Source organism: Methylophilus flavus (assembly GCF_042678905.1).
In the GTDB taxonomy this organism is placed as follows: Bacteria; Pseudomonadota; Gammaproteobacteria; order Burkholderiales; family Methylophilaceae; genus Methylophilus; species Methylophilus flavus.
In genome coordinates this window covers 345,703-403,373 of the sequence record NZ_JBHTLN010000001.1, presented here as the reverse complement: position 1 = coordinate 403,373, position 57,671 = coordinate 345,703, and the positions used below count along the sequence as shown (strand labels likewise).

Annotated in this window: 53 protein-coding genes and 5 tRNA genes (2 of these 58 only partly in view); 31 read left to right on the top strand and 27 right to left on the bottom strand. The window is 49.8% G+C overall.

The features are described from left to right. The 4 genes in view from ACFQ2T_RS01910 to smc are tightly spaced (at most 51 nt apart) and all read right to left on the bottom strand, a layout consistent with a single transcriptional unit that may run on beyond the window. Nucleotides 1-478, bottom strand: the 5' portion of a protein-coding gene (locus tag ACFQ2T_RS01910) for a hypothetical protein (protein ID WP_379029728.1). The gene continues 371 nt to the left of window position 1, outside the view; only the first 478 of its 849 coding nucleotides appear in the window; its start codon is at nucleotides 476-478; its stop codon lies off the left edge, out of view. A 40-nt stretch (nucleotides 479-518) separates the two neighbouring features. Next, nucleotides 519-2,606 (bottom strand): NAD-dependent DNA ligase LigA, encoded by a 2,088-nt coding sequence (ligA, locus tag ACFQ2T_RS01905; protein WP_379029726.1) that lies wholly within the window; start codon nucleotides 2,604-2,606, stop codon nucleotides 519-521. Between the two features lie 2 nt (nucleotides 2,607-2,608). Further along, nucleotides 2,609-4,060 (bottom strand): cell division protein ZipA C-terminal FtsZ-binding domain-containing protein, encoded by a 1,452-nt coding sequence (locus tag ACFQ2T_RS01900; protein WP_379029723.1) that lies wholly within the window; start codon nucleotides 4,058-4,060, stop codon nucleotides 2,609-2,611. A 51-nt stretch (nucleotides 4,061-4,111) separates the two neighbouring features. Next, entirely contained in the window at nucleotides 4,112-7,621 is a 3,510-nt protein-coding gene (gene smc, locus ACFQ2T_RS01895; RefSeq protein WP_379029720.1) for a chromosome segregation protein SMC, read from the bottom strand. Between the two features lie 81 nt (nucleotides 7,622-7,702). Between smc and queF the strand changes: the two genes are divergently transcribed. The 3 genes from queF to ACFQ2T_RS01880 all read left to right on the top strand — a co-directional run bounded on the left by queF (nucleotide 7,703) and on the right by ACFQ2T_RS01880 (nucleotide 8,546). Further along, entirely contained in the window at nucleotides 7,703-8,149 is a 447-nt protein-coding gene (gene queF, locus ACFQ2T_RS01890) for a preQ(1) synthase (protein ID WP_379029717.1), read from the top strand. A 157-nt stretch (nucleotides 8,150-8,306) separates the two neighbouring features. Next, nucleotides 8,307-8,382: transfer RNA gene (locus ACFQ2T_RS01885), tRNA-Ala, on the top strand. Nucleotides 8,383-8,470: 88 nt separating this feature from the next. Next, nucleotides 8,471-8,546 (top strand) — tRNA-Glu (locus tag ACFQ2T_RS01880). Between the two features lie 222 nt (nucleotides 8,547-8,768). Here the strand turns inward: ACFQ2T_RS01880 and ACFQ2T_RS01875 are convergent. Then, the gene (locus ACFQ2T_RS01875; protein ID WP_379029714.1) at nucleotides 8,769-9,023 is read right to left on the bottom strand and encodes a hypothetical protein; all 255 of its coding nucleotides are present in this window, start codon (nucleotides 9,021-9,023) and stop codon (nucleotides 8,769-8,771) included. A gap of 336 nt (nucleotides 9,024-9,359) precedes the next feature. On the opposite strand from ACFQ2T_RS01875, the gene ACFQ2T_RS01870 reads away from it, so the two are divergent. The 13 genes from ACFQ2T_RS01870 (at nucleotide 9,360) to fabG (ending at nucleotide 20,914) form a co-directional block, all read left to right on the top strand. Then, nucleotides 9,360-9,626 carry a phosphopantetheine-binding protein gene (locus tag ACFQ2T_RS01870; protein WP_379029711.1) on the top strand — a complete coding sequence of 89 codons (267 nt, stop codon included), beginning with the start codon at nucleotides 9,360-9,362 and terminating at the stop codon, nucleotides 9,624-9,626. 32 nt (nucleotides 9,627-9,658) lie between these two features. Beyond that, nucleotides 9,659-10,300 carry a COG4648 family protein gene (locus ACFQ2T_RS01865; RefSeq protein WP_379029708.1) on the top strand — a complete coding sequence of 214 codons (642 nt, stop codon included), beginning with the start codon at nucleotides 9,659-9,661 and terminating at the stop codon, nucleotides 10,298-10,300. An 18-nt stretch (nucleotides 10,301-10,318) separates the two neighbouring features. Continuing rightward, nucleotides 10,319-11,674: an AMP-binding protein gene (locus ACFQ2T_RS01860; RefSeq protein WP_379029705.1), complete on the top strand. Its 1,356-nt coding sequence runs from the start codon at nucleotides 10,319-10,321 to the stop codon at nucleotides 11,672-11,674. Next, nucleotides 11,640-11,996: a hypothetical protein gene (locus tag ACFQ2T_RS01855; RefSeq protein ID WP_379029702.1), complete on the top strand. Its 357-nt coding sequence runs from the start codon at nucleotides 11,640-11,642 to the stop codon at nucleotides 11,994-11,996. The genes ACFQ2T_RS01860 and ACFQ2T_RS01855 overlap by 35 nt, the downstream gene beginning before the upstream one ends. A 4-nt stretch (nucleotides 11,997-12,000) precedes the next feature. Beyond that, on the top strand, nucleotides 12,001-12,951 hold the full coding sequence (locus tag ACFQ2T_RS01850) for an LpxL/LpxP family acyltransferase (protein ID WP_379029699.1): 951 nt from the start codon (nucleotides 12,001-12,003) through the stop codon (nucleotides 12,949-12,951). Further along, a complete protein-coding gene (locus ACFQ2T_RS01845; RefSeq protein ID WP_379029697.1) occupies nucleotides 12,948-13,571 on the top strand; it encodes a LolA-related protein in 624 nt (207 codons plus the stop codon). Before ACFQ2T_RS01850 ends, ACFQ2T_RS01845 begins: the two co-directional genes overlap by 4 nt. Nucleotides 13,572-13,592: 21 nt before the next feature. Further along, nucleotides 13,593-15,971, top strand: coding sequence for an MMPL family transporter (locus ACFQ2T_RS01840; RefSeq protein WP_379029694.1), 2,379 nt, complete (start codon nucleotides 13,593-13,595; stop codon nucleotides 15,969-15,971). Further along, on the top strand, nucleotides 15,971-16,648 hold the full coding sequence (locus ACFQ2T_RS01835) for an alpha/beta fold hydrolase (RefSeq protein WP_379029691.1): 678 nt from the start codon (nucleotides 15,971-15,973) through the stop codon (nucleotides 16,646-16,648). Before ACFQ2T_RS01840 ends, ACFQ2T_RS01835 begins: the two co-directional genes overlap by 1 nt. Further along, a complete protein-coding gene (locus ACFQ2T_RS01830) occupies nucleotides 16,645-17,475 on the top strand; it encodes a polysaccharide deacetylase family protein (RefSeq protein ID WP_379029688.1) in 831 nt (276 codons plus the stop codon). The genes ACFQ2T_RS01835 and ACFQ2T_RS01830 overlap by 4 nt, the downstream gene beginning before the upstream one ends. Nucleotides 17,476-17,603: 128 nt before the next feature. Continuing rightward, a complete protein-coding gene (locus ACFQ2T_RS01825) occupies nucleotides 17,604-18,860 on the top strand; it encodes a beta-ketoacyl-[acyl-carrier-protein] synthase family protein (protein WP_379029686.1) in 1,257 nt (418 codons plus the stop codon). Further along, a complete protein-coding gene (locus ACFQ2T_RS01820) occupies nucleotides 18,857-19,657 on the top strand; it encodes a beta-ketoacyl synthase chain length factor (protein WP_379029683.1) in 801 nt (266 codons plus the stop codon). The genes ACFQ2T_RS01825 and ACFQ2T_RS01820 overlap by 4 nt, the downstream gene beginning before the upstream one ends. 2 nt (nucleotides 19,658-19,659) lie before the next feature. Then, the gene (locus tag ACFQ2T_RS01815; protein ID WP_379029680.1) at nucleotides 19,660-20,130 is read left to right on the top strand and encodes a 3-hydroxylacyl-ACP dehydratase; all 471 of its coding nucleotides are present in this window, start codon (nucleotides 19,660-19,662) and stop codon (nucleotides 20,128-20,130) included. A gap of 64 nt (nucleotides 20,131-20,194) precedes the next feature. Then, nucleotides 20,195-20,914 carry a 3-oxoacyl-ACP reductase FabG gene (gene fabG, locus ACFQ2T_RS01810; RefSeq protein ID WP_379029677.1) on the top strand — a complete coding sequence of 240 codons (720 nt, stop codon included), beginning with the start codon at nucleotides 20,195-20,197 and terminating at the stop codon, nucleotides 20,912-20,914. 168 nt (nucleotides 20,915-21,082) lie between these two features. Here the strand turns inward: fabG and ACFQ2T_RS01805 are convergent, their stop codons facing one another. The 4 genes from ACFQ2T_RS01805 to ACFQ2T_RS01790 all read right to left on the bottom strand — a co-directional run bounded on the left by ACFQ2T_RS01805 (nucleotide 21,083) and on the right by ACFQ2T_RS01790 (nucleotide 24,618). Beyond that, nucleotides 21,083-21,844, bottom strand: coding sequence for a glycosyltransferase family 2 protein (locus tag ACFQ2T_RS01805; protein ID WP_379029674.1), 762 nt, complete (start codon nucleotides 21,842-21,844; stop codon nucleotides 21,083-21,085). A 29-nt stretch (nucleotides 21,845-21,873) separates the two neighbouring features. After that, nucleotides 21,874-22,716 carry a lysophospholipid acyltransferase family protein gene (locus ACFQ2T_RS01800; protein WP_379029672.1) on the bottom strand — a complete coding sequence of 281 codons (843 nt, stop codon included), beginning with the start codon at nucleotides 22,714-22,716 and terminating at the stop codon, nucleotides 21,874-21,876. Then, nucleotides 22,713-23,798, bottom strand: a complete 1,086-nt coding sequence (locus ACFQ2T_RS01795) for a chorismate transformation enzyme, FkbO/Hyg5 family (RefSeq protein ID WP_379029669.1) — start codon at nucleotides 23,796-23,798, stop codon at nucleotides 22,713-22,715. Before ACFQ2T_RS01795 ends, ACFQ2T_RS01800 begins: the two co-directional genes overlap by 4 nt. 286 nt (nucleotides 23,799-24,084) lie before the next feature. Next, the gene (locus ACFQ2T_RS01790) at nucleotides 24,085-24,618 is read right to left on the bottom strand and encodes a glutathione peroxidase (RefSeq protein ID WP_379029666.1); all 534 of its coding nucleotides are present in this window, start codon (nucleotides 24,616-24,618) and stop codon (nucleotides 24,085-24,087) included. Between the two features lie 227 nt (nucleotides 24,619-24,845). On the opposite strand from ACFQ2T_RS01790, the gene ACFQ2T_RS01785 reads away from it, so the two are divergent. Both ACFQ2T_RS01785 and queD read left to right on the top strand, forming a co-directional pair. Then, nucleotides 24,846-25,019 (top strand): hypothetical protein, encoded by a 174-nt coding sequence (locus tag ACFQ2T_RS01785; protein ID WP_200934417.1) that lies wholly within the window; start codon nucleotides 24,846-24,848, stop codon nucleotides 25,017-25,019. A gap of 56 nt (nucleotides 25,020-25,075) precedes the next feature. Then, nucleotides 25,076-25,516 (top strand): 6-carboxytetrahydropterin synthase QueD, encoded by a 441-nt coding sequence (gene queD, locus ACFQ2T_RS01780; RefSeq protein WP_379029663.1) that lies wholly within the window; start codon nucleotides 25,076-25,078, stop codon nucleotides 25,514-25,516. A 45-nt stretch (nucleotides 25,517-25,561) separates the two neighbouring features. On the opposite strand, the gene dnaQ is transcribed toward queD, so the two are convergent. Genes dnaQ through ACFQ2T_RS01765 form a run of 3 tightly spaced genes read right to left on the bottom strand, consistent with a single transcriptional unit; the run spans nucleotide 25,562 to nucleotide 27,468 of the window. Next, a complete protein-coding gene (gene dnaQ, locus ACFQ2T_RS01775) occupies nucleotides 25,562-26,242 on the bottom strand; it encodes a DNA polymerase III subunit epsilon (protein ID WP_379029660.1) in 681 nt (226 codons plus the stop codon). A gap of 31 nt (nucleotides 26,243-26,273) precedes the next feature. Beyond that, nucleotides 26,274-26,699: a ribonuclease HI gene (gene rnhA / locus ACFQ2T_RS01770; protein ID WP_379029657.1), complete on the bottom strand. Its 426-nt coding sequence runs from the start codon at nucleotides 26,697-26,699 to the stop codon at nucleotides 26,274-26,276. A 1-nt stretch (nucleotide 26,700) separates the two neighbouring features. Further along, the gene (locus tag ACFQ2T_RS01765; protein ID WP_379029654.1) at nucleotides 26,701-27,468 is read right to left on the bottom strand and encodes a class I SAM-dependent methyltransferase; all 768 of its coding nucleotides are present in this window, start codon (nucleotides 27,466-27,468) and stop codon (nucleotides 26,701-26,703) included. Between the two features lie 92 nt (nucleotides 27,469-27,560). Here ACFQ2T_RS01765 and gloB point away from each other — a divergent pair, with 92 nt between their 5' ends. From gloB to ACFQ2T_RS01725, 8 genes are all read left to right on the top strand, one after another. Next, nucleotides 27,561-28,340, top strand: a complete 780-nt coding sequence (gloB, locus tag ACFQ2T_RS01760) for a hydroxyacylglutathione hydrolase (protein ID WP_379029651.1) — start codon at nucleotides 27,561-27,563, stop codon at nucleotides 28,338-28,340. Between the two features lie 247 nt (nucleotides 28,341-28,587). Beyond that, a complete protein-coding gene (locus tag ACFQ2T_RS01755; RefSeq protein WP_379029648.1) occupies nucleotides 28,588-30,141 on the top strand; it encodes a transglycosylase SLT domain-containing protein in 1,554 nt (517 codons plus the stop codon). 103 nt (nucleotides 30,142-30,244) lie between these two features. Next, nucleotides 30,245-31,891 (top strand): peptide-binding protein, encoded by a 1,647-nt coding sequence (locus tag ACFQ2T_RS01750; protein WP_379029645.1) that lies wholly within the window; start codon nucleotides 30,245-30,247, stop codon nucleotides 31,889-31,891. Between the two features lies 1 nt (nucleotide 31,892). Next, a complete protein-coding gene (locus ACFQ2T_RS01745; RefSeq protein WP_379029642.1) occupies nucleotides 31,893-32,918 on the top strand; it encodes an ABC transporter permease in 1,026 nt (341 codons plus the stop codon). A 15-nt stretch (nucleotides 32,919-32,933) separates the two neighbouring features. Beyond that, entirely contained in the window at nucleotides 32,934-33,758 is an 825-nt protein-coding gene (locus ACFQ2T_RS01740; protein WP_379029639.1) for an ABC transporter permease, read from the top strand. A 31-nt stretch (nucleotides 33,759-33,789) separates the two neighbouring features. Beyond that, a complete protein-coding gene (locus ACFQ2T_RS01735; protein WP_379029637.1) occupies nucleotides 33,790-34,575 on the top strand; it encodes an enoyl-ACP reductase FabI in 786 nt (261 codons plus the stop codon). Nucleotides 34,576-34,899: 324 nt separating this feature from the next. Beyond that, nucleotides 34,900-35,913 (top strand): acyltransferase family protein, encoded by a 1,014-nt coding sequence (locus ACFQ2T_RS01730; RefSeq protein WP_379029634.1) that lies wholly within the window; start codon nucleotides 34,900-34,902, stop codon nucleotides 35,911-35,913. A gap of 107 nt (nucleotides 35,914-36,020) precedes the next feature. Next, complete coding sequence (locus tag ACFQ2T_RS01725) at nucleotides 36,021-36,371, top strand: YciI family protein (RefSeq protein ID WP_379029631.1); 351 nt, start codon at nucleotides 36,021-36,023, stop codon at nucleotides 36,369-36,371. Between the two features lie 79 nt (nucleotides 36,372-36,450). Here the strand turns inward: ACFQ2T_RS01725 and ACFQ2T_RS01720 are convergent, their stop codons facing one another. From ACFQ2T_RS01720 to ACFQ2T_RS01675, 10 genes are all read right to left on the bottom strand, one after another. Next, the gene (locus tag ACFQ2T_RS01720; protein ID WP_379029628.1) at nucleotides 36,451-38,349 is read right to left on the bottom strand and encodes a SurA N-terminal domain-containing protein; all 1,899 of its coding nucleotides are present in this window, start codon (nucleotides 38,347-38,349) and stop codon (nucleotides 36,451-36,453) included. Nucleotides 38,350-38,698: 349 nt separating this feature from the next. Further along, nucleotides 38,699-38,775: transfer RNA gene (locus ACFQ2T_RS01715), tRNA-Asp, on the bottom strand. A 167-nt stretch (nucleotides 38,776-38,942) separates the two neighbouring features. Next, nucleotides 38,943-39,018, bottom strand: a tRNA-Val gene (locus ACFQ2T_RS01710). Between the two features lie 58 nt (nucleotides 39,019-39,076). Further along, nucleotides 39,077-39,349: an HU family DNA-binding protein gene (locus ACFQ2T_RS01705; protein WP_055825077.1), complete on the bottom strand. Its 273-nt coding sequence runs from the start codon at nucleotides 39,347-39,349 to the stop codon at nucleotides 39,077-39,079. A 117-nt stretch (nucleotides 39,350-39,466) separates the two neighbouring features. Next, nucleotides 39,467-41,902: an endopeptidase La gene (gene lon / locus ACFQ2T_RS01700; RefSeq protein ID WP_379029624.1), complete on the bottom strand. Its 2,436-nt coding sequence runs from the start codon at nucleotides 41,900-41,902 to the stop codon at nucleotides 39,467-39,469. A 135-nt stretch (nucleotides 41,903-42,037) separates the two neighbouring features. Continuing rightward, the gene (gene clpX / locus ACFQ2T_RS01695; protein ID WP_379029622.1) at nucleotides 42,038-43,327 is read right to left on the bottom strand and encodes an ATP-dependent Clp protease ATP-binding subunit ClpX; all 1,290 of its coding nucleotides are present in this window, start codon (nucleotides 43,325-43,327) and stop codon (nucleotides 42,038-42,040) included. Nucleotides 43,328-43,359: 32 nt separating this feature from the next. Beyond that, nucleotides 43,360-44,004 carry an ATP-dependent Clp endopeptidase proteolytic subunit ClpP gene (gene clpP, locus ACFQ2T_RS01690; protein WP_379029619.1) on the bottom strand — a complete coding sequence of 215 codons (645 nt, stop codon included), beginning with the start codon at nucleotides 44,002-44,004 and terminating at the stop codon, nucleotides 43,360-43,362. 3 nt (nucleotides 44,005-44,007) lie between these two features. Further along, nucleotides 44,008-45,315 (bottom strand): trigger factor, encoded by a 1,308-nt coding sequence (tig, locus tag ACFQ2T_RS01685; RefSeq protein WP_379029616.1) that lies wholly within the window; start codon nucleotides 45,313-45,315, stop codon nucleotides 44,008-44,010. A gap of 275 nt (nucleotides 45,316-45,590) precedes the next feature. Then, nucleotides 45,591-45,971, bottom strand: a complete 381-nt coding sequence (locus ACFQ2T_RS01680) for a RidA family protein (protein WP_379029613.1) — start codon at nucleotides 45,969-45,971, stop codon at nucleotides 45,591-45,593. Nucleotides 45,972-46,123: 152 nt separating this feature from the next. Beyond that, nucleotides 46,124-46,208 (bottom strand) — tRNA-Leu (locus ACFQ2T_RS01675). A gap of 154 nt (nucleotides 46,209-46,362) precedes the next feature. On the opposite strand from ACFQ2T_RS01675, the gene ACFQ2T_RS01670 reads away from it, so the two are divergent. The 4 genes from ACFQ2T_RS01670 to ACFQ2T_RS01655 all read left to right on the top strand — a co-directional run bounded on the left by ACFQ2T_RS01670 (nucleotide 46,363) and on the right by ACFQ2T_RS01655 (nucleotide 52,332). Next, on the top strand, nucleotides 46,363-46,599 hold the full coding sequence (locus ACFQ2T_RS01670; protein ID WP_055825094.1) for a hypothetical protein: 237 nt from the start codon (nucleotides 46,363-46,365) through the stop codon (nucleotides 46,597-46,599). A gap of 61 nt (nucleotides 46,600-46,660) precedes the next feature. Continuing rightward, nucleotides 46,661-48,079, top strand: a complete 1,419-nt coding sequence (locus ACFQ2T_RS01665) for a TolC family protein (protein ID WP_379029610.1) — start codon at nucleotides 46,661-46,663, stop codon at nucleotides 48,077-48,079. Then, nucleotides 48,076-49,140 carry a hypothetical protein gene (locus ACFQ2T_RS01660; RefSeq protein ID WP_379029607.1) on the top strand — a complete coding sequence of 355 codons (1,065 nt, stop codon included), beginning with the start codon at nucleotides 48,076-48,078 and terminating at the stop codon, nucleotides 49,138-49,140. Before ACFQ2T_RS01665 ends, ACFQ2T_RS01660 begins: the two co-directional genes overlap by 4 nt. Before the next feature lie 36 nt (nucleotides 49,141-49,176). Further along, on the top strand, nucleotides 49,177-52,332 hold the full coding sequence (locus ACFQ2T_RS01655; RefSeq protein ID WP_379029604.1) for an efflux RND transporter permease subunit: 3,156 nt from the start codon (nucleotides 49,177-49,179) through the stop codon (nucleotides 52,330-52,332). Here ACFQ2T_RS01655 and ACFQ2T_RS01650 read toward each other — a convergent pair. The 4 genes from ACFQ2T_RS01650 to ACFQ2T_RS01635 are packed head-to-tail and all read right to left on the bottom strand — an operon-like array spanning nucleotide 52,298 to nucleotide 56,518. Beyond that, entirely contained in the window at nucleotides 52,298-52,978 is a 681-nt protein-coding gene (locus tag ACFQ2T_RS01650; protein WP_379029601.1) for an amino acid kinase family protein, read from the bottom strand. The genes ACFQ2T_RS01655 and ACFQ2T_RS01650 overlap by 35 nt on opposite strands. After that, entirely contained in the window at nucleotides 52,978-54,402 is a 1,425-nt protein-coding gene (pabB, locus tag ACFQ2T_RS01645) for an aminodeoxychorismate synthase component I (RefSeq protein WP_379029599.1), read from the bottom strand. Before pabB ends, ACFQ2T_RS01650 begins: the two co-directional genes overlap by 1 nt. Then, a complete protein-coding gene (locus tag ACFQ2T_RS01640) occupies nucleotides 54,393-55,445 on the bottom strand; it encodes a hydantoinase/oxoprolinase family protein (RefSeq protein WP_379029597.1) in 1,053 nt (350 codons plus the stop codon). The genes pabB and ACFQ2T_RS01640 overlap by 10 nt, the downstream gene beginning before the upstream one ends. Then, nucleotides 55,442-56,518, bottom strand: coding sequence for an ATP-grasp domain-containing protein (locus ACFQ2T_RS01635; protein WP_379029594.1), 1,077 nt, complete (start codon nucleotides 56,516-56,518; stop codon nucleotides 55,442-55,444). Before ACFQ2T_RS01635 ends, ACFQ2T_RS01640 begins: the two co-directional genes overlap by 4 nt. Between ACFQ2T_RS01635 and ACFQ2T_RS01630 the strand changes: the two genes are divergently transcribed. Next, a complete protein-coding gene (locus ACFQ2T_RS01630) occupies nucleotides 56,513-57,217 on the top strand; it encodes a HisA/HisF-related TIM barrel protein (RefSeq protein WP_379029591.1) in 705 nt (234 codons plus the stop codon). The genes ACFQ2T_RS01635 and ACFQ2T_RS01630 overlap by 6 nt on opposite strands. A gap of 44 nt (nucleotides 57,218-57,261) precedes the next feature. Here the strand turns inward: ACFQ2T_RS01630 and hxlB are convergent, their stop codons facing one another. Further along, nucleotides 57,262-57,671, bottom strand: the 3' portion of a protein-coding gene (gene hxlB, locus ACFQ2T_RS01625) for a 6-phospho-3-hexuloisomerase (RefSeq protein ID WP_019882223.1). 127 nt of this gene lie beyond the right edge of the window; 410 of the gene's 537 nt are visible here — the last part of the coding sequence; the start codon falls outside the window, past its right edge; its stop codon occupies nucleotides 57,262-57,264.

The following is a 57,671-nucleotide window of genomic DNA, read 5'->3' as shown; positions in this document are numbered from 1 at the left end:
CTTCATGCACATAGCTGTCTGCACGTTCATCGTCGTTTAAAGCCAGTTTTTCACCCGCCTGAAACGCCTGTAACGACTCTGCATATTGACCATTGTTGTAGTAGGCCTCGCCGATCAGATTATGTGCGATACGTACATAGCGGCGCATGTTTTGCTGCTCACTGAATTTCAACGCCTGCTGGTAGCTCTCAAGCGCACCTTTCGTATTTTTCGATGCCAGCTGTGTATGCCCCAGCAGCATATAGGCAGAAACCAGATCCAGCCCTTGTGGCTTGAGCGCAATGGCTTGCTTAAAGCTGTCCTCTGCACTTTTATGTTGTTCCAGGGCAGACTGGGCACGCCCTTTGCACAGCCAGAATTCCGCCTGGTTCGCATGCTGTTCGGCAATGTTCACCGCTTGTGCATACTGGCGAGCATAAATCGCAGTATCGCATGCATCCAGCGCCGCATCTCTCGCAAATACATGATTTAAAATCAATAGATTAAGAAATACTGTTAAAGCTATTTTTGAATACATATCAAAATAAACCCTGTTGATTTTCAACGTTTTCAGCCGATTTAACTTTATTATTTTCCGTTGTCTCTGGCACTGAAGACGGCAGTTCAAGCATTGCCAGCAAGGCAGACTCATCCAGAATAGTCACGTTTAATTGTTGCGCTTTTTCCAGCTTGCTGCCCGCCTCGGCCCCTGCCACTACGTAACTGGTCTTGGCTGAAACACTGCCGCTGACTTTACCGCCCACCGCTTCGATCATGGCTTGCGCCTGGTCACGCTTGAGTGTAGGCAAGGTGCCGGTCAGGACAAATGTTTTACCGGCAAAAGCTGCCGATTGTTTTTTTCTTGGGATATCTGCCCAGTGCACGCCCAAATCACGCATGGCTGCGATCACTTCGCGGTTATGTGGTTCCTGGAAAAACTGGTAGACCGCATCAGCCACCACGGGCCCTACATCATTCACCTCCAGCAAGCTTTCAATATTCGCCTGCATGAGAGTGTCCAGGTCACCGTAATGTTGTGCCAGGTCTTTGGCGGTCGCTTCACCCACATTACGTATACCTAGTGCATAAATAAAGCGCGGCAAACTTGCCTTCTTACTTTTTGCTATCGCATCCAGCACATTCTGCGCTGACTTCTCGGCCATCCGGTCCAGGCCAGACAACATAGCCAAATCAAGGCGGTACACATCATCCAAATGATTGACCAGATTGCGCGCTACCAGCTGATCAACCAGCTTTTCACCCAGGCCTTCAATATCCATGGCGCGACGCGAAGCAAAATGCGTGACTGCCTGTTTACGCTGTGCCGGGCAGATCAGGCCGCCGGTACAGCGCGCGATGGCTTCATCCTGCAGACGGACCACGTGCGAACCACATTCAGGACATACAGCAGGCATCACGAATACACGCGCATCGGCTGGCCGTAATTCAGGTTTGGCTGATACCACCTCAGGGATCACATCCCCTGCCCGCCTGACAATCACGGTATCGCCAATATGGATATCTTTACGGCGTAACTCATCTTCGTTATGCAGCGTGGCATTCGTCACGGTGACACCACCGACAAACACCGGCTTTAGCCTGGCCACCGGAGTGATGGCACCTGTACGCCCTACCTGCACGGTGATATCTTCAATCAGGGTGATCGCTTCTTCTGCCGCAAACTTGTGTGCGATTGCCCAGCGCGGCGCGCGCGAAACAAAGCCCAGTGTACTTTGCAGATCGAAATCATTCACCTTGTAAACCACGCCATCTATATCAAACGGCAGGCTGCTGCGTTGCGCACCGATCTCGGCATAATAATCGCGTAACCCTTGTGCGCCCGCTTTAACGGTGCGCAGTGCAGAGACCGGAAAGCGTAAATCAGCCAGGTACTGCATAGCTTCTGCATGCGATTTCAGCTCTGGAATACCGGCACTTGCGCCCAGGCCATAGGCAAAAAAATGCAGGGGACGTTTCGCGGTGATATTGGAATCCAGCTGACGCAGGCTACCGGCTGCTGCGTTACGCGGGTTGGCAAATAATTTTCCACCTGCGGCTGCCTGTTGCTGGTTCAGTTTTTCAAAGTCTTTTTTCAGCATGAGTACTTCGCCACGCACTTCGAGCAAGGCCGGTGGCTGCGCTGATGTCAGCCTGGTTGGGATAGCGCGTATGGTTTTAAGGTTATGGGTAACATTTTCACCGGTGTAACCATCACCCCGGGTCGCGCCTTGAACGAATACGCCATGTTCATAAGTCAGGGTAATTGCCAGGCCATCAAATTTTGGCTCTACCGCATATTCAACTACAGTTTCATCCGTGGCTTCGCGCACACGGCGGTCAAATGCTTCCAGCTCTTGTTCGCTAAACGCATTATTCAGGGAAAGCATGGCTTGCCGGTGCTGCACGCTTTCAAAAGCGGCTGACGCCAGGCCGCCAACGCGCTGGCTGGGGGAATCTGCAGTGACTAGTTCAGGATATTGTTGTTCAAGCTGTACCAGCTCTCGATAAACACCATCATATTCATTGTCATCTACCAGCGGCGCGTCAAGAACATAGTAGTGGTAGTCGTACTCAGCGATACGCTGCTTCAGCTGTTGTAAAACCAGCGCAGCCTCATTGGCAGACATGATCAGGAGAACAGGCGTTTTGCATGGCTGCTACCGGGAGTAATCCCTTGCGCAGCCATGGCATTAGAAATGTTTTTTAACTGCTGACGGATTTTGTCTAGTTGTGGATCACCAATCGGTTTGCGATTGACGTCAATCAAGCTAGCGCTAAGGCTGCCAGCCATATTTCGCGCAAGTTCCACCATGCGGTCAAATACCTGCAGGCTGTCAGAAGTGGTGGGAATATCCAGCTGAAATGTCACCCCTGTCATCACAGTGGTTTTAAGCATCTCGCCAGAAAAAGGTTTGCCTTCATAATTACGCACAGAAAATTCCAGCTCGCCCTGGTGATTGAACAACTCAAAACGACCGTCTGCACTCAGCTGCATACCACTGGCTTCGGCTAAACCGCGCAGTTTGGTGGCATGAAACATACCCTGTCCAGCCAGCACGTGAAACTCGACGGCTTTATCGACATCGATACAGAAAGCATCAATCGCCTGCGCCTGCTGTGATGGCTCATAGCCACCTTGCCAGTGTATGGTCAGCCCCAGCGCACGCGCCAGTGTTTCCATCGACTTTTGGAAGCGTTTCAGGGTTTCCTGGTCTACCGGACCTCCACGGTCTGCCAGTTGCAGGCTGCATACTACCTGGCTCAGTGGTACTTGATTCTGCATCGCAGCGGCATCCATCGCCAGTACATCCAGCCAGGTGGCGGCTGATGCGCTTTGTGCCCATAAAGTGGCATGATGCGGAAATGTCCTCGCCTCTGCCTGCAAATCTTCCAGCTCAACCAGCATCACCCCCAGAGGCGCATCTATCACGCCTACCCAGTCCATCGCCGTATGCAAAACGGGCGGCAACGTAATCGATAAAACGGTTTCAGGTGTTGGCAAATCTTGGAACTCAGGCTCTGACTCGGTTTCATCGTATGCCGGCTGAGTATAGGCCGCTGCATGCTGCTCGAATACTGGCGCTTGCGGTTCAGAAAAACTGTTTGAGGCTTCTTGCTCAGCCTGTTGCTGTAGTGCAGAAATTGAAGGTTCTACTTTAGGATCAGCCTTGAAGGTAGACGGCTGCGGAGCTGGTGCCGGGCGGACTTCATTATTTGGCTTGTTAGGAACAGTACTAGATTGGGTCTGTGCAGTTGCCGGCTTGGCTTTTTGACCATCCCCGACCGTAAATTCAGGCTCGAATTTTGCTGACTGGCGGACACGTGGCTCCGACATCCAGCCTTCAACATCTTCAGCTACGCTGTTTTTATCAGCTGTAGACGATTTTTCTGCGGGTGATTTTTGGGCAGCATTAGCCTTCAGGCTGCCAGAAACCTCGCCATCCAGAACATCGGTACGCGTATGGCTGAAGCGATACTCAACATCTTTGCGGTACTTTTTCTCTTGCCACCAGTTAAAAACTACCACTGCCAGTACAATGCTGACCCCCAGCAATACCAAAATCATCCACAAATCAGACATGTATGGTTACTATCCCTTAAAACTCCGCGATATGATACAACAAAACATGCCTTACGCCGCATGCATGCGTATCGCCTCATCAATATCAACATCTACAATCCGTGACACCCCGGATTCCTGCATGGTGACGCCTATCAGTTGTTGAGACATTTCCATCGTGATTTTGTTGTGTGAAACAAACAAAAATTGCGTTTTTTCTGACATCACACGCACTAATTGGCAAAAACGTTCGGTATTACTGTCATCCAGTGGTGCATCGACTTCATCCATTAAACAGAATGGCGCCGGATTCAGGCGGAACAATGCAAACACCAGTGCCATTGCCGTCAGGGCTTTTTCACCACCAGAAAGTAATTGTATGGTGGTGTTTTTCTTGCCTGGCGGTTGCGCAAATACCTGTACGCCGGTATCCAGTATCTCATCACCCAGTAGTTCCAGCTTGGCTTGCCCGCCATTGAACAGGGTCTGGAATAACTCGCCAAAATTGCGATTAGCCTCTTCAAAGGTCGCTCGCAGCTTGCCACGCGTTTCACGGTCTATCTTCTGTATGGCCTCTTCCAGGGTTTCACTGGCAGTCAGCAAATCCTTCAGCTGGCTATCCAGATAACCCTTGCGCTCTTTTTCAACCGACAATTCTTCAATGGCCGCCATATTCACCGGCCCCAGCTGTTGCATCTGCAATTGTAAATTTTGAGTGGCTTGCGCCGAGACCTGTGCTTTGCTGTCCAATGTCAATCCTTGCTGGATCAAATCCTCATCCAGACCGGTGTCTGCCAGCGCAGCCTGGCATTGCTCCACTTGCAGGCGGCATTCCTGCTGCTTGAGGCGTCGCTGCTCAACTGCATCTCTTAACGGGTGTAGCTGCTGCTCCACCTGCATGCGGTTGCGCTCTTGCGTTTGTAGCGCATTTTCATGCTCGGCAAGCTGGTTTCTTGCCTGTGCCAATGCCTGCTCGCAATCATGCTGCTGGGTCAAGGCGTGTGCCAGGTTGGCTTTCAGCGTTTCCATATTGCTGATCGCCAGTGTTTGCTCTGTCTCGACCAGGCGATGCTGCAAATTCTGGCTTTCCTGCTCGTTATTGGTTAATCGCTGCTGCAAATCGTTGACTGCATTTTTCAGCAGCGTCTGCTCAAATACCTGCGACTGATGCGCTTTTTCAGCCTGTTGCACGGTATCACGCAAATTAAAATAAGCCTGCTCTGCAAGCTGCTTTTGCGATTGTGTGTCACGCGCCGCTTGCTCCAGGGCTGAAAATTGCGATTGCTGGTTTGCAATACTGGCCAGTGCTGCCACGCTTTCAGCATTTAAACCTGCTTGTCGGCTTTCGGCCTGTGCAATGTCCTGTTGCAGCCCTGCTTGACGCCGCACGGCATTGTCATGCGCCTGCTGCAGGCGAGATATTTGCATCTGTGTATCATGCGTGCCAGTGGTCAATTGCTTGATGCGCAGGTGGGTCTGTTGTTGCAGCTGGCGCGTATTATGCAGCCCGGCCTCCAGGGATTGCGCCTGTTGCTGTGTGACTGTCACTGCCTCCTGCGCCTGGGTCAACCCGGATTGAAGCTGATCTAACTGCTGTTGCCGCTCAAGTACACCTTGCATCTGGTTTTGGCGGCCATGAAATACCGCACTATATTGCTGGTAAACATCCCCGTTTTTAGTCAGCAAACTCATGCCCGCTGTGAGTTTAGACTGATATTGCGAAAGCTGCCCTATATCATCCAGCACATACACGCCAACCAGCCAATGTTGTAATGCAGCAGCTATTTCCGGCTGTTTGATGGTCAGTAAACTAAACAAACTTGGTAAGCCTTGCCATGAGTCTGGTTGCGTCTCAGCAGCTGACGCAGCCTGGGCGATGGCTAAAGCGGCTTGTGGATGTGGCAATTGTGCCAGATCCGGCAGTTTCCCCGGCAACAAGGCATTTAATTTGCTGCCCAGGAATGCTTCTAATGCTGCTTGCCATTCGGCATCGATCTGGATGGCTTGCCATAAGCGAGGTGCGGATTGAAGTCCGGTTTTTTGCAGCCACGGCCCCAGTTGCTGGTCCTGTTTCATGCTTTGCTGCAATTTTTGTAAGGACTGGATCTCAGCCTCTAGTTGATGCAGTGCACGTTGTGCCTGTTGCCAGTCATGACGTGCCTGCTGTAACGCTTGTTGCTGTGAGGTTTCTTCTGACCGCATCTGCGCCAGCTGTTGCTCTTCCTGCTGCAAAGCAAACTGCTGCTCACCCAGCTGTTGCTGAAGCTCACCCAACGCCTGCGTATCTGGCAATGCCCATTGCCCCAACTCATTTTGTAGCTGTGATAAACGCTGCCCTACTTCAGTCAGGTTGCGCTGGATAAAGTTGACATTATTCTGCTCCAGCTGCATTTGCTGGCGGCTTTGCTGTACGGCTTGCTGTGCCTGATTGGCAGCTTGTTGTATGGATTGTAGTTGAGTCGATTGTGCTGGCAAATCCAGCTGCATGGTTTGCAGATTGAGTGCATACTGCGCTACTGAATCTTCAGCAATCGCCAATGCAGACGTTTTGTCAGCCAGTTGTGTCTGTAATTGTTGCTGTTGCTGCGCTCTATGCTCCATCTGCCGTTGCAGTTGCTGCTGTTCCTGCAACAAACGATCACGCGCCTCTTCAGATTGTTTGACCTGCAAACCGAGGTTGGAGACCTGCGAATTCGCCTCATAAAAAGCCGCTTGCGCTGTATGTAACTGGCTGGAGGCTTCCTGATGCTGCTGACGCGAATGCTCAAGTTGCAGCTCATTACTGCGTAAATCGGCCATTTGCGCTTCAAGCGCATTGACCGCCTGCTCAACCGCCTGCGTGGCAGCTTCATGCTCCAGCACCGCATCCCGTTTGCGCAGCCACCACCATTGCGCTTCTGCAAGTTTGTGTGCCTCCTGCAGGGCGTGGAATTTCTGGGTGACGACGGCTTGCGCTTCGAGCTTGATTATCTGCTTGTTCATCTCGCGCGAAATATCCTCTACCCGCTCCAGATTTTCACGCGTATCACGCAAGCGCAACTCCGTCTCGCGGCGGCGCTCTTTATATTTACTGATCCCTGCCGCTTCTTCAAGAAAGACGCGTAACTCTTCCGGCCTGGCTTCTACAATGCGTGAAATCGTATTCTGGCCGATAATCGCATAGGCACGACCACCCAGGCCGGTGCCCAGGAACAAATCAGCCACATCCCGGCGACGCACTGCAGTATTGTTGATGTAGTAAGTTGAGCCTTTGTCGCGTTCAATCACACGCTTGACCGAGATTTCAGCGTACTGATTCCATTCGCCGCTGGCCCCTCCGAGGCTGTTATCAAATACCAGTTCTACGCTGGCACGCGAAATGGGCTTGCGGTTACCAGAGCCATTAAAAATCACAGCATCCATGGCATCAGCACGCATTTCTTTAGCTGAAGACTCACCCAGTACCCAGCGCACAGATTCCATTACATTGGATTTACCACAGCCGTTCGGCCCGACTACGCCCACACGTTGCCCGTGCAGATGAATGGTAGTCGGATCGACAAAAGACTTGAACCCCGCAAGTTTTAGATGAGTGAGACGCAAAGTAAGGAAAACCGCTTATAAGAATTTGAATAGTAGCTTAAGCGTTATAATACCCATTTTTCCCAAGAAACATAGCCTGCAATGAATGAACAATTACTCGGTGGCAAACCAACAGCTGAACCCACCAAAGCACTGGAAACTTTTGAAAACCCAAATTCAGCCCGTGATTTTCATATCCATATGGAAATCCCTGAGTTCACCTGCCTGTGCCCTAAAACCGGCCAACCAGATTTTGCGGTGATTTACCTGGACTATATTCCTAACAAACTGTGTGTGGAATTAAAAAGCTTGAAACTCTACATGTGGTCATTCCGCGATGAAGGCTGTTTCCACGAAGCGGTGACCAACCAGATTCTGGATGACCTGGTCAGCGCGATTGATCCTAAGTTTATGCGCGTCACTGCCAAGTTTTATGTACGTGGCGGCATTTTCACCAATGTTGTTGCTGAACATCGCGCTGCTGGCTGGCAGCCACAGCCTTATGTAGAGCTTTCACAGTTCAGCGCGCAGAGTAATATTCGCGGCTAACAATGGGGCTTTTTGGCAGGCGCCACTACTCAATGTCGGGCAATCGCAGTTTTTTACAGAATCCTGCGAAAAATCGTTGACAAGATATGTGCCCGTCATTAATATGGCGCCTTCTTTGAATTGCAGCGCAAAACAAAGAAATGCAGTACCAGGATTAGGGGGTATAGCTCAGCTGGGAGAGCGCTTGCATGGCATGCAAGAGGTCAGCGGTTCGATCCCGCTTATCTCCACCAAGTGATTGAAAATATTGAGTTTTTTTGAAAAAATATTTTTAGATTATTTGAAACAATGGTATACTGCACACGTTGTAAAATTTCTTAGGTCCCCATCGTCTAGAGGCCTAGGACACCTCCCTTTCACGGAGGCGACCGGGGTTCGAATCCCCGTGGGGACGCCAAAATCCACTCAGTGGTTGAATCATTAAAATATCAATTGATTCATACAGATAAACCTCCAGTGTCACGCACTCGAGGTTTTTTCTTTTGTGCAAACAATCCGCATGTAACAACATAACGGCGGTATTCAGTACTTTAAGTCCGACTTTCTACCAGCCACATTTCACCTGTTGCTTCAACCGGCATGGCCAAGCATGCCAGCACTGCCGGTTGATTTGATCAATTTAGTGAGTCTCAAGCTTCATGTAAACCTCTTCATCTGCCACCATATCCAGCACAGAATCAGTGAACTCATCAGAACATTCGCTTGACCATTCCGCATCTTCATTGAAATCCCGGGTCATCATAGGCAGAAAACTCATGTGCATAAATTGTCCGTCATCCATTTTGATCGCTTGCACCTGGTCTGGATGGTCTACCAAATCCCAGGTTTCAGGGATGTCTAGCTCCACTTGAATGGTGACGATTAGTTTTTTCATGTTGCTCTCTTTATCTTAAGTGGGTTTGATGACCTGAGACTATAGGTGCTCTTCAAGGGAACCACAAGATAACTTTCGCTAGCTTGTATTGAAACTCATGGTCCTTGCGATGGCTGAAGGATTGCTTCTGCCCTGTTTATTTGGATTTGCCGTGCGAACTCGGCCCTGGTGATCAGGTCAATCATAAGCTTTCCCGATGAATAAATGTCTTTTGTCCTAAATGGATTTATTTGAAGAATCACAATACTGCTAAAATACGTCAAATTTAATTTTTGACTCAATCAACTTCACTGACTAATCTTTAATTAACTAATCAACTTTAATCAGAAGATATATATGACGGATAAAACTGCTTTACAACTTGAAATCGCCGAACTGATGGTAGAGGCACTGAACCTGGATGTTGCCGCCAATGAAATTGAGCCAGATGCACCTTTGTATGGCAGCGGTTTGGGGCTGGATTCGATAGATATCCTCGAAATCGCGCTGGTTGTATCAAAGCGCTATGGTCTGCAACTTAAATCCGATAACGAAAACAATCACCAGATTTTCAGTTCGCTGAATAGTCTTACCGACTATGTGGCAGCCAATAAAACCAAGTAGCATCCTCACCACCCAGGCCATCTAAGAACGCTATGCGCAAAGCTTTTAAAGTCCTGCGGGGCCTGGTCATTGCATTGATCATCGTGTCCTTTGCAGTGCTTGTCCATTACGTGAACACCCGCGGACACCCTAGCCTGCTGGGCGCCGTGCTGGCTTTAGCTCCGCTGCTATTAATAGCATTTGTGTTTTCAATAAACCTGGATTCCAGATTGTTGGGCGTCAGCTTCTTACTGCTTGTTTTAATCGCGAGCTGGTGGGTCTTGCCGTTGATCAAACAGCATACCGGTTTAATATTCTGGTTGCAGGATATAGGGCTGATGCTGATGTTACTGATCACGTTTGCCAGAACGTTGTTGGCCGGTCGCAAACCCTTATGTGTAGGTTTTGCCGAGATCATGAATGGTGGACCACTGCCAGCCGAGCACGAACGCTATACCTATCACGTAACGATTGCCTGGGTTATTTTCTTTGGCTTGATGATAGTGATCTCCACCCTGCTTTTTTTGCTTGCCCCGCTCGCTACCTGGTCTTTTTTTGTGAATTTCCTGACGTTGCCTTTGGTAGCTCTTATGTTTATTGCAGAATATCTGGTGCGACGCAGTTTGCTGACTGACCTGCCAACTGGAAATGTACTGGATGCAGTACGTGCCTATATGGATTCCAGGCAAGCGTGACGACGCCAACTTAATCTCATGCACAAGCTACCCTTAGTCAGCCATTCCAGCCTTGATCAGACGATTGCCTGGCGTAATCACTCTGCAATTTCGGTCGGCCAGTTCCTTGCTGACGTCGCTGCACTGGCAAATAGCTTGCCTGCAAGTCAGCATGTACTGAACGTGTGCCGTGACCGTTACCACTTTGCAGTGGGCTTTGCTGCGGCATTGGTCAGCAACAAGGTCAGCCTGCTGCCGCCAACGCATACGGTAGAAATGGTGCAGCAATTGCAAGCTTTTGCTTCGGATGTGTTCTGCCTGCATGACAATCCGGATTGCGACATCGCATTGCCCAAATTGCGCTATCCGGTAAACACAGGCTTGCCAGCAACTGATATGGAAATTCCTTCCATTGACGCGCAGCAGGTCGCCGCTATCGTCTTCACATCTGGCTCCACCGGCAAGCCGCTACCGCATGTCAAGCGCTGGGGTTCGCTCGTTAAAAATGTACAGGCACAGGCCGGACGCCTGGGTTTAACAACAGATGTTGCTTATACCTTAATAGGAACGATACCGCCGCAGCATATGTATGGCTTTGAATCTACGGTGCTGCTGACCTTGCAAAGCGGCAATGCCTTGCACAGCGGCCAGCCTTTTTACCCTGAAGATATCATAGATGCACTGACCCACACTCACGGCGAACGGATACTGGTATCAACCCCGCTGCATTTGCGTTTGCTGCTGGATGCGGAGCAGCCATTACCAGCCATCTCGCTGGTGTTATCGGCGACTGCGCCATTATCAGAAGCGCTTGCGCATAAAACGGAAGCCGCCCTGCAAGCGCCATTGATGGAAATTTATGGCAGCACCGAAACCGGCCAGATCGCGACCAGACGCACCACGCAAACCGATGAATGGCAGTTAATGCCGGATGTGCACTTGAAAAGCGTGGATGACAGGTTGTGGGCTGAAGGCGGTCATGTAGATATCCCCGCGCCGATGAATGATGTAATCGTACCCACGGTTGATGACAGGTTCCTGTTGCAGGGCCGCATGCAGGACATCATCAATATTGCCGGAAAACGTAACTCCCTGGCCAGCCTTAACCATCACCTGAACAGCATAGAAGGCGTGCTTGATGGTGCGTTCTTTATGCCGGACGAGCTTTCGCATGACCATGTGACGCGCCTGAGTGCCTGTGTGGTGGCGCCGTCACTGACCGCTGCACATATATTAGCCGAATTACGTAAACGCATAGACCCGGTATTCTTACCGAGGCCCTTAGTATTTGCCGGATCGCTGCCGCGCAACAGCACCGGCAAGCTTCCACGCCAGGCATTACAACAGCTGATCAGTGAACTTGTACGCGGCAATACCAGCGTTACCGAATATTAAGCATATGAAAAAAAACAAGTTACTCAACATTCCGTCTGACCACCCTGCTTTCGCCGGTCATTTCCCCGGTACGCCTATCGTGCCTGGAGTAGTGCTGCTGGATGAGGTACTGCAGGTACTGGACAGCGACATGGGCCTGACTGTAACCGACTGGCAGATCAGTTCGGTTAAGTTCCTGAGTCCATTGACACCAGGTGAGTCGGCCATCGTGGAATATGAACAGCTGGCGAATGGCAGTATCAAGTTCGAGGTCGTGTGCCCGAGCAACGGGACCCCGCGCCAAATCGTCATCGGCAGCCTCAGTGCCCGGCACAAGGCTTAGATTGATGACCGATAACAATAAGAACGTTTACCAGAAATCTGCGCCCTGGCTACAGCACAAGGAGCGTAGCAATATGCTGATGCTGCGTATCATGAGCTGGCTATCACTGCGCCTGGGCCGCACTGTTTCCCGCTCGGCATTACATATCATTGCCTTTTATTTTGTCTTGTTCTCACCGGCCAGCCGTAAAGCCTCCCTGGATTATTTGCCACGCGCATTAGGACGCCCAGCGACCTGGCGGGATCTGTACAGGCATTTTTTCAGCTTTGCTTCTACCATCCATGACCGCATCTACCTGATCAATCGCAATTACGACTTATTTGACATTGAAATTCAAGGCAAGGACGTGATCAACCCGCTCATTGAAGCCAATGAGGGCGTGCTGCTGATGGGTGCTCACCTGGGCAGTTTTGAAGTCATGCGCGCGATTGGCCGGCAACTGCCGGGCTTGAAAGTGGCGATGGTGATGCACGAAGACAATGCGCAGAAAATCAATGCCATGCTGGCCGCCATCAACCCGGAGGCTTCCATGGGGGTTATTCCTTTGGGCCACCTTGACTCCATGCTGCAATTCAAACAGCACCTCGATGAAGGCATGCTGGTCGGTATGCTGTCTGACCGCACGCTGGGCAATGAACCGATGGCAGAAGTAGAGTTACTGGGCGATGTTGCGGCTATCCCCAGCGGGCCATTCCGCATGGCTGCCCTGTTACGTCGCCCGGTAGTGTTTATGGCAGGCCTTTATATGGGTGGCAACCGCTACCAGGTCGTTTTTGAAACACTGGCAGACTTTTCAGACATTCCGCGTGGCGAGCGCGAGCAGGCTGTCAATGCCGCCATTGCCCGTTACACCGAACTGTTGAACCAATACACGCGTTTGGCGCCTTACAACTGGTTTAACTTTTTCGATTACTGGCAAACGACCCCTGCCTCACTGGCAGAAAGGAAACAATGACTACCACCATGCTTGTGACTGGCAAACGCAGTTTAACGATGGGGCTTAGCTGCTTGCTGTTTTGTATGCTGCCTTTTGTCAGCCAAGCTGAAAGCGACTGGGATATCGACCAGTTGATGCAGGCCCTGGCAAACACGCCAAGTGGCCATGCCAGCTTTATTGAGAAAAAGAACATCGCAGTGCTGGAAAAACCTGTCGAGTCATCAGGCGAACTGTTTTACACCGCACCTGACCGCCTGGAAAAACGTACTTTAAAGCCCAAGCCTGAAAGCATGCTGCTTGAAAAAGATAAACTGACGGTAGAGCAACGTGGCAGGAAACATGTATTGTCTTTGCAAAGCTACCCGGAAATTGCGGCCTTTATTAATAGTATACGTGGCACACTGGCAGGTGACCGCAAGGCGCTGGAAAAGTCTTATAAACTGAGCCTCTCTGGCGGCCAGGAAGACTGGAAGCTGAATCTGTTACCCATCCAGGACAAGATGAAAAAAGTAGTCAGCAGTATCACCATCAGCGGTGCCAGCCATCTGGTGCAAACCATAGACATCAAGCAGGCTGATGGGGACAGTTCGGTAATGACGATCACACCTATGCCAGATACCCCTGCCCAGCCACAATAATATTTAAAAACCGATTCACACGTGACCAAATCTGCTCATTCCCCTGGTAGTGCCCGAACGGCGATCATCATCTGGCTAGCGATGCTATTGGTCAGCCTGGGGATCATCAGCCGTAGCCACTTTACTGCGGATTTATCGGCTTTCCTGCCCAGTCATCCTACTGCAGAACAACAGTTGCTGATGGACCAGCTTAAGGACGGGCTGGCTTCAAGGCTGATCCTGGTCGGCATTGATGGCGCTGACGAACAAACCCGCGCCGCACTCTCCAAAGCAATGGCCCAAAAGCTGCGCAGCAACCCTGCTTTTGTCAGCGTCAACAATGGTGAGGACATCACCTCCGAGCGTGACCGCACGTATTTATTTAGTCACCGCTACCTGTTAAGCCCGGCGGTGACGCCTGAGCGTTTCAGCATTGAAGGCCTGCATGCTGCCATCAGCGACAGCATAGATCAGATTGCCTCCCCCGCTGGCCTGCTGATGAAGTCGTTGCTACCGCATGACCCCACCGGGGAAATGCTGCAATTAATGGATACCATGAGCGGCACCAGCCATCCTGAAATGGTGGAAGGTGCCTGGGCATCGCGGGATGGCAAGACCGCGCTACTATTGCTGCAAACCAGTGCTGCCGGTTCTGATACAGATGCGCAGAAACTGGCCATGCAGGCAATCAGGGCGGAATTCGACCAGGCGCTACAATCGAATGCAACCAGCGCGAAACCTGTATTGTTAATGACCGGACCCGGCGTATTTTCGGTGAATGCGCGTGATACCATCAAAACCCAGGTCAGGGTCATTTTTATCGTCAGTTCAATATTGATCGCATTGTTACTATGGGCGGTTTATCGATCCAAACTGGCTTTGTTACTAGGCTTTTTGCCGGTAGCCACCGGCATTCTGGCCGGCATCTCTGCGGTAAGTCTGGCGTTTGGCGTTGTGCATGGCATTACCCTGGGCTTTGGCACCGCACTGATAGGCGAAGCGGTGGATTATTCAATCTACCTGTTTATGCAGACCGAGCATGCCGGTGACAGGGAACAGAACCGCAGAAAATGGGTGGAAACGGTGTGGCCTACCGTACGGCTCGGCGTACTCACCTCGGTGTTTGGTTTCGCATCGCTAATGATGTCCGGCTTTCCGGGCTTGGCGCAGTTGGGCCTCTATTCGGTTGCCGGGTTGATTGCAGCGGCGGCGATGACGCGCTACGTATTGCCACACTTGCTACCGCCTCACTTCAATATCCGGGATTTCAGCCATACAGGCTTAATCCTGGCACAGTATGCAATCTCTGCGCGTATCTTGCGCTGGCCCGCCATCCTGCTGGTTGCCGTTTCTGGCCTGATTGTCTACCAGCACCATGACAGGTTATGGACAACCGAGTTATCGGCTTTAAGCCCGGTCAGTGCGGCTGACCAGGCGCTGGATGGTAGACTGCGTGGCGGTATGGGAGCACCAGATGTACGGTATGTAATTGTGTTGTCAGGCGACAACCAGGAAACAGTGCTTCGCAATACCGAAAAATTAGCGGTGACTTTAGAAGAGCTGGTTGAAAAAGGCCTGCTGGCCAGTTTTGACAGTGCCAGTCATTACCTGCCTAGCCAGGCCACCCAGCAGGCCAGGGTAAACAGCCTGCCTGATCGCGAAAAACTCTCATCCCGGTTGAGTGTTGCCGTACAGGACATGCCAATCAAGGCCAAAATCTTTGAGCCTTTCTTGCAAGAGGTAGAAACCAGCCGCAACCAACCTCTATTGCAGCGTAGTGACCTGCAGGGCACTTCTATGGCAATGGCGATAGATGCCATGCTATTGCAGCAAGGCCAGCGCTGGAGCTCGCTTGTTCCGCTCACAGCGCCGCCTGGTAGCGATATCGATGCCACGCAAGTGCGTAAAGCGCTGCAGGATGCGCAAATCGAAAATGCGTTGTTCGTCGATATGAAAACAGAGTCTGACCATCTCTATTCCAGCTATATGCAAGAGGCAATCTGGCTGTCACTAGCGGGAGTGCTGGCGATTGTAGCGCTGCTGTTACTCGCCTTGCGTTCGCTTAAGCAGGTTCTGGCGATCATCGTGCCACTGGTAGCCGCTGTATTGACCGTGATGGCTGGCCTGGCTTTGTTTGGACAGCAACTGATGATTCTGCACTTGATAGGCTTGCTGCTGATAGTGGCGATCGGCTCCAACTACGCCCTGTTTTTTAATCCGGGTGCAACATCCGCCGGTCAGTCCATCTCTCCACAGACTTATGCTTCACTGGTGTTTGCCAATGTGGCTACCGTGCTTGGCTTTGGGCTGCTGGCATTCTCCAGCGTGCCAGTATTGCAGGCGATGGGTGTGACCGTTGCCCCTGGTGTGATACTGGCACTGGTGTTCTCAGCTGTGTTTGCAGGAAACAAGGGCGACTGATGCGCTATCTTGTCGACTCAGCCTATCCCGGACACAAAGCCAGCACGCTGATGATTTTGCTGCCAGGCGCCACCTGCCTGCCTGAGGATTTTATCACCCAGGGTTTTGTACAAGCGGTTCGTGAACGCAGCCTGGATATCGACTTGATGCTGGTCGAACTATCTTTTGAGCAGATTGCCGACCTGACAGCACTGCATACCTTACACAGGGACGTTATTCAATCGGTTGCATCGCAATACCAGGCGATCTGGCTTGCCGGTATTTCCATAGGCGGCTATATCGCAATGGCCTATGCACACTATTATCCAGGGCAAGTGAAGGGTCTATTCCTGATCGCGCCTTATCCAGGAAATCGTATCACCACCGGTGAAATTGCCAGCGCTGGCGGCATGCATGCATGGCAGCCAGTGGACATCGCCAACGACGATCTGGAGCGTGGTAACTGGTACTGGCTAAAGCATGCGAAAAATGTGGAAATTCATTTAGGTTACGGGTCAGAAGACCGCTTTGCCGATGGCATCGCGCTGATGGAAGAGGTAATCCCCGCCGCACGGGTGGATAAAGTACCGGGTGAACATACCTGGCCGGTGTGGCAGCAGTTATGGTCGAATTTCCTCGATCAGCAACAGGCACGGTGGGAAACAGTTCAACACCCAGACAGGGTTGCAAAGTCATGACTGAATATCTGGCAAACTCTGCTAACCTCGAAAAACTCAGGCAAGCTCCTTGGCTGGTGAAAGCTTCGGTCTTACTGCATGTGGCATTACTCATCTGCCTGGTGATTGCACCTGGCCTCTGGCCTTGGCTGCTTGCTGTATTTCTCGCAAACCATTTACTGATTTCGCTGGTGGGTTTGTGGCCGCGCAGTACCTGGTTAGGATCAAACTGGACCGAACTGCCTCAAGCTGCCAAGCGACGTAATGAGGTGGCACTGACGATAGACGACGGACCGGATCCCGCAGTCACGCGACCAGTTCTGGATATCCTGGACCATTACCAGGTTAAAGCCACGTTTTTTTATATAGGTTACAAGGCTGCAAAGCACTCTGAGCTATGTCGCGAAATCGTGGCACGCGGGCATGCCATAGAAAACCATAGCCAGCACCATAGTGTCTACTTTTCCATGTTTGGTTATACCAGGATGGCAAATGAAATACTGGCTGCGCAAGAAACACTTCAACAGATCACTGGCATACGCCCCCGGTTTTTCCGCGCCCCAGCCGGTTTACGCAACCCGTTTCTGGATCCCGTCCTTAAACGATTAGGCTTGCAACTGGCAAGCTGGTCGGTCCGGGCATTTGATACCAGGACAAACGATGCAGACAAGGTAAAAATCAGGCTGATCAATGGCTTACGTCCGGGAGCGATTATTTTACTGCATGATGGCAATGCCGCCAGAACAGTCAGGAATGAACCGATTATCGTCGCCACCCTGCCCGCTTTGCTGGAGGCGGCTAAAGCCAAAGGGCTGCATTTAGTCACCCTGGCCCAGGCCGCCCATTGATATGCCTGCTCAAAGCTTGCAATCGTTACGCGTCAGCCATCAGGGAGTCAGCTATACTTGACTCAGGCCTGATGTGATTGAACTAAACATAAACGTACAAACAACTTTGTAATGAAAGCCGAGATTTTTTGAAACCACTATTACTTTCACATTTCACCGTGACCAGCTGCATAGGCAAAGGCTTGCAACAAACACTGGATGCTTTGTTGCAACAAAGGCAGGCACTGAAACCTTGCGATTTCGAAACTGTCGATCTGCCAACATTTATCGGCGAAGTTGAGGGCGTGGATGAGGTCCTCATGTCTGAGGACATGCAGTCATTTGATTGTCGCAACAACCGTCTGGCAAAAATAGGGCTGGAACAGGATGACTTCGGCCAGGGGGTTAAAACGGCTATACGTCAGTATGGCGCTGAGCGTATCGGTGTGTTTTTAGGCACCAGCACGTCGGGAATACTGGAAACGGAGTTCGCCTTCCGCAACCGTGACCCGGACACAGGCGCCCTGCCTGATGGCCTGGATTATGGCAAAACCCAGAATACCTATTCGGTGGCCAATTTTACCCGCCACTACTTCCAGTTGACCGGGCCCGCCGCTGTCGTGTCCTCTGCCTGCTCCTCCAGTGCTAAGGTGTTCAGCGTCGCACGCCGCATGATAGAAGCAGGCCTCATAGACGCAGCGATTGTTGGCGGTGTCGATACGTTGTGCCTGACCACACTGTATGGATTCAATTCTTTGAACCTGCTTTCCAGCCAGGCCTGCCGGCCTTATGACAAGGACAGGGATGGCATTTCGATTGGCGAAGCCGCTGCTTTTGCCTTGCTGGAACGTGTGCCTGAAACATCTGCATCCGGCCAGGCTTCAAATGCCACTCAAAAGAATATCGTTTTACTCGGTATAGGCGAATCCAGCGATGCCTACCATATGTCCTCGCCACATCCGGAAGGATTGGGGGCAAATATGGCGATGCAGCAAGCCTTGCACAGCGCAGGCTTGACACCTTCTGATATTGATTACATCAACCTGCATGGCACGGCGACGCCGAGTAATGATGCGGCAGAAGCCAAGGCTGTCAGCGCAGTATTTGGCAGCGGGAACAAGGATGTCCCGTGCAGTTCCAGCAAAGGCGCTACCGGCCATACGCTAGGCGCGGCAGGTGGGGTGGAAGCAGTGATCTGCGCCCTTGCCTTGCAGCACGGATTTATTCCAGGCGGCCTGAATACACAAACCACAGATATCGAACTCCCGATAAATTACCAGTTGCAAAACCGCCCGCAGAACTTGCAGCGGGTGATGAGCAACTCGTTCGGCTTTGGCGGCACCAACTGCAGCCTGATTTTTGGCTTAGCCAGCGCAACACACGCAGAAACGGCTGACAAATCATGAATTCCACTTTAATTGCATATATCGAAGGCATAGGCCTGATAGGCCCGGGACTGAATGACTGGGCAAGCGGCAGTAAGGTCCTCGCTGGTTTGAAGCCATACCAATCCGCTAAAACAGTTATACCTGTGCCGGAACTACTGCCAGCGGCAGAGCGCAGGCGTGCCAGCGATATCGTAAAACTCACCTTGGCCACTTCGCTGGATGCACTGTCCCAGGCCGGCTTAACCGACAGCAACCTGCCCAGTGTATTTTCATTTTCGAATGGCGATGGTCTGAACTGCCACAGCATCTGTGAAATGCTGGCATCTGATGACCGCGAAATCTCCCCTACCCGCTTCCACAATTCCGTGCATAACGCTGCAGCGGGCTACTGGAGTATCGCTACAAAAACCATGGCGACTTCATCTGTACTATGCGCATTCGACGCCAGCTTCGGTGCCGGTCTGCTGGATGCGTTGACGCAAGTCGTGGTTGAAGGCACGTCGTGTATTCTGATGGCTAGCGATACCCCTTACCCTGAACCCATGTTCAGTAAACGGCCGATTCCAGACAATAGCGGGATTGCCCTGGTGCTGGCAGCGGAGAAAAGTAAGCAAACCGTCGCGCAGATGACGGTCAGTATCACCCATGAACCAGCTGGCAGGTTTGATGATGCCGCCCTGGAAAACTTACGGACTAGCCTGCCCTCCATGCGCGGCCTGCCGTTACTGCAACTGATCGCCAGCCAGCAAGGCGGCCATGTCGTACTGGATTACCTGGATGATTTAAGGCTGGCAGTAGAGGTGAAATCTTGCTAAAGATGCCAGCGCTTCTCGAATCAGGTACACCACTGGACCAAACGTGGATCGCCAGCCATATCCCGCATCAGGGCGATATGTGCCTGCTCGAACACGTACAGGCCTGGGATGCCTTGAATATCAGTTGCATCGCGAGCAGCCATCGTTCAGCAAGCAACCCGTTACGGTCTAATCGCCAACTCGGCATTGCCAACGGTATCGAATATGCAGCGCAGGCGATGGCCGTGCACGGCGCATTAACTGCACCAAGAAACCAGCCAGCCCCCAAAGTTGGCTACCTGGTCAGCGTGCGTGGCGTGAATATGCATGTGGCTCGCCTGGATGATATTGCAGCGGATCTGCTTATCAAGGCGACCTGCATCATGGCAAATGAAAATAATATGCTGTACGAATTCAGGGTAAGTGCCGGTGAAAACATACTGCTGGAAGGCCGCGCGGCGGTGATATTGGACGCCAATGCCTTAATCACCTAAAAATCAGGCCAGGAAATCGGACCGGCGAATCCAGGTCACAACATTAATTTATGGAAATTGCATCATGAAAAGAGCTTTGGTCACAGGCGGTAGCGGCGGTATTGGTGCGGCGATTTGCCAGCGCCTGGCTGCAGATGGCTATCACGTGTTCATTCATGCCAACAGTAATAAGGCAACTGCGGAACAGCTGGCAGCGGAAATCACCGCAGCAGGTGGCAGTGCCGAAGCATTACAGTTTGACGTCACTGACCAGGCTGCGGTCAGCACCGTACTCGGCGCGCTGGTGGAAGACCAACCTATCCAGGTCCTGGTTAATAATGCCGGTATCCATGATGATGCGGTGTTTCCAGGTATGAGCCCGCAACAATGGCACCGGGTGATTGATGTTTCTGTAAACGGTTTTTTCAATGTGACGCAGCCACTGATGATGCCCATGATACGCAGCCGCTGGGGGCGTATCATCAATGTATCGTCTATTTCCGGCATTACCGGCAACCGCGGACAGACCAACTATTCAGCCGCTAAAGGTGCGTTGAATGCCGCAACCAAATCCCTGGCACAGGAAGTTGCCAGCCGTGGAATTACCGTCAATGCGGTCGCGCCTGGCATTATTCAAACCACCATGACTGAAAATACCTTTGATGCGCAAGCAATTGCCAACATGGTGCCTATGAAGCGCGCGGGCACTGCCAAAGAAGTCGCCGACCTGGTCAGTTTCCTGGCTTCAGACCAGTCTGCTTACATCACCGGGCAGATCATCTCGATTAATGGCGGCATGATTTAAACTGTGCTGATCGCTTGAAGTGATGATGAAGGATGCGCTGAGTAAGTGCAGCTTCTCGGCCACACCAGGCGTGATTACAAAATGTTGTTACGTTATGGCTACGATATGTAAGGAGGCATTTTTATCTGCAACGACGCAGGCAATGCAGATTTGCTTGATTAAAGCCTCCTAAACACGGTTCCGCAAGCGCCGCGCCACCAGTACCGGCAGCCTTAAAACAAACCCCACGAACAATCTTGTATACATCCATGTCAGCAGCAGGTTGTCGCGTAAGTAACGGAAATGCGAGACACCGCCCTCATCAGAACTGAAATAACGAACCGGCGCCGGCAGGTTAACGACTTTAACGCCCAGCCAGCTTAAACGCACCGCCGCTTCCGGATCGAAATCAAAATGCCGCATCCACGGGTTAAAGCGCATCACTTTCCTTAACGGCTCTATCGGATAGACACGGAAACCGAACAGTGAATCCCCAATATTTCCGCCTAGTGTCTCAAGGTTGGCCCACATATTGGAGAGCTTACGACCCTGCACACGGATATTAGGCGCGCTGGCGTCAAAGATTGGTTTACCCAGCACCATGGACTTTGGTTGCTCAATTGATGACTGCATAAACTGCGGAATCAGTTCTGCCGGATGCTGCCCGTCAGAATCCATGGTCAGCACATGCGTGTAGCCTTTAGCACTTGCCTGATGCAAACCCTGCAACACGGCAGCGCCCTTACCCTGGTTGTGGAGCAGGTGGATCACGTGTAAGCCGGTATCCTCCTCGGCCATGGCTTTCAACGTCACTTCCGAGCCATCGGTACTGCCGTCGATCACCACCCACACCGGGTTCCAGAACTGGCGTGCAGCCTTAACGGTTTCATATACCTTGATGCCTGGGTTGTAACTTGGGATAAGGACGAGATGCGTGCTGGAAGGGTTCATAGTAAGGCTGATCTGTTGTTATCTTTAAATCACAATTGAATGGGTGAATCAAAGTTTTGGGCATCAATCGACGGCGTGCCGTTTTCAAGCATAGGCATTTTAGCTGACTCGTCAGCAAGCACACCCGTGAAGTAATCCTCTAATTCCGCCATAAAGCGATGGGTATTTTCGGGGGGAGAGAAGCGCTTGCCAAGCCGGACCTTGTAGCTGATGGGCATTGCCGGTTTACGGAACAGTGACCAGCCTTTGCTCAGGTAAGGAGAATTGGTTTCAATAATCACCGTTTGCACCGGTACTTTCGCCTTCTGGGCAATCACGGCGATGCTGCCTTTCAAGTCATTGATGGGTTGACGCACCGTACGTGTACCTTCCGGGAACAATAACAAATGGCTACCGGTTTTAAAGTCCCTGGTCGCCTGCATCACCATCTGACGTATAGGCTCGTTAGGAATATAACGTGCCAGGCGTGCCCCTGCGCCCAGAAAAACATTATTCATCAACTGTGACTTCATGACGCAGGCGACATTCGGCAACCTGGAAATAATCATGACCGCATCCAGCAGACACGGATGGTTAGGTGCGATGATCAAAGGTTCATCACTGCGGAGTGCATCGAGTTCGGACAGGTCAAAACTGCAACGCTGCGATAAGCTCAGGCTGGCCAGGTAGAGGCGAAAAGACATCATGATGACGTAGCGGCCAAGATATAGCCCTTTGCGTTCGGGCAGCAAGGGATAAAGCAGGCTGGCGATCAGTGTCCAGCACAGGCTCAGGAAACCTAACCAGATCAAGCCTGCATACAGCACAAAATAATCATAGATGCGCGCTAGCAAGCTGGAGAATGGAAACGTGAGCGCGTGACCGGTTTTCATGCCGAGTGCACAATGGTTGTTTGTTGCACGGTAGCTTCTATCTCGATCAGCAACGCTTCGCGGCAGATATCCGCCTGCACAAAGACTGCTTTCACCTGACGGTTGAAATGATTGCGCAATGTTTCACGAATGCGATCAAGATCTCCCGCATGCCGCACATATACCCTGAAACAGGCGTTGGAAAGATCGAACACGGGTCCCCCTTGGATACGGTTGGCTTCGCTGACTACCGCTTCAAGATTGACTAAAGTCTCATTGGTCTGGCCAACGATATCCCCGGCGTGTAGCGTTTCATGGCCCACGATACTCGCAGTCCCGGAGATGAACAAGCAAAGTTGCTGGCCTAGTTGCGCTAAAGTTGCACGCGAAAAGCTTGGTGTAAGCGGCCCGTATTGTTCCGGATAGTGGTAAGCCTTGACCTGGCGCGGGTTTTCAATCGCTACCGAGGGTGTCTTACCTGCCAAAAATGCAATGCTTAACGGTCCGCTACGCAAACCAAGTGCACATGCTGCCGGTAATTGGTGACCCTGCGCCCTGCCCACCTGTAAGAATACGTTTTTGCGGCCAATATTGAACTGGCGATACCGCTCCAGGCCTGCTTGAGTATCCGCACCATTGCCATTGATATCGGCCATGTAGTTCCAGAAACGGTAAACATGGGTATAACCAAGTACGTCCAGTAAAGCGAATATCTGCTGGTAAGCGATTTCTGTCACTTGCTGTAGTGCAGGAGTGGTGTTGGCACCACCTGGGCTGGTCAATTCTGGTGACTCATCCAGGCTGATCACGCCAAATAACAGATGCTCGCCAAGCCGGTAGCGGATTTGCCCATGCTTATCGCTGATTAGCGGCTGGCTGATCTCGGTGTTGAGTGCATCATCCAGCAAGGCTTCGCTGGCAAACTGGCTGCCTGCCAGTACAGGCGCATTCAGATAAATTTCCGGAATATGGCCGTGAAGATGCCTACCTTTTAAATCGTCTGCAGATTCGCCAAAACTGACTGCGCCCAGCACCTTGTCTTGCCATGACGGGGGTTGACAGTCTAACGCTGTAAGAGGCAGGTACTCAATTTGAATGCCCATTAGCTTGCTTCATTCATAAATTGCATGGTTCACATGATCAGGCATCAAACGGATTAAGGGTATCTGTTTCAAAATTGGAAAAAATGAGGAGCGAGCCCACAAAAGACTCGCCATTCCTGACAGCGGATTATAAAGGGTTACGGCACATTTCCGTTCGCCAATCAGCGTGAAAAATTTATTTTATTGTATGTTTATTTCAGATAACGGCCAAACATTGACAGAATTCAAAGCATTTCCGCTTTTACGCTTAAATAAAGAGCATATCTAACCTATGTATATCTCTGACTTATTGTTTTAGATAAGGCTTTATCTTTCCCAGAATTTCTTCACTGTCCGGGCGCGTCATGCTATTGAATGAATACACTTTTTGCCCACCCGGCAGAATGACATATTTATAGAAATTCCATTGCGGCGCTTTACCGGTTTGCTGGATAAGTTGTTGATACAGCGGATTGGCGCTGGCGCCGGTAACACTGGATTTTTCCACCATGGGAAACTTGACAGAATAGGTCAGTTTGCAAAAGTCACCCACCTGCTTGTTATTGCCTGGTTCCTGTTTGAAGTCGTTGGACGGGAAGCCGATCACAATCAGGCCCTTGTCCTTATATTGCTCATAAATGGACTCCAGTGCTTCAAATTGTGGCGTGAAACCGCATTTACTGGCGGTATTCACAATTAATATCGGCTTATCCTGAAATTGACAAAAATCGACAGTTTGACCTTGCAGGGTCTTAAACTGGTGTTGATAGAAAGGTAAACAGTCAGCATTGGCCATCGTAGAAATTCCTAAAGTGCACAACGCGATGATCAAACCACGCATTACTTTTCTCCTGATATTCAGTAATAATATTTATATTAATTCTTTACAGACAATTAGTTAGCGCAATTGTTCTGTTAATGACGGATGTTATTTTGATTCTCACTCTTAATCGCCAGGGCAAATGCAGGAACTAAACCCGCCTTTGGCACAGTCTATGCTAATGATTACGGTAAGAATGTCATGACTGACATGTTTGAGCAATATCAACTACCACCAAGGAGTGAATTATGTTGCAAAAAGCCGGACCGACCGACAAATTTAAACGCATCGACCAAATGCTGGAAGACTTTGCTGGCGATGAAGTGGATGATTTTGACACTAGCTATGGCAGTTATGAAAAAAGTCACAAGCACTATTCTGCTGATGAAGATGCATTGATGGATATTGACGATTTATATTAATAGTGTGAGCGATTTTCGTGCAGAGTGAGCTGCATGGTTACTGATATAATATCGTCATGGAAATTACTACACGCTTGGAGTTCGATGCCGGACATCGTATTCCTGATCACAAAAGTCAATGCCGCAATTTACATGGTCACCGTTACGCGATAGAGATTACATTATCTGGTGACATTATTCAGTCGGAACATGCTTCAGAAAACGGAATGGTGATGGACTTTGCCGACGTTAAACGCATTGCCAGAGAAACCATTGTTGATCGCTGGGACCATGCTTTCCTGGTCTATCAAGGTGATACGGCTGTACTGGATTTTCTAAACAGCTTGCCTGATCACAAGACAATTATCTTCCCGACTATCCCTACTGCTGAAAATATGGCTGCGGAGGCGTTCAGATTACTCAAAGCGCAATATCACGGCACCTTTGACAATCACCTCAAGCTGATCAAAGTCAGGCTGTACGAAACGCCTAACAGCTGGACAGATGCGTTAGCTTAATGCGTTGTTCTTAATTTAAAAACTTAATTGAATTAAAACCGCGGTTTACCAGGGCGTTGCGCCGGATTTGGCCAGGCCTTCAATGTACTTGGCATGCGCTGCCAATTCTTCAACATCTGCCGTCAGCAGCTTCAGGCGATTCAAATCAACGGCAACGCTGTCATGAGACATCTGTTCAACCGTGCTGGAGAGCTCCATCAGCAGGCTTTCCTGGCCGCGCGTCATCGCAATATAGACTTCACCCAGCAACTCCGCATCCAGCAAGGCACCGTGCAGCGTACGTTTGGAGTTATCAATACCGAAATGACGGCACAATGCATCCAGGTTGTTACGTTGGCCGGGGCGCGATTCTTTCGCCATTTTCAGTGTATCGATAATGCCGCTTACAGCCGTTTCCAGCTTATCTAACCCCAATCTGGCCAATTCCATATTCAGGAATCCCATATCGAACGGGGCATTGTGGATGATCAGTTCTGCGCCACGTACGAACTCAACAAACTCGCCTGCCACCTGCGCGAACAGTGGCTTATCCTGCAAAAACTCGAGCGAGATACCATGTACTTCCTGCGCACCGGCATCAATCTCGCGTTCAGGGTTGATATATACGTGGAAATGGCGCTGGGTAGGCCTGCGGTTAAAAATCTCTACCGCGGCGATTTCGATAATCCGGTGCCCCTGGTCAGGGTACAAACCAGTGGTCTCGGTATCCAGAAAGATTTGTCTCATGGCTGCGCTTTTTAAGTATAGATTGGATGGATTATGCTTTTGCGACGGTTAATACGCCCTGGTTTGCCAGTACATCCGCGCGTTCATTACCTGCATTGCCAGCATGACCCCTGACCCAGATCCAGTCTATGGTATGCGGGCTTGCCAGACCATCCAGCATTTGCCATAAATCTGCATTTTTGACTGGTTTTTTATCCGCCGTCCGCCATTGTTTCTGCTTCCAGCCTTTGATCCATTCAGTCATGCCTTTTTGAACATAACTGGAATCGGTATAAATTTTAATATGAGAAGGTTTTTTTAACGCTTGCAGGCCCTGAATCACTGCCATCAACTCCATGCGGTTATTGGTAGTCAGCGCCTCACCACCAAACAATTCCTTTTCGTGCAGCCCGGCCTTCAGCCAAACGCCCCAACCACCTACCCCGGGGTTACCTTTGCAGGCCCCGTCCGCGTACATTTCAATCCAGCTTTGTGTCGACATCCGCGCATTTTAACTGTTTTTGCACTTTGTTTTGAATGCGCGTGCGGCTTTTTTGCGCTTGCAGGGCCTGGTTCAAGGGGGATTTTTTCCAGTCTGGCTTAAGCAGAAGCACGTTCAGCACACGTTTTTTAGCCACCAGGAAATAAACACCGCCAGTCATGCCAAAGGTGCAAGTGCCCCACTTCTCCAGCCTGGTTTGCCGTTCAAGCCAGCTGTGATCGTTGATGGGAAGCGCATGCATCAGGTAATTGCTTTGCACAATCTCGAATCCGAGTACATTCAGCCAGTCCCTGATGCGGCGAGCGGTGAATAAGCGCTTAAATGCCCCGGCCTGCTTGAACCAGCCTACCCTTGCCCGCAAACCCAGGCAGCTGAATGGTGTCACGCCGGTTAGAATCAGGGTGCCTTCCGGTACCAGTACGCGAAAAGCTTCCCGCAATGCCTGGCGCGGGTCATGGCATTGCTCAAGCACATGCGGCATGCATATCAGGTCAACAGAGTTTTCAGCCAGCGGCAGAAACTCCGGTTCACAAAGCAAAGCATGTTCTTTGCGCACCTGCTCGTGTAGATAATGTTTATATGGAATACGGCTCTGCGCCAGCAGGTCATACCCAGGCCAGCCTAATTGCAATGCATGAAAGCCGAATACGTTTGCCACTGCCTGCTCGTAAGTTGCTGCCTCGCAGCGAGCAATATAGTGCCCTAGCGCGGTGGCATCAAAGGAAACTGGCTGGTTAGACTGCAATATGGGCTCCGGTTTATGTATTGATCATCCATATATTCAGGATGAGGCGCACCTGTTCTTGACAATAGTGCGCGTTTTCTCAATGATGCGTGATGCAAGAAACTTCTGCAAGTATACAAATCACTGCCCTGCCCGCTTTTAGCGATAACTATTTATGGTTAATTCACGCTGGCAAACACGCATTGCTGGTTGACCCCGGCGATGCTGCGGTGGTCGAACAGGCATTAAAGGCTGGCGGTTACCAGCTGGACGGTATTTTGCTGACCCATCATCATGCGGATCATACTGGTGGCGCATTGGCTTTGCAGCAACACTGGCGCTGCCCGGTTTATGCGCCTGACAATGACCATCCAGCTTACCGTGAACTTAATGCATTTAGAGTCCAAGATGGCGAGCAGATAGCTTTCAAGACCTTCCCGGATTTATCGTGCGAAGTGTTGGCATTACCCGGCCATACCCTGGACCATATTGCTTTTTACATCAACCAGCAGCATTTATTCAGCGGCGATATCATTTTCGGCGCCGGATGCGGCCGTTTGTTTGAGGGATCTCCGCCACAGATGTATGCGTCGCTGCAACGTATTGCAGCGTTGCCTCCTGCAACACTGATTTACCCGGCCCATGAATACACCGCGCATAACATCGCATTTGCGCTGACGGTCGAGCCGGGAAACACCGCCTTGCAGCAACGTGCGCGAGATACCGCTTTACTGCGACAGGACAATAAACCAACACTACCGACGACGCTGGCATTGGAAAAAGCAACTAATCCTTTTTTGCGTTGCCTGCCACTTTCGCGAGAAAAAGAATTTCATGACTGGGAGCCTGTTGATGTCTTTACCGAGCTGCGTGCACGACGAAATGTGTTCTAGCCCGAGCCATGCGCACGCACAAAGTCAGCCGCTGTGCAAGGGGTTGTCTCACATTGAAATTAACGTAGAATGATGTCCTCCTTTAAGCGCTCGTGTACGTTACGTCACTTAATATGCCGTTGCATGCTGTCTGACAGGGCGCACCGGTCACTCAGGTTTGATCAATGCATGCACAGGTTTTCATGCCCGGATAGACAATATTCGGATATGACCTTGTGCATCAGTCTCAGGATTTAGAAACACCGTCATGCGTTTTAATGAATTACTGCTATGTATCATTTTTTCAGCTTTTCCAATATCGGGAATGGCCGAGTACGTAGAGCCAGCGACCCTGTCGACGGATAATGGCAGTTATGATGAAAGCTTTGGCGAAACCGATCCTGAAAGTTACACTTCCACCTACCAGTTTGAAGATGCACTGACGCTACAGGAAAGCTTGTGGGACCGCGTGCGGGACGGCTTCAATATGCCGGACATCGATTCGACCTACACCAACAAACACGAGCAATGGTACGCATCGCGTCCTGATTACGTCTCGCGCATGCTGGAACGCAGTAAAAAATACCTGTACCACATCGTGGTGGAAGTTGAAAAACGGGGCATGCCGACCGAAATCGCATTGCTGCCCATGATTGAAAGCGGCTTTAACCCTAAAGCCCTATCCACCAGCAAGGCTTCAGGTATCTGGCAATTCATCCCTTCCACCGGTAAAGATTTCGGCCTCAAGCAAAATTACTGGAAAGACTCGCGTAAAGACGTGACAGCCGCCACACAAGCGGCACTCAATTACCTGCAAAAGTTGTATACCATGTTTGGTGCCTGGGATCTTGCGTTAGCAGCCTACAACGCAGGTGAAGGTACGGTGGCGCGTGCGATTGAGCGTAACCGCCAGCTGGGCCTGCCTACCGATTACCAGCATTTGTCCCTGCCTGACGAAACACGCAACTACGTACCCAAGCTACAGGCGATTAAAAACATTATTTTCCGGCCGGAACAATATGGGCTGACCTTGAATGAAATCCCCAACAAGCCCTATTTCACCACCGTACAGGCACCAAATAAAATTGATGCCAAGCTGGCGGCAGAACTGGCGGGCATTTCCCTGGAAGAGTTCACTGCGTTGAATCCCAGCTTCACCCGCCCGGTGCTGATCACGGAAAACAGTTACCAGAAATTGTTATTGCCAACCTGGGCTGCCAGTAATTTCACTAATAATTTAAACGGGTATACGCGCCCTTTATCCAACTGGCATAGCTATCACCCGAAACGGGGCGAGCGTTTGGGCGATATCGCCAATCGTTTTGATATCAGCCTGTATGAGTTAAGCGCCACCAACAACCTGAAACCTAACAGGAACCTGATTGTACGCCGGACCTTGCTGGTGCCAGCGGGCAACCATTCCACATTGACCAAACCGATTGACGCCGTCGCCATGGCCCAGATACCGATTGAAGTGGCTGTTGAAAAAGTGGCGGCCAGTAAATACACGGCTATCTCGCACAAAGTGAAGCAAGGCGACACGCTGTCTAAACTGGCGAAGCGTTATGGCATCAGCTCAAAACAGATCATGCAACAGAACCATTTGAAAAGTAAAAGCCTGGTGGTTGGTCAAACCCTGCAATTTGAACAGCAGGAAAGCATGACTACAGTCTCCGGTAAAAAGGGGTCTGGCGCACATATTACAAAAGCGAGTTACAAAAAGTCATCATCCACCAGTAGCCATCGCTCAAAAAAACCGTCTTCCTCCGCCAAGAAGAGCACGACATCCACTACAAAAAAGAGCAAAACCAGTCATAAATAATAAAATATGTATATGATGAACGTTCTGCGATGCTTACGCGGTGTAGCCTAACCAAGAAAATTTGCCAAATCAATCAAACTGCGCCAAATCAATCAAAATGCACATGGCTCATCGTCAATTCCTGATTATTCTTTTGTGTGGCTGGCTGGCAGCCTGCGGTTCAGATAGCCCAGAGCAAAATAGCGCGCCTTACGATCAAACCTTCCCTTCCCAGCCAGGTGGCACCCTGATTGATGTCATGCCTTCAGACCCCAGCGGATTGATCTCCATGGTGGCCGGGGAATCTGCGTCCAGCGCAATTACGGCCAATTTATTTAACACCTTGCTCACCTATAACCAGAATCTGGACCTGACCGGTGAACTGGCTGAATCGTGGCAAGTTGCCAACGACCAGAAAACCATCACTTTTCACTTAAAGCCCGGCCTGGTATGGGCTGATGGCCGCCCACTGACCAGCGAAGATATATACTTCACCTGGCAATTGATCATTGACGAAAAAACCCGTAGCCCGTATGCCTCCGATTTCCAGCTGGTCACCAAAGCTGAAACGCCGGATAAACTGACTTTTGTCGTCCATTATGACCAGGCTTTTTCACCGGCAGTGGATAGCTGGGCCGGTTTACAGATTTTGCCCAAACACAAACTGGCCGGCCAGGATATACACACCTCCAGCTTCGCGCAGAGGCCTTTAGGAAGCCACTACTACCAGCTCAAGGAGTGGCGGCACGGCGAGTACTTAAAGCTGGAGCGCAACCCGAAGGCGGTGCTGGGGCAACCGCAAATCTCTACCTTGATAGAACGCATTATTCCCGACGCGGGTGCGCAATTTCTTGAGTTGATGGCCGACCATATCGACAGCATGAATATGGACCCGATCACCTATGCACGCATTATTCCATCACGCCCGGAGCTGCAAGCAAGGCTGAACCAGTACAAAGCCCTGGGTAACAGCTATACATACCTGGGTTTTAACCTGAAGCGGCAGCCGTTTAATGACGTGCGCATCCGCAAGGCAATTAATTACGCCATAGACAAGCAGGAAATCATAGATGGCGTTTATCTGGGCCTGGGTGAACAGATTGCCTCGCCTTACAAACCAGGTACGCGCTGGAGTAATCCCCAGTTAAAACCCTACCCTTTCGATCCGCAACGAGCGCGCGACCTGCTGGCTGAGGCAGGTTACAAGGACAGTGACGGCGATGGCTATGTTGAGCGCGATGGCAAAAAACTCTCTTTTGAAGTACTCACCAATCATGGCAATAAAGAACGTGAAAAAACGGTAGTGATCATTCAGCGACGCCTGAAAGAAGTCGGTATTGATATCCGTATCCGCTCTATTGAATGGGCCAGTTTTATTACCCGTTTTATCAAAACAGGTGACTTTGATGCGGTTGTACTTGGCTGGCAGTTAGGGCTGGAGCCTGACCAGTACGCCATCTGGCATTCCAGCCAGCAAAAACCCGGGCAATTCAATTTTATTGGCTACCATAACGCTGAAGTCGACAAATTGCTCGAGCAGGGCCGCAGGGAATTTGACCCTGACAAACGTATGCACGTTTATCACCAGTTTGCCGAGGCGTTGTACGAAGACAGTCCTATCGTCTATTTATCTGCCGGTTACGGGCTGACTGCTATCCACAAGCGCGTACAAGGGATTATGAACCCGGTGCCGCCAGCAGGGGTAAGCTATGATTCACAAAAATGGTATATTCCATTGCCATTAAGACGCATACAGATACAAGCTGAATAACATGTTAAGTTACCTGATCAGACGACTGCTATGGATGGTGCCTATGCTGATAGGTATCAGTCTGATTTCTTTTTTCATCATGCATCTGGCACCTGGCGATATCACCAGTACAGAATCTGCGTTTGATCCCAAGTCTTCTGAAGAGTCCAGGCAAAAGCTACGTGCTTTATACAACCTGGATAAACCTGTCATTGTGCAATATGGCTTGTGGATGGAGCGCCTGGTACATCTGGATTTCGGCCATTCTTTTGCCAGCCACCAGAAACCGGTGTTTTGGTCTGAGAAGGATAAAGACGGTAATGTGACGCCAGGCATGATAGAGGAAGCCCTGCCCATCACTTTAGTGATGAATATCGCGGGCTTGATCATCACCCTGTCACTCGGTGTACCACTAGGTGTCATGGCTGCCAAGCGCTACGGGCAGTGGCCTGACCGCACCATTACCCTGTTCAACTTTATCGGCTTTTCCATCCCCGGTTTCTGGCTATCGTTGCTGCTAATGTACTGGCTGGGGGTGATTCATCCCTGGTTCCCTATTTCCGGCATGCACAGCCTGAATTACGAACAACTGGATTTCTGGCAAAAAGGCCAGGATCTGTTCATGCACTTGTTCCTGCCAGTGGTGATTCCGTCCATCACCGGCCTGGCGGGCATTACCTTGTTCGTCAAAAACGGTATGCTGGATGTGTTGAGCCAGGAATACGTCACTACCGCACGTGCCAAAGGCCTGAGTGACCGCACAGTTACTTACCGCCACGCCCTGCGCAATGCGCTTTTACCACTGATTACGCTCATCGGCCTGTCGCTGCCGGGCCTGATTGGCGGCTCCGTGATTGCCGAGACGATTTTCGCGATTCCCGGCATGGGCAAGTTATTTTATGAAGCCGTCATGATGCGTGATTTCCCCGTGGTCATGGGCATATTGACCATAGGCTCGGCGCTGACACTGCTTGGTAACCTGCTGGCCGACCTGGCTTATGCCTGGGCTGATCCGCGTTTACGTAAAGGCGTGATGCCAGCCCGGTAATCAAACCAGTCACTCATGAAAAAAATACTGCACAACCCATTGGCACTTACCGGCTTATGCCTGATCAGCATCATATTGCTGCTCGCTCTGCTCGCACCCTGGCTGGCACCGTATGACCCTGCTGATATCCACGTGAAAGAAATCCTGCTGGCACCCTCCTGGCAGCACTGGATGGGCACCGATGGCCTGGGGCGCGATGTCTGGAGCCGTATGCTGTACGGCGGCAGGGTTTCCTTGCTGGTCGGCCTGGTAGCGGTCGGCATCTCAACCGTGATTGGTGTCATCCTGGGCGCCATTTCGGGCTATTATCGCGGCTGGACAGACACCGTGATCATGCGTCTGGTGGATATCATGCTGTCCATACCCAGCTTTTTCCTGATACTGGCCGTGATCGCCTTTTTAAGCCCTTCCATCACCAATGTCATGATCGTGATAGGTCTTACCTCGTGGATGAGTGTGACGCGGCTGGTACGGGCAGAGTTTCTAAGCCTAACCCAGCGTGAATTCGTGACGGCTTCGACTGCACTTGGTGCACAAGACTGGCGGGTGATCTTCAAACATTGCCTGCCTAACAGCCTGACGCCGGTGCTGGTCAGCGTGGTACTAGGTATTGCCAGCGCCGTTTTGCTGGAATCCGGCCTCAGCTTTCTCGGACTGGGTGTGCAAGCGCCGCAAGCCTCCTGGGGCAATATCCTGACCGATGGCAAAGAGTATATTCAATTTGCATGGTGGCTTTCGCTCTACCCCGGACTTGCCATCTTAATTACCGTGTTAGGGTATAATCTGCTCGGTGAAGGTTTGCGTGACGTGTTTGACCCCAGGTCAAATACCACCCGCTAACCGTTTAATAAACTACCAAACAGGATCAAGCATGGCATTTCTTGCTGGAAAAAAAATTCTGATCGCCGGTTTGCTCAGCAACCGCTCAATCGCATACGGCATTGCAGCCGCTATGAAACGTCAAGGGGCTGAACTGGCCTTTACCTATCAAGTCGACAAACACGAAAACCGTGTCCGTGACCTCGCAGCAGACTTTGAGTCTAGTGTGGTATTACCCTGTGATGTGGCGGAAGATGCCCAGATCGACAACCTGTTCGTAGAACTGGCAAAAGTCTGGGATGGTTTGGATGGCCTGGTGCATTCCATCGCTTTTGTACCAAAAGTCGCGCTTGCTGGTGACTACTTGGACAATATTAGCCGCGAATACTTCCACATCGCGCACGATATCAGCTCCTACAGCTTCTCGGCCATGGCAAAAGCAGCTTACCCGATGATGCAAGGCCGCAACGGTAGCCTGCTGACACTCAGTTATTTGGGCGCTGAGCGCACCATGCCTAACTACAATGTCATGGGTGTAGCCAAAGCCAGCCTGGAAGCGAACGTACGCTATCTGGCACAAAGCCTGGGCCCACGCGGCATCCGTGTGAATGCGATCTCAGCCGGCCCTATCAAAACGCTGGCAGCTTCAGGTATTGCCGACTTTGACAAAATGATAGGCTTTAACGAGAAACACGCTGCTTTGCGCCGCAATGTGACGATTGATGAAGTCGGTAACGTTGCCGCTTTCCTGGCCAGTGATCTGGCCTCCGGTGTTACCGGTGAGATTACCTATGTAGATGGTGGTATGAATATCACTGCCGCTGGTCAAATCGATTAGTTCGAAACAAGCTACAAAAAACGCCTGCACTCTTAAAGTCAGGCGTTTTTTATTAGTTGCGTTTTTTGATCATTAAACTTCAAATCGCATAGAATTTTTATAATCATACAAAGATGATTGAGACAATTTAATATTCTGCTGAAATAAAAAACACCAAAGTTTCGTCTTATAAAAATAATATTAACTTAAGAATAAGGTGTACTAAATTAAAAATTAAAATTGAATATACTATATATTTTATAAAAAATTAATTTTATAAGACACATTAAATATAATATTTCATCCATTTTTTGTTTTAATTGTTTATTTTAAGAAGGAGCTTATGTGAGAGATGACAGAATAGACATTCTAAGATTTATCGGTCTATCCATGATCATTCTTGCGCATGTAGATCCGCCTGGACTGCTCTTCCAACTCAGAAACTTTGACGTCCCTTTAATGATATTAATCTCAGCAATGTCATTCGGCCTAAGCTATAAAACAAATGAGCCTTACTCAAGTTATGTCTGGAAAAGAATCAAGAGGCTGGTGTTTCCGGTCTGGGTATTTTTAAGTGTTTATTTCCTTACCATTTGTATCTTTAACCCGGGCAGCGAAGAACTGGACTCCACCACCATTCTTACTTCTTATGCCTTGCTTGAAGGGATAGGTTACGTCTGGATCATTCGCGTGTTTCTTTTAGTCGCCTTAATTTCCCCGCTTCTCTTTACCTGGCATCAACATACCCCACGCAACAGCCAGTATTTTATGATTCTTGCGCTTAGCTTTTTGGCATATGAATTTTTACGTTACTTTTCGCTACCTTATATCCAGTCAGGCGCAGGCGAGTTAGCTTCATCAGTTGCCCTTTATCTTGTCCCTTATGGCATCATGTTTGCCATCGGGCTTAAAATGATCCAGCTCAGCAAAAAACAACTGTACGCCATTGCTTTCTCAAGCCTGGCAATATTCATAGTTGCAGGCGTATGGCTGTGGTTTCTTAACAATGAATTCGTTCCAACACAGTCACTAAAATACCCGCCTTCAATATACTACTTCTCCTATGCAGTGTTTATCTCAAGCCTGCTGTGGATCCATAGTGGATTTATTGACCACAGCATTGAAACACTCAAGCTAAAACCCCTGGTGCTATTTATCGCGAGAAATTCCATCTGGGTATATTTGTGGCACATCCCCCTGATCAAAACAATACAGACACATTTTTTTCTCAAATTTTTAATCGCATTTAGCGTGGCAGTGACTGTGACTTATGTACAAATTTGGATGGTTGATCATCTGCTAAAACATATAAAAAGTGAACCATTGAGAAAAAATATCAAAATGGTTTTCACTGGTTAGCATAATGCCCACGTTAATAAATCGAATAAGGCTCTTGTGGGCTGCCTGAATCTATAGATGATCTCCCTGATAAACTTTCAAATGATTGATTTAATAGTTTAAGAAATATGCCGCAATTTTTAATCGCCATTCACCGTCCACCAGGCTATAACCCCGTCACTGCTGAAGATGCTTCGATGACACAACAGATTGATGACCTGAACACAGCCATGCGATCGGCTGGCATTATTGTATTTGTGGGTGGGTTAATGCCGCCAAGGAGCGCCAGATCAATACGAATACACAAAAATGGCGAGGCTATTATTAAGCAAGGCTTATATTTGAATAGCAGCGACCATGTTGACGGGTTTTGGGTAGTAGAAACCACAAATCTTGATGAGGCATTAAGCTGGGGACAAAAAGCTGCGATTGCTTGTAGAGCAGCCGTGGAAGTAAGGCCGTTTCATTCAATCAGCTGACTCTGCCGGATATGATCTTCAAAAAATGCCAATAAAAAAGGAGGGCTCTACCCTCCTTTTTTAATATTAACGCATCGAATTAGTTATTATTGTTAGACATCAGCACTTTCACATTTAACTGAATATCTTTTTTAGCCTTCAGGGATGCCACATACGCATGCGACATCTCAGCACCCAATGCCTGCTGATAGGCTTTGTAAGCCCTGTCAGCCACTTCCGGGCTATCCTTGAGCTTCTGGTTCACAGAGATCACTTTAATCACGGTGTAGCCCTGATTTGCTTCGTTGAAGCCGTAATAAGCTGGCAAGGTATGTGTATTCACCTTGAACACATTTCTCATGACAGAATCTGTCAAACCTTGTGCATTTCTGCGGTCAACAGTCACTGGCGTGATCCAGTCAGCATTCACAGCCTTACCAGCTTTCAAATCCGCCAGCAATGCTTCGCCTTTTTGTTGTGCCAGCTTGGTAGCGGCTTCAGCTTTTAATAAAGACTCGATCCCGCCTTTCACTTCATCAAAGCTGCGTGGCGCTTCTGGTGTGTAATCCACTGTGCGGGCAGCCACCAGATTGTTCGGTGAAATCTCTACCGCTTCAGTATTGCGCTTTTCTTTCAACACTTCATCAGAAAATACCAAGCTGGCCAGACGTTCACTTTTGAAGAACTTGGCAATTTCATCTTTAGTCATGGCCGGAGAGGTTTGTACCTGCAGACCAAATTTCTTGGCAACCGGCTCTAAACTGCCGGATTGCTCATAAACAGTATTACCGAAGTCATCCGCCAATTCAGCATATTTGGCTTGTGCTTTCTGGAACAACAACTCGGCTTTGATCTTGAGTTTCATTGAATCAAAATCTGAAGATTCACCGGTAATACCGGTCAACTTGATGATATGGTAGCCGAACTCAGATTCCACCAAATCGCTGATATCACCAACTTTCATCGAGAAAGCAGCGTTTTCAAATGGCTTGACCATGGCACCACGGCCAAAGCTACCCAGATCACCGCCTTTACCGGCAGAGCCTGTGTCTTGTGAAAACTCAATCGCCAGCTTTTCAAAACTTTTTGGGTTTGCTTTCACCTGTTTCAGGATAGACTCTGCTTTTTCCTTCGCAGCGGCTTTCTCGGCAGCGCTGGCGGTGCTATTGAAGCCAATCAGGATATGACTGGCCTGACGCTGCTCATTACCTTGGTATTTTGCAGCATTTTCCTCATAGTCTTGCTTTACTTCTTCGTCAGTGACGCTAACATCACCAACCAATCCGGCAGCAGACAGTAAGGCAAACTGCAGCTTTACCTTGGCAGGTGCAATAAACTTGGTTTTATGCTGGTTGTAATAAGCTTGCACCTGCTCTGGTGTGACAGTGACCTGATTCATAAAATCAACCACCTTCACATCTACTACAGAAACTTCACGCTGCTCAAATTCAGACATCAGCGACTGTTCGGCTACCTTTTGCGGCATGAATACCAGGTTAGACAAGCCATCACGCACCTGCTGCACCGCCAGATCTTTACGGATATTTTGCTCAAATTTGGCAGGTGTCAGTTTATTCTGCGTCAGCAACTGGTTATAAGTATCCTCAGAAAACTTACCGTTGTTCTGAAACTCGGGCATGCCGACCACATGCTGGCTCAATTGATCATCACTGATCCTGAAACGATAATCCTGGATCGCGCCTTCCACCAAGCGGCGGGTGATAATACTATCCAGTACCGATTGCTTGAATGCCGGACTTTCCAACAAGGCCGTGTCGACCTTTTGCCCTTGTGATTGCATGTAGTTACGCGCGTTTTCAACTGCATTGGAATATTCCTGCATTGAAATTTTCTGGCCATCCACCTTTGCGACTGCCACCTGGCCACCAGCCTGGTTGAGATATGAATCAATCCCAAACAATGCGAATGGCACCACAATCAGTGCCAAAATGATTTTCGCCATCCATCCTTGTGTATGTTTTCTTAATGCTTCTAACATTTTTTAGTTTCCATTACCTGATTTTTGCAACAGCAAACTATACCATAAACAGGTCAAAATCGCCTGTCTACAGCCTGAGTTGCATGCTTTTGAATGCGCTGGCAAGGAGCCATGATGATGAATATGAAGATAAGGAAAACGCGAAAGGAAAATATCTTTGAAAATGCTAAAGATGCACTTTACCAGTTGAGCGGAAATAAGGAGTTACAGTCAACAATCACACTCCAGCACGCATGCTTAAAGCAGTATGACAAAAACCGCTAGGGCTCTCGTGTAACACTATAATTCCAATATTTGTACATAGACGAAAAAAAACGAGTCAGGTTTTACCCTGACTCGTTTTACTTGTTGGCGGAGCGGACGGGACTCGAACCCGCGACCCCCGGCGTGACAGGCCGGTATTCTAACCAACTGAACTACCGCTCCAGTAATCGTCAAAAATGAAATTATAGCACGATCTTTTTTATAATTTCAACAACTATTTTCTAACTATTTACCGCCACTTATTGTTACTTATTAAAGTAATTTATTAAGTGTGGCTAGACTCAAAAAATTAAGAGCGCAGACATCGCACTCTTGATTTTCAAATTGTCTGGTGGGTGCTAACGGGGTCGAACCGCTGACATTCGCCTTGTAAGGGCGACGCTCTACCAACTGAGCTAAGCACCCGTAACAACCCAAGTGTTGCTACAGTTGGCCGAGCATGTTAGCGCTCAACCAAAGCACGCTAGTTTACAGCATCTTTCAGACCTTTGCCAGCCCTAAATTTAGGAGATTTAGCGGCCTTGATGTTAATCGTTGCACCAGTACGAGGGTTGCGGCCGGAACGGGCAGAACGCTCACCTACATAGAATGTACCAAAACCAATCAATGTTACCAAATCACCTTTTTTCAGTGCACCAGAGATTGCTTCTGTCGTTGCATCCAGAGCACGAGCGGCTGCGGCTTTCGAAATACCGGCTGCATTAGCAATATGATCTATCAATTCTGATTTATTCACGTGTTTCCCCTATCTAGTTAAAAAAACAGGTACATCCTGTATTGCCTTTATATCAAGCCGCAAAACGAGCTGTCAAGCGCTAATCCAGCGTTTTGACAATAATTCGCATCAATTTTACTAATGCGTGACTGCCTGCTCCGAATTTCCGTCATCAGAAGCCACAATTTCGACTTCAGGCGCTTTGACAGAAAGTGGCTGTGGTGCGCTTTCAAGTGCCAAATCCAGCACCTGGTCTATCCATTTTACCGGATGAATTTCCAGGTCTTTTTTGATATTCGCAGGGATATCAACCAGGTCTTTTTCATTGGCTGATGGAATTAAAACGGTTTTAATGCCACCGCGATGCGCGGCTAAAAGTTTTTCTTTCAAACCGCCAATCGGCAGCACTTCACCACGCAGCGTGATTTCGCCCGTCATAGCCACATCTGCACGCGCAGGAATGCCTGTCAGGACGGAAACCAGTGCGGTTGTTAATGCGATGCCCGCACTTGGGCCATCTTTTGGCGTAGCGCCTTCAGGCAAGTGAATATGGATATCTTTTTTCTCATAAAAGTCAGGGCTGATCCCTAAACCTTCGGCACGGCTACGCACAACACTCATCGCAGCAGAGACAGATTCCTGCATCACATCGCCCAATTTACCTGTGGTAATGGTTTTACCCTTACCCAGCAACGTAACGGCTTCAATCGTCAGCAACTCACCACCAACAGAGGTCCATGCCAGGCCAGTCACCTGCCCTACCTGGTTCTCTTTGGCCGCGACACCAAAGTCGTAACGTCTGACGCCCAGATATTGCTCAAGGTTTTTGCTGGTAATGTTAATTTTCTTGACCGTTTTGGTTTTGCCTTTGGCCAATAACTGCTCTTTGACTGCTTTACGACAAATCTTCGCCACTTCCTGCTCTAGCCTACGCACACCCGCTTCTCGTGTGTAATAACGCACGATATCGCGCAACACGCTTTCAGCCACAGAAATATCAGTGGTTTTCAGCGCATGTGCTTTCAGTTGCTTGGGCAACAGGTAACGCTGGGCAATATTGATTTTTTCATCTTCGGTATAACCAGCCAGGCGAATGATCTCCATCCTGTCCAGCAATGGTTCCGGAATGTTCATGCTGTTGGCCGTGGCCACAAACATCACATCGCTCAAGTCATAGTCCACTTCGACATAGTGATCGGCAAAGGTATGGTTTTGCTCGGGGTCAAGCACTTCCAGCAAGGCGGAAGAAGGATCTCCGCGCATGTCCTGCCCCATTTTGTCAACTTCATCCAGCAGGAATAGCGGGTTCTTGACACCAACCTTGGCCATACTTTGCAATACTTTGCCAGGCATGGAGCCGATGTAAGTACGGCGGTGACCACGGATTTCGGCTTCGTCACGTACGCCGCCTAAAGCCATGCGCACAAACTTGCGATTGACGGCTTTGGCAATACTTTGCCCCAGCGACGTTTTACCGACACCTGGAGGGCCTACCAGGCACAAAATAGGTGCCTTCAGCTTGCCGACACGCTGTTGTACAGCCAGGTACTCGACGATACGCTCTTTCACCTTGTCCAGACCATAATGATCAGCATCCAGAATATCTTCGGCGGCTTGCAGATCTTTGCTGATCTTGGTTTTTTTCTTCCAAGGCAAATTAAGCAAAGTGTCGATGTAATTACGTACAACTGAAGCCTCAGCTGACATCGGTGACATCAATTTGAGTTTTTTAAACTCCGCAGTGACTTTTGTGAGCGCTTCTTTAGGCATTGCGGCATTTTTAATGCGCTGCTCAAGCTCTTCCATCTCTGCATTTTCGTCCTGCTCGCCCAGCTCTTTCTGGATGGCTTTTACTTGCTCATTCAGGTAATACTCGCGCTGGCTCTTCTCCATCTGGCGTTTGACACGGCCGCGGATACGTTTTTCGACTTGCAGGATATCGATTTCCGACTCCATCAAGTAGAGCAAATGCTCCAAACGCTCAATCACGCTGAGCATCTCCAGCACTTTCTGCTTCTCTTCGAGCTTGAGTGTCAGGTGCGCAGAAATGGTGTCCGCCAGCCGGCCAGGCTCATTAATGGTGGCCAGTGAGGTTAAAATTTCAGGCGGGATTTTCTTGTTCAATTTGACGTACTGGTCAAACTGCGTCATGACAGTGCGCATCAAGGCTTCAGCCTCTTTGTCGTTCTGGTCAGTTTGATCTACTTCTTCACCCAATGCCATGAAGCACTCGTCTGTTTCAGTGAAATCGGTTACGCGTACGCGGTGCAAACCTTCTACCAGCACCTTCACAGTGCCATCCGGCAGTTTCAGCATTTGCAAAACAGTGGCTAGAGTACCGATTTCATACAAGTCTTCAGCGACAGGATCATCTTTATTGGCAGATTTCTGGGCTACCAGCAATATCTTTTTATCGCCTTCAGAAGCACGTTCCAGGGCTTTTACTGACTTGGTGCGGCCAACAAACAACGGAATGACTAAATGCGGGTATACCACGACATCGCGCAATGGTAACAGAGGGATCAAAGTGGTTTCTTCCGGAGTCTCGGCGTCAAACAAAGTGTGTTCAGTCATAGCTTCTTTCAAAAAGTGTCAAAGGCTTCTGCCTTTGCATTTAGATGGGAACGTACTTTGAAAATTCAAGAGAACAGACTCTCTTGTGACATAGATGGTATCTTGCAATAGCCCGGAGGCTATTGCAAGCATGATTTAACTCGCGTTTTCAACGCGTTTTTGAGCATCCTGGTAAATCAGGATAGGTTCAGAGATATGTTCAATCGCACCAGCATCCACAATGACTTTGGACAAATCTTTCATAGATGGCAGCTCATACATCAAATCAAGCAATGAATGCTCCAGGATAGAACGCAGGCCACGGGCACCGGTTTTTCTTTCCAGGGCTTTCTTGGCGATCAAAAGCAAGGCTGAATCTTCGAACTCCAACTCGACGCCTTCCATCTTGAACAATTTCATATATTGCTTGGTCAGCGCATTTCTTGGTTCGACCAGAATCGTCATCAAAGCCGCTTCATCCAGCGATTCGAGCGTCGCCACCACTGGCAAGCGACCGATAAATTCCGGAATCAGGCCAAATTTAATCAGATCTTCAGGCTCAACATCACGCAAAACTTCACCTACAGCGCGGATATCTTCCTTGCTTTTCACCTCTGCACCGAAACCGATACCGCCTTTTTCTGAGCGATGGCGAATGACTTTTTCCAAACCATCAAACGCACCACCGCAAATAAACAGAATGTTAGTGGTATCCAGCTGTACAAACTCCTGATTAGGATGTTTGCGGCCGCCTTGCGGAGGCACTGAAGCAATCGTGCCTTCAATCAGTTTCAGCAAGGCTTGCTGTACGCCCTCACCCGATACGTCACGTGTAATGGATGGGTTGTCTGATTTACGTGAAATCTTGTCAACTTCATCGATATAAACGATGCCGCGCTGTGCTTTTTCAACGTCATAATCACACTTTTGCAGCAATTTCTGCATGATGTTTTCCACGTCTTCACCCACATAACCAGCTTCGGTCAGTGTGGTCGCATCGGCCATCACAAACGGTACATCCAGCAAACGAGCCAGTGTTTGTGCCAGCAACGTTTTACCTGAACCCGTTGGACCTATCAGTAAAATATTACTTTTTTGTACTTCAACATCGTCTTTAGGTGCTTGGCTACCTTCAGAAAGCGGGTTGTAACCCAAACGCTTGTAGTGGTTGTACACCGCTACCGCCAGGTTCTTTTTCGCCCGCACCTGACCAATGACGTACTGATCAAGAATGGAACAAATTTCCTGCGGCGTAGGCAGTTTTTTATCTGCCGACTTGATCTCGTTCAGGCTCTGGATTTCTTCACGAATGATGTCATTACATAAATCAACGCATTCATCGCAAATAAATACGGACGGGCCTGCAATCAGCTTTTTGACTTCATGCTGACTCTTGCCACAAAACGAGCAATACAAAAGCTTTTCGCTATCTGACTTATTGGCCATATTTATTCCCTTGCTAGTCGCTTTTCGCTGAGTTAAACAGCGCGTGCGGCAATTACCTGATCAACCAAACCATATTCCTTGGCGGCATCAGCACTCATAAAGTTATCACGGTCTGTATCGTTAGCAATCTTGTCTATCGGTTGACCGGTGTGGTGCGACATGATGCCGTTCAACTTGTCTTTCAAATACAGAATCTCTTTGGCATGAATCGCGATATCAGACGCCTGGCCCTGGAAACCACCCAATGGCTGGTGAATCATCACACGTGAGTTAGGCAGGCAGAAACGTTTGCCTTTCGCACCTGCCGTGAGCAGGAATGCGCCCATACTCGCGGCCTGTCCGATACACAATGTGCTCACATCCGGCTTGATAAACTGCATGGTGTCATAAATCGACATCCCTGCTGTCACCGAGCCACCAGGTGAGTTGATATACAAAGAAATATCCTTGTCCGGATTTTCAGCTTCCAGAAATAGCAACTGTGCGACAACCAGGTTGGCTGTCATATCATTGACCGGGCCGATCAGGAAAATCACTCGCTCTTTAAGCAGGCGTGAGTAGATGTCATATGAACGCTCACCTCTACCACTTTGCTCAATGACCATTGGGATATACCCAAGGCCTTGCGGCTCCATTCTTTCTTGCATCATGCCTTCGCTCGCGTTCATATAATTCATGGTTTAAGCACCCATCATCAATTCATCAAATTTAATTTTCTTGTTAGTGACTTTGGCTTTTTCAAGTACCCAGGCCACTACATTTTCTTCCGTTGCCAATGCGGCCGGTTCATCCAGGCGTTTCACATCGGCATAGTACCAACTGACCAGCTCTGCCGGTTTCTCAAAACTCAGTGCAAAGGTATCTACCATGGCACGTACCTGGTCTGCATTCGCCTGCAAATCATTGCTGTTGACAACTTCAGTCAGGATCAGGCGTAATTTGGCGTTACGTTGTGCCTGCGCTTCAAACACTGAAGGATCCATAGGCACAGTTTGCGGATCTACACCGCGCTCACGCAGATTTTGCGCTGCCACTTGCATCAGGCGGTTGGTTTCAGCCGATACTATCGCTTTGGGCAGTTCAAAGGTGCTTTCGTTCACCAGTGCTTCAAACACGCTCTCTTTCAGGCGTGCCGTAATACGTTTGGCTACTTCCTGCTCCAGACTTTGCTTGATTTCAGACTTCATCGTGTCCAGGTTGCCATCTTCAACACCCAGGTTCTTGGCGAATTCTGCATCTACAGCCGGATATACTGGTTGTGAAACAGAGATGAATTTCACGGCATAAGTCACGGTTTTACCTGCCAATTGCGCAGGGTTGTGATCTGCAGGATAGGTGATATCAAAGGACTTTTCAGATCCGGTTTTACCACCGATCAATGCATCATCAAATTCAGCCACACGGCCTGGCTCTCCGATCACCAGGTCAATACCACGGTCGCCAGTGCTTTCAACCTGCTGACCATCGATAGAAGCAGTCAGTGTGATATTAATACGGTCCGCTTTTTTTGATGCACGCTTGACAGGCTCGTAGCTCACGCGTTGTTTCACCAGTACGTCCAATGTTTTTTCAACATCGGCATCAGTCACTTCCAGTGCAGGGCGTTCGATTTTCACTTTGCTCAAATCGCCAATAGCGACTTCAGGGAAAATCTCGAAAGTAGCGACATACTCCAGTTCTTCAGCGGCTTCCTTGAATGGAAGATGCTCAATATTAGGAAAACCTGCAACACGCAGCTTGTTTTGCTCAACAGCGTCACCAAAGCTGGTTTCCACCGCTTTGGAATAAATTTCGTCACGAACCTGATTACCATAGTGCTGGTTTACCAGTCCAACGGGCGCTTTGCCTGGACGGAAACCTGAAAATTTGGCGGTGCGCGAAATTTGTTGCAAACGTTGTCTGATTTGCCCTTCCAGCGGAGCTAAAGGGACTTTAATTGTCATGCGACGTTCCAAGTTGCTGACTGTTTCAACAGATACTGCTGCCATGCTGCACTTCCTGTAAAAATCGTTTGATAACGATGGGTTATGTGAATGGGCGCGCCATTGCACGCCTCAATGAATGTTTAGCATAACCTGACCATACTTTATAAGCTTTACAAAGTGATCAAATCATGAAAAAAGAGCATAAAAATATAACACAAGTCGCAATTGAAATAAACTTCAAAACAGCACTCGACCCGCAAGTGCGGTGCAAACTGGATATTGCCTGTTTAGAATGAATAAAACAATTTATTTGCTCGGGCTAACCAAGGTTTTGAGCCTTAAAGTTCGCCCAGTGCGACAATGGCTTCAATTTCAACCAGTACATCACGCGGCAATTTAGCCACTTGCACGGTGGAACGCGCCGGTGTGTGAGTGCCGAAAGCCTCCCCATACACCTGGTTCATTGCCACAAAGTCATCCAGGTTCTTCAAAAACACAGTGGTTTTAACCACTTGAAATAGATTGCCGCCAGCCGCTTCAATGATGGCTTGCAGATTGGCCAGCACCTGCTGGGTTTGCACAACCACATCACCGTCATTCAGACTGCCATCAGGCCGCAAAGCGATTTGTCCAGAGGTATACAGCATGTTACCGACAATCACGCCTTGCGCATAAGGGCCGATTGCTGCGGGTGCATTTGGGGTTTGTACTATTTTCATGATTGATTCCATCGTGTTAAGTCAATTCACCTTAATAAGGGCTTGCCCAAACAATAAAGGCCTCCTTGAAGGAAGCCTCATTGATCGTAAATACAGTTTAAATTTTGAATTTTAAAATTCGCACCATACATTTTTGTATGGCTTTAAATGTATGGTGCGAAAGGAGAGACTCGAACTCTCACGCCTCGCGGCGCTGGAACCTAAATCCAGTGCGTCTACCAATTCCGCCACTTTCGCATTTTCAGTGAAACATTGTTTCCGCATCACCAACTCCGCCATTATAGCGTAATCAGGCTGCGCTCACAATCTGCCTGACATCACATTGACAAGCCGGGCATTCAACTGCAAGATGCGCAATTGATTAACGTAAATAGTTAGTGTCAGGACAGATATGCATTCAGCCGAAGAAAACATGCTCAGAGCAGAACTTGAGCTTTTAATGAGAGAACGCGAAGTATTGCTTAAAATTGCGGGTGTTGCGGCAGGACTTATCGCGGAGCTGAATTCCGCCGACCTCCCGATTCGAACCGTTGAAGCTGCCGATTTACTGGCGACCAGCATTAACCAGTTACCAGAAGACCTGTTGCAAGATGCGTTGGATGCAGTCAACGCGACTATTGTTGAATAACACCTGGCGTTGATTCAACTTATCAAAGTTCAGCGCATCGCCCTTCAGTACTGTTGACCCTATGCGCTACCTTGCCTGCATTTGCCCGCTAGTACTTGCTGCCTGTGGCATTGCCTACCAGGCAAAACCAATTCAGCAGCAGCAAAATATCGAGAGCATACAACAGGCGACGCCAACGCAAGAAGGCTTCAGGCAGTTTGTAAACAATCAATATCCTCAAACTTCCTGGCCCATTACAGCCTGGGATATCGATAGGCTGACGCTCTCCGCCCTGTACTTTCACCCTACCCTCACAGTCGCCAAGTCAGATTACGCGGTCGCCCTGGCAGGCATAACCAGTGCAGGCCTGCGCCCGCTGGTAGGCCTCAACGGCCAACTTTCTCACAGCAACCAGGCAAATGGCGATATCAGTCCATGGGCTTATGGCTTGCAGGTGGATATTCCGATCATCACTGCCAACAAGCGCCAGATCAATATCGATATTGCCCAATACCAGGCAGATATTGCCAAAATACTCGTTTCGGAAACCGCCTGGATGCTCAGGCAGCAACTGAGCCTGGACCTTATCCTCCTGGCGGAACAGCAGGCACTGCATGGCAGCCTGTCAAAACTGCAGAAATCCCAAGCCAGCCTGCTCAGTGCTTACCAGAAAAGGCTGGATATCGGTGTCGCCGGCAAATCTGATTTGCTGCCGATACGTTTGCAGCATGATCAATCGGCCTGGCAGTTACAGCAATTAACGCTGCAAATCAGGCAGACAGAACAAAAAATCATGCACGATGCCGGGCTGACTGACCAGAACAATGCCTCCCTGAACATTGCGCCTGTCAATATATCGCAGATACTCAAAGCCAGGTTCGACCAGCCACAAGCCTACCATGATGCCAGGACCATACAGCATTATGCACTGACTAACCGCATGGATATCCAGCGCGGCCTCGCGCAATATGCCAAGGCCGAGTCGCAGTTAAGGCTGGAGATGGCAAAACGCTATCCTGATTTGTCGCTAAGCCCGGGGATTTTGTATGAATACGGTGACAGGATATGGGCGCTGGGCATAGGTGGCATGCTGAATCTGCTGAATAAATCATCAGACCTTTGGGCACATGCAGAGCAAGTGCGTCAAAATGAAGCAACTCGCTTTTATGCCTTGCAGCATCATATTATTCAATTATCCGAGCAAAGCTATTTAAAATATCGCGATGCCGCCAACCTGCTGATCACCATGACGCAAGAATATGCACAGCAATCCCAGCGCAAGCAGCAGCTTGAAAGCCAATGGCACCAGGGTTTGATTGATAAAACAGAATATTTGCAGGCAGAAATCCAGTTTTACGCAGCGCAACAACGCCTGGTGATCCAGCAGGCAAACGTTTTGCGCGCATTACAGGAAATAGAAAACGTGATGCAGAAACCATTATTGCTGTCACAACAAACGGCAACATTTGCCATTCAACCACAAGAGGTGCCAGTGAAATGAATAAAAAAGCACTCTGGATTATCGGGGCTCAGATTTCATTAATCATTGTCCTGGTCTGGGTCGTGGTGCTGGTCGGCCGCGATGAATATGAAACCATGCAGGATGATAACGAGGAAGAAATCGAGGGGCCGGTACATGTGGTGGATCAAAACGGCCTGCAAGTAGTGCAACTGAACCTGGCAACCCAGCAGAACAGCGGCATCAGCGTGCAAGCTCTGCAAGCCTATGATTACCATGGCAATATCAAGGTACTCGGTTCTGTGGTGTCTATCCAGACACTGGTGGATTACAACAGCCAGTATCAAGCGCTTAAAACCCAGCTGGCAGTCGCAGAGAGCATACTGCCTAATCATCAGCTACAGTATCAACGCTACAAACAGTTGAATGAAGATGACAAAAACGTTTCTGATAAAGCGGTACAGGAAGCCCAGACACTGGTCATTAATGACCAGACACAAATCAAATCCACCCAGGCACAACTAAAAGCATTGTCAGATACTATCGTTGCGCAATGGGGTAAGCCATTGGCCGCCTTGATCACACAAAACCCCTCATCAGGCCCCCTGCATGATTTAATTACGCAGAAGAAAGTACTGGTTCAGGCAAGCTTTCCGCTGAATTTTAAAGAGCCGGAAGTAAACTCCACTATTTTTATTTCCCCGATCCAGGATGAAGTGAAACCGATTCGCGCCGACTATGTGTCTCAATCCATACAGACTGATATCAGCAATATCGGTAAAACCTATTTCTATAGCGCGCCCGCTGATTTCCTGCGTGTAGGCATGCGTGTCAATGTGGTGCCTGCGCAATCCTCATCCGCCATGCTCAAAGGCGTGATTGTGCCGAACCAGGCGATTGTCTGGCATGGCGGCATGGCCTGGATTTATGTCAAAACAAAACAGGATACTTTTCTGCGTAAACCGGTAGCTTCTGATGTCGAGCTGGATAATGGCTGGTTTGATAGCAACCTGCGCGCAGGTACTGAAGTCGTCATCCATGGTGCGCAACTGTTACTCTCGGAAGAGTTTAAATTCCAGATTAAAAATGAGAATGACGACTAAGCCGCGCTTGCCAAGCGTTCAGAAAGCGCCCCGGCCATGATGTCGGCACTGGTCAGATTCGCGATTCGTTTTTACGGTGTCATTATCGGGCTGGCACTACTTGTACTGGTCTATGGCAGCTACAGCCTGACACAAAGCGACTTGAACGTCTTCCCCGAGTTCGCGCCGACCCAGATCGTCATTCAGACGGAGTCCCCCGGGCTATCAGCCAGCCTGGTGGAGAAACTGGTCACCCAGCCAATTGAAAACATTATCGCTGGTGCCATCGGTATTAAAAGCCTGCGTTCTCAATCCATTCCCGGTCTGTCTGTCATCACGGTTATTTTCCAGGATAAATCTGATATTTACCGCAACCGGCAAATTGTTGCCGAGCACCTGAATATGCTGGGCAACCAGTTACCACCTGGCATTATCCCGAACATTACGCCACTCACCTCCTCTGCCAGCACAGTGCTGGGCTTGGGTGTCACCTCAGACAAACTGACATTGATGCAACTGCGTACCCTGGTTGACTGGCATCTGACGCCGCATTTAATGGCGATTCCTGGTGTGGCGGATATCAACGTTTTCGGCGGAGAAGTCCGCCAGTTCCAGATAAAAATTGATCCGCGCAAATTGATGCTGTATCAATTGAATATTCAGGATGTAGTGGCTGCCGCCAGCCGCGGCACTGGCGTACGCGGCGCCGGTTATATTCAGAATGATAACCAGCGCATCATCCTGAATAGCCAGGGCCAGACCACCACGCCGCAGCAATTAGGCAGTATCACGCTGATCCGCAAGCTGGGTCGAACCATACGCATACGCGATGTGGCTGAAGTAGCGGAAGGTGCGGCGCCCTCTATCAGTGCGGCTGCAATCAATGGCAAGCCCGCAGTTTACCTTTCCGTGCAAGGTCAACTGGGCGCTAACACCTATGCCCTGACCAAACTGCTGGAAAAGAAACTGGCCGATATTAAACCCAGCCTGACCAGCCAAAAAGTCACTTTACATGAAGGGCTGTTCCGCCCTGCCAACTTTATTGAAACTGCGATTAGCAGCCTGCGTTCCGACATCCTGATTGGCTCGATACTGGTCATCGCCGTATTGTTTGTGTTTTTGTTTAATGTGCGCACGGCCGTGATTTCAGCGACGGCCATCCCACTGTCGCTCTTATCGGCCATTGTGGTATTGCACCAGTATGGCGTGGGGCTCAATATCATGGTGCTGGGCGGACTCGCCATCGCATTAGGCGAGGTGGTGGATGATGCCATTATCGATACCGAGAATATTTTCCGGCGCTTGCGTGAAAACCGGCAGCTGGCGCAGCCGCTGCCTGTCCCGCAAGTAGTGTTCCACGCGTCTATGGAAGTACGCGGTTCTGTTTTTTACGCCACCATCATTGTCGCCCTGGTATTTTTACCCTTGATCACTCTGTCAGGTGTTGCCGGTAAACTATTTGCGCCGCTCGCCTACGCATATATTTCAGCCATTCTGGCGTCCTTGGTAGTCGCGCTGACACTGACACCAGCGCTCTGCTACGCCCTGCTTGGCAAAGCGCGCCTGGATAACGAGGAATCCCCTTTACTACGCTGGCTGAAACAGAGATATGTGAAGGTGCTGCACCATATTGAACATCGTTATCAACTGATCCTGGTCACCAGCTTTGTCTGTATTGCGCTTGGCCTCGTACTGTTGCCGTTATTCAGGAGCCAGTTTATTCCGGTGCTGCACGAGGGCCATTACATACTGCATATGACGACTGTGCCGGGCACTTCTGAAGTGCAGTCTTTAAAACTGGGCAACCAGGTAACCAAAGTGCTGCTGGAGATTCCTGGCGTAAAAAGCGTGGCGCAATGGGTAGGCCGCGCGCCCAATGCTGCAGATACGTTTGGCACCCACTACAGCGAGTTTGAAGTAGAAACCGGCACGGTGTCCGGGGCCGAACAGGAACGCATTTATCGCAGCATACGCGAAGAGCTGGCCGGTGAATCTGAAGATGATGATCACGATGGCAAAGTGGAGTTAGGGTTTATCGGGGCAAACTTTGCCATCAACACCTTTTTGAGCGAACGTATAGAAGAAACTATTTCCGGCTATGCCGCTGGCCTGGTGGTCAATATTTTTGGCCATGACCTGGACGCGCTGGATAGGGATGCACAAAAAGTCGCTAACATTCTCGGAAACATCCGCGGCGTCAGGGATGTCATGGTGCAATCCCCGCCGGAAACGCCGGAAATCGCCATCCGGCTCAAGCAGGAAAAACTTTCGTTGTGGGGGCTACAGCCTGTGGATGTGCTGGATACTATCAAAGCCAGCTATGAAGGTGTGCCTGTCAACCATGTGTTTATGGGCAATCGTTCCATAGGCGTCAGCGTATTGCTCAACGATGGCAACCGCGACGATATTGCAGATATGCGCAATATCCCTATTTTCAACCCGGAAGGCCAGATGCTGAAACTGTCTGATGTGGCCTACATCGCGCAGGAGGGTGGCCGTTCCAAGATATTGCACTCTGGGGCAAAACGCATTCAGACCATTACCGCGAATATAGGCGGCCGGGATCAGACACTGGTCATGAGTGACATCCAGAAAGCACTACGGCAGAAACTCACATTACATAGCGGAAACTACATGGAATTTTCCGGTGAAGCCGAGGCCAATGCTGAATCCCGACGCGATTTGATCATCCACTCACTGGTGGCCATCGCGGCGATTTTCCTCATGCTATATATCGCTTTTGGCAGCTTGCGTAACCTGTTATTGACCTTTGCCAACCTGCCCTTTGCGCTGATAGGTGGCGTGGTCGCTACCTTCTTTGCTGGCGGATGGATATCGGTAGGCACGCTGGTAGGCTTTGTGACGCTGTTTGGCATTACTTTGCGTAACTCCATCATGATGGTGTCGCATTTCCAGCATCTGGTGGATAAGGAAGGTTGCGAATGGAACCTGGAGACTTGCATACGCGGCGCTTCTGAACGCCTGCCATCTGTGCTGATGACTGCGCTGGTCACCGCGCTTGGCTTGCTACCACTAGCCATAGGCAGTGGCGAGCCCGGCCGCGAAATTGAAGGCCCCATGGCGACCATTATCGTCGGCGGATTGATTTCCTCCACCATTCTCAACTTATTGATCTTGCCGACCATCATGCTGCATTTTGGCCGGTTTGAAAAAAGTGCTACGTTTGAGCTGGGTGAATCAGGCGCCCGCTAAGTGTTTGCAAATTGAGGCCTTGTTCAAATAAATCCACATGGCTTTGATGCATCACCCAGGTTTGAAATGTCGCCTGCGGCAGAATATTCGATAATCCTGCATCTACGATGCCTTTAGCCTGTAAATCTGCCAACCCCAGGCTGGGGGTTAATTCTAGCAACATGTCATCCGATTTAATCAGTAACAAATGGCTGGCTTCGAGCTGACAGGCCAGCCAGGCGGCCAGGCTGTCAGAAGTGGTTTCCCAGTTTTCCTCCAGCGCCGTATCCGCCCATAACTCAGGGTTCAACGCCATTTCACTGGGTAACCAGACCAGTCCGCGGTGCTGCCAGCCGCGCTCGGCTATTTCCAGTGGATTACGTACCAGGGTAAGTTCAGGCACCATGGCGACCAGGCTGCGCGCCATTTGGTCCATGGCATAAATGGCGAGTGCATGTGCGTGCCCATCCGTGATATGCCCATCCGGTAAACGTCCGCGTAGCTGCTGGAACTCACGCACGGCATCGGCATACACTCCGCCTCCGGGCACGATAATCACTTTGCCATCACCCCAGCGGACAACCAGTTGCAGCCATTTGAGCAGGCTGCCATGGTGCGTCACGCTACCTCCCAGCTTGATCACCCACATGGTATTTTCCCCGGACATTAAGATGGTGCTTTGAATTGTGCAACCAGTTTTAAAAACTGGGAAGCTTTATCTAGGGTTTCCTGATATTCCCTGTCACAATCTGAATCGGCGACCACCCCGCCACCGGCATAAAAAGTCATGGTCTGGTTGCAAATGACTGCAGTGCGGATAGCGATATTGGTATCCATACTGCCATCAAAGCCAATGTATCCTATGCTGCCACAATATATGCCGCGCCGATGCGGTTCCAGTTCTTCAATAATCTCCATCGCACGCAGTTTGGGTGCACCTGTGATGGAACCACCAGGGAAACAGCCGCGTAACAAATCCAGGGCATGATAGCCGTTTGCCAGCACGCCGCGCACGATACTCACCAGGTGATGCACATTTGTGAACCGTTGCAAGCGGAACAAAGCATCGACCTTGACGGAGCCGATTTCACAGACCTTACCAATATCATTGCGTAACAGATCAACAATCATCAGGTTCTCGGCCCTGTCCTTGATGCTGCTTGCCAGTGCCTCGGCCTCTTGCCTATCCAGTTCTGCATCAGAATGCCTGGGGCGCGTACCTTTAATCGGGCGCGTTTCTACTTTATTTTCAGTCACTTGCAGAAACCGTTCCGGTGACATTGAAAGTACTTCAAAAGGCAAACCCTGACCATCATCCACCTGTAAATAAGCCATAAATGGAGCTTTGCTCAGCTGCCTGAACCTGTCATAGGCTTGCCAGGCATCGCCACTCACCTTCACCGCCAGTCGCTGGGCCAGGTTGATCTGGTAACAATCCCCAGCACGAATGTAGTTTTTTACTTTCAGGAATGCCTGCGCGTAACAGGATTTATCCATATTATGAGCAATATCACCATATACGGTGAATGGCTGCACATCCGGATTGTCTCGTTTTTCCATCAACTGTTGATGCAACCCTTGCAAGGCTGCCGGTTCGATAAAACGTGTGTGTGATACCAGTTGACAGCGCCGCAAATGATGGTCGGCGACAATGGCCCAATCATAAATTCCCACCAGTAACTCCGGCAGAGGCATATCCTGCGCGGCCAGTTCTGGCATGGGTTCAATACTGCGCCCCAAATCATAGGAAAAATAGCCCAACGCACCACCGGCAAAAGGCACGTCGGTTTCACGCGCTACCTTATGCGGCTGTAACCAGCGTTTGATGACAGCAAAAGGATCTTCTTCATCCCGCTCAACAGTATGGGCATGTACTTCAGTATAGGGCCGGCGATGAATAATTCTGGCGACCGGATCAGCAACCACGATATCAAACCTGGCCCCCAGGCCCACCTCTTCATCAACTGAAGATTGCTTTTCCACAGTATCCACACGGCCGCTCTCTAGTAGCATAGGCCATGGCAAGTGCCTGACCTGTGTCAGCCAATAGGCACCATCCGCATAAGGTAGATCCAGTTGTATCAATGCCATGCTTGCCATAACCTCGCCACGGCATAGGCAGGAAAACATACTTGTGCGTGGTCTTTTAATGTGGAATTGTCAGCCGGCATCCATGTCGTAGCCGGTGTGTAAGTCAGGTTCAGGCGTCGCGCAATGTCTGGCAGCAAAAAACTGCCCGCGCCCAACCCTGTTAACCCTTGTGGTTGCAGATCGGTCACTTGAATGCAGGATTGAATGGCATGCAACAGCCGGGAGATTTGCTGTTGTTTAAACGCCTGCGCTAAGGAATGCCAATCGCCGGTTTCAGCATCTTCCAGATCATGGCCCACCATGCGCGCCAAACGGCGCATACTCGCAGTCGCAGAACGGTCATTGCCATCGGCGGTATCGGCCAAATCATAATCAGGGTGCAATTCGGCCAGCACCCGGTAGACATCGGCAGTCGTCGCAAAGTATTCTGCGGCGATGTGACGAGCTTGCTGGTGCCACTCAATATAGGGACCAAATGCCATCAAAGGGGTGCGTACCACCCCAGCATAAAACAGGCCATGACTGGCCATGCGCTCAGCATCGGTCCAGCCATTAGGAATGACCTGTTTCGCATGACAGACGGTGATATCGCTGGTCGTGCTGCCAATATCGACGATAAGCATGGTTGAAAAATCACTGGTTTCGGCCAGACATTGTGCTGAGGCATGCCAGTTCATGGAAGCAACAGATGACTCTATACCATAAACGTGTTGTGTGAACGAGGCAGGCTGGTTAACACCTGCCATGTAAAACATGGCATCCGGCAATAGTTTTTTTACCATCTCTGCGATTTCGCGCACGCCCTGCGCCCGATTTTCAAATAAATCGACCAATTCACCGGTCATGGTGACAGCGTGCGAGCATGCATCAGGTGTTAATAACCATGATTGCAGTATCGTTTGCACACTTACCTCGAGCAGATCCAGTCCCTTCCATAAAGCACATGCCTGTTGCGATACTTGCACAATGCGCCCTTCAGCATTCAACCTGATCGCTTTCACATGCGCCCCGCCGATATCCCAGCCAATGACAGACTTGCTCATAAACTAAGACTTTCAGTAACCGCGGATCCCGCCGATGGTAAGGCTAAAGATACTGATGAAGCAGCCTCCAGCAAAGTTAAGCGGTTATTTAATACCGCATCCAAAACCAGCCTGGCTGGATTCTCTGATAACACTTTGGATAATCCTGTATATGAGGTGGTCAGTCGGGGATTAATTTCAACCAGGGTAAGAATATTATCTTCGGTGAGTATCAAGTCGGCACCCCAATAACCGGTCAGTCCGGGAATCGCATGCTGAATCTTTTCCGCCATGGCCTGCATCAGCGGTAAATACTGGGCCGCCTGATTCACCCCTGCGCCTCGAAAATGAAACTGGCCATCTGCCACTTTTACCCATTGTTCATGCCCGGCAATGACTTTTACCTGCTGATTGGTTGCAATCACGGACATACTTAATGGGAGGCCAGGCAGATAAGGCTGCAATAATAATTTCGTATAAGGTACAACAGGGTTTATTTTAATTTTATGATTAAATTCAATCAGTTCAATATCACTTTTAAAGTGATAGGTAAATTCACACCCTGCCCCATCATCAGGTTTTACTACCCAACCTGCCAGTGAAAGTTCTTTCAGCTGAGATGGCAATGACATGGCTGCATGCAGATAACGATAGGCAATCGTAGCGATGCCTGCCTGAAAGCAAATATCGGCCATTAGTGATTTAGAGCTAGTTTGCCGGATGGCTTCTTCACTGCAGCCTATCCAGCGTTTGCCAGTTTCTCTAACCATCTGGCACATACGCTCAAGTATGCCGTCAGTTTCCGGCGCAATCACCCAGCAGGCATCAATATCTTCAGAGGCCAATTGTTTACGCCAAACGGCAAATACATCTTCGTGCGGCTCTATCTTTGTACTGACTGCACTTTCCGGCGCCATCACCCGCGCATCATGGCTGGTGATACAATCCACAGCCAGTTGAGACAAGTCATGCAGCAAGGCATCGCGCATCAGCAGGCCTTCCTGCAGCAGGCTGGCAGGCAAGTCAGCAGACGCCAGGCCACCGGCACTGACATATTCACAAACCCAGATTTTCAAACGAGATTTATTTTGCATATTATTCCCGTCATCGATTTGATGCATGGCCAGGTAGTGCAGGCCATACAAGGGCAACGCCAGTCTTACCGTGCGATACAATCGCAATTAACGGCAAGCCACGCCCTGCTCGATGTGGTGGGTGCTATTTTACAAGTTTATCCATTTAACTGTGTGTATATTGCCGATTTAAATGCCATTACCGGCGATACCACTTTAAGCAACCACCGCACCCACATTGCCGAGGCGATCCAGGCGTTTCCACACATTGAGTGGTGGGTCGATGCCGGGCTAAAGAGTGTGGAAGCGCTTAAGCCATGGCTGGACTCTGCAATCAGGCCCATCATCGCCAGTGAATCACTGCCAGACCTGCAAACCTACCTAGAGCTGCGTCATATGGCTACCGACAGCGTACTATCACTGGATTACTTCCAGGATGGCTTTCATGGCCCTGAAAGCCTGCAAACTGATCCCATGTACTGGTCGCAGCCAACCATCGTGATGAGCCTGCCCAAAGTAGGTGCCAATCAAGGCCCCGATATAAAAAAACTGCTTGCGATTAAACAACACACACAAACACCCTTATATGCTGCGGGCGGTGTCAGGGATATAGCCGATATTCAGGAACTTTCCAGCGCGGGAGCTGAAGGCGTGCTGATTGCCAGCGCACTACACCAGAAAAAAATCATGGCCGCGGACTTACACGGCTTTGCCCAATAAAAAACCGGCCATGCAGCCGGTTTTTTTTATTGCAGGAATAAAGTTTATTCCAGGTTTGCGTGCAATGCGCGCATGCCTTCTTCAGTCAGGCCTTTAGCGTGGATCAGCTCGGAAATAGCGCCTTCCAGGAATACCAGGGTAGACAACTCGAATTGACCGCCCATAGGCATGCCTTTTACCAATGGGAAGCTGTCGTCCTGACCTACTTGAACTACCAGATCAGCTACATCTGCCATGGCAGAAGTTTTCTTCATGGAAATGACCACTAATTTAGCGCCCACTTCTTTCGCTTTCTTCACAAATGGCAACAGCGTTGCTGTACCGCCGGAGCCTGAAACCAGGATCAGCAAGTCACCTTTTTTGATGGCTGGAGTCACTACTTCGCCAATCATGTAAACACTGTAGCCGGAATGCACCAAACGCATGGCAAAGAAACGTGAGACCAACAGTGAAC

Bases quoted from the DNA above. Each gene is read 5' to 3' on its own strand.
- ligA (WP_379029726.1), bottom strand. From the start codon at position 2,606: ATGTCTGCCAATGAGGCTGCGCTGGTTTTACAACAGCTGAAGCAGCGT.
- ACFQ2T_RS01900 (WP_379029723.1), bottom strand. From the start codon at position 4,060: ATGTCTGATTTGTGGATGATTTTGGTATTGCTGGGGGTCAGCATTGTA.
- queF (WP_379029717.1), top strand. From the start codon at position 7,703: ATGAATGAACAATTACTCGGTGGCAAACCAACAGCTGAACCCACCAAA.
- ACFQ2T_RS01875 (WP_379029714.1), bottom strand. From the start codon at position 9,023: ATGAAAAAACTAATCGTCACCATTCAAGTGGAGCTAGACATCCCTGAA.
- ACFQ2T_RS01870 (WP_379029711.1), top strand. From the start codon at position 9,360: ATGACGGATAAAACTGCTTTACAACTTGAAATCGCCGAACTGATGGTA.
- ACFQ2T_RS01865 (WP_379029708.1), top strand. From the start codon at position 9,659: ATGCGCAAAGCTTTTAAAGTCCTGCGGGGCCTGGTCATTGCATTGATC.
- ACFQ2T_RS01860 (WP_379029705.1), top strand. From the start codon at position 10,319: ATGCACAAGCTACCCTTAGTCAGCCATTCCAGCCTTGATCAGACGATT.
- ACFQ2T_RS01850 (WP_379029699.1), top strand. From the start codon at position 12,001: ATGACCGATAACAATAAGAACGTTTACCAGAAATCTGCGCCCTGGCTA.
- ACFQ2T_RS01845 (WP_379029697.1), top strand. From the start codon at position 12,948: ATGACTACCACCATGCTTGTGACTGGCAAACGCAGTTTAACGATGGGG.
- ACFQ2T_RS01835 (WP_379029691.1), top strand. From the start codon at position 15,971: ATGCGCTATCTTGTCGACTCAGCCTATCCCGGACACAAAGCCAGCACG.
- ACFQ2T_RS01830 (WP_379029688.1), top strand. From the start codon at position 16,645: ATGACTGAATATCTGGCAAACTCTGCTAACCTCGAAAAACTCAGGCAA.
- ACFQ2T_RS01820 (WP_379029683.1), top strand. From the start codon at position 18,857: ATGAATTCCACTTTAATTGCATATATCGAAGGCATAGGCCTGATAGGC.
- ACFQ2T_RS01815 (WP_379029680.1), top strand. From the start codon at position 19,660: ATGCCAGCGCTTCTCGAATCAGGTACACCACTGGACCAAACGTGGATC.
- fabG (WP_379029677.1), top strand. From the start codon at position 20,195: ATGAAAAGAGCTTTGGTCACAGGCGGTAGCGGCGGTATTGGTGCGGCG.
- ACFQ2T_RS01805 (WP_379029674.1), bottom strand. From the start codon at position 21,844: ATGAACCCTTCCAGCACGCATCTCGTCCTTATCCCAAGTTACAACCCA.
- ACFQ2T_RS01800 (WP_379029672.1), bottom strand. From the start codon at position 22,716: ATGAAAACCGGTCACGCGCTCACGTTTCCATTCTCCAGCTTGCTAGCG.
- ACFQ2T_RS01795 (WP_379029669.1), bottom strand. From the start codon at position 23,798: ATGGGCATTCAAATTGAGTACCTGCCTCTTACAGCGTTAGACTGTCAA.
- ACFQ2T_RS01790 (WP_379029666.1), bottom strand. From the start codon at position 24,618: ATGCGTGGTTTGATCATCGCGTTGTGCACTTTAGGAATTTCTACGATG.
- ACFQ2T_RS01785 (WP_200934417.1), top strand. From the start codon at position 24,846: ATGTTGCAAAAAGCCGGACCGACCGACAAATTTAAACGCATCGACCAA.
- queD (WP_379029663.1), top strand. From the start codon at position 25,076: ATGGAAATTACTACACGCTTGGAGTTCGATGCCGGACATCGTATTCCT.
- dnaQ (WP_379029660.1), bottom strand. From the start codon at position 26,242: ATGAGACAAATCTTTCTGGATACCGAGACCACTGGTTTGTACCCTGAC.
- rnhA (WP_379029657.1), bottom strand. From the start codon at position 26,699: ATGTACGCGGACGGGGCCTGCAAAGGTAACCCCGGGGTAGGTGGTTGG.
- gloB (WP_379029651.1), top strand. From the start codon at position 27,561: ATGCAAGAAACTTCTGCAAGTATACAAATCACTGCCCTGCCCGCTTTT.
- ACFQ2T_RS01755 (WP_379029648.1), top strand. From the start codon at position 28,588: ATGCGTTTTAATGAATTACTGCTATGTATCATTTTTTCAGCTTTTCCA.
- ACFQ2T_RS01750 (WP_379029645.1), top strand. From the start codon at position 30,245: ATGGCTCATCGTCAATTCCTGATTATTCTTTTGTGTGGCTGGCTGGCA.
- ACFQ2T_RS01745 (WP_379029642.1), top strand. From the start codon at position 31,893: ATGTTAAGTTACCTGATCAGACGACTGCTATGGATGGTGCCTATGCTG.
- ACFQ2T_RS01740 (WP_379029639.1), top strand. From the start codon at position 32,934: ATGAAAAAAATACTGCACAACCCATTGGCACTTACCGGCTTATGCCTG.
- ACFQ2T_RS01735 (WP_379029637.1), top strand. From the start codon at position 33,790: ATGGCATTTCTTGCTGGAAAAAAAATTCTGATCGCCGGTTTGCTCAGC.
- ACFQ2T_RS01725 (WP_379029631.1), top strand. From the start codon at position 36,021: ATGCCGCAATTTTTAATCGCCATTCACCGTCCACCAGGCTATAACCCC.
- ACFQ2T_RS01720 (WP_379029628.1), bottom strand. From the start codon at position 38,349: ATGTTAGAAGCATTAAGAAAACATACACAAGGATGGATGGCGAAAATC.
- lon (WP_379029624.1), bottom strand. From the start codon at position 41,902: ATGACTGAACACACTTTGTTTGACGCCGAGACTCCGGAAGAAACCACT.
- clpX (WP_379029622.1), bottom strand. From the start codon at position 43,327: ATGGCCAATAAGTCAGATAGCGAAAAGCTTTTGTATTGCTCGTTTTGT.
- clpP (WP_379029619.1), bottom strand. From the start codon at position 44,004: ATGAATTATATGAACGCGAGCGAAGGCATGATGCAAGAAAGAATGGAG.
- tig (WP_379029616.1), bottom strand. From the start codon at position 45,315: ATGGCAGCAGTATCTGTTGAAACAGTCAGCAACTTGGAACGTCGCATG.
- ACFQ2T_RS01680 (WP_379029613.1), bottom strand. From the start codon at position 45,971: ATGAAAATAGTACAAACCCCAAATGCACCCGCAGCAATCGGCCCTTAT.
- ACFQ2T_RS01670 (WP_055825094.1), top strand. From the start codon at position 46,363: ATGCATTCAGCCGAAGAAAACATGCTCAGAGCAGAACTTGAGCTTTTA.
- ACFQ2T_RS01665 (WP_379029610.1), top strand. From the start codon at position 46,661: ATGCGCTACCTTGCCTGCATTTGCCCGCTAGTACTTGCTGCCTGTGGC.
- ACFQ2T_RS01660 (WP_379029607.1), top strand. From the start codon at position 48,076: ATGAATAAAAAAGCACTCTGGATTATCGGGGCTCAGATTTCATTAATC.
- ACFQ2T_RS01655 (WP_379029604.1), top strand. From the start codon at position 49,177: ATGATGTCGGCACTGGTCAGATTCGCGATTCGTTTTTACGGTGTCATT.
- ACFQ2T_RS01650 (WP_379029601.1), bottom strand. From the start codon at position 52,978: ATGTCCGGGGAAAATACCATGTGGGTGATCAAGCTGGGAGGTAGCGTG.
- pabB (WP_379029599.1), bottom strand. From the start codon at position 54,402: ATGGCATTGATACAACTGGATCTACCTTATGCGGATGGTGCCTATTGG.
- ACFQ2T_RS01640 (WP_379029597.1), bottom strand. From the start codon at position 55,445: ATGAGCAAGTCTGTCATTGGCTGGGATATCGGCGGGGCGCATGTGAAA.
- ACFQ2T_RS01635 (WP_379029594.1), bottom strand. From the start codon at position 56,518: ATGCAAAATAAATCTCGTTTGAAAATCTGGGTTTGTGAATATGTCAGT.